Source organism: Micromonospora sp. NPDC047670, from assembly GCF_043204915.1.
Taxonomy (GTDB): Bacteria; Actinomycetota; Actinomycetes; order Mycobacteriales; family Micromonosporaceae; genus Micromonospora.
Genome location: NZ_JBIDDA010000003.1, coordinates 205,796 through 261,656 on the forward strand (window position 1 = coordinate 205,796; position 55,861 = coordinate 261,656).

The window sequence follows — 55,861 nt, forward strand, 5'->3', positions numbered from 1 at the left end:
AAGGTGTCCCAGATCGACGCGGTCCGGCCGCCCTCCGTCGCCGCACCCTCGATCTGGTACGCGGCGGTCGCCGCGCCCCAGAGGAAGCCCGGCGGGAAGGTCAACGGCGGACGGTCGTCGAGGACGCCGACGGCGGGTGGGGTGGCGGGGTTGCTCACGACTTGACGGCACCTTCCATGATCCCGCCAACGATCTGGCGGCCGAACACGATGAACACGATGACCAACGGTAGGGTGCCGACCGCGGTGGCGGCGAACACCTGCGAGTAGTCGGTGTAGTAGGCGTAGGACAGGAGCGCCAGCGAGACCTGCAGCGTCGGGTTCTCCGACGTGAGCACCGCGTACGGCCACAGGAACGAGTTCCAGGTCTCCATGAACGTGAGCAGGCCGAGCACGGCGGCGGCGGGGCGCAGCGCGGGCAGCACGATGTTCCAGTAGATCCGGAAGGTGCTCGCCCCGTCCATCCGGCCCGCCTCGATCAGCTCGTCGGAGACGGCCTGGGTCGCGTACTGCCGCATCATGAACACGCCGAACGCGCTGACCAGGAACGGCACGGTCACCGCGTAGAGGGTGTCGAACCAGTTGAGGTCCTGGATCATGCCCCACAGCGGGATGAGCCCGAGCTGGGTCGGGATCATCATCGTGACGATGATGGTCAGCAGCAGGGCGTTGCGGCCCCGGAAGCGCAGCTTGGCGAAGGCGAAGCCGGCCAGCGAGCCGGTGATCACCACGGAGACCGTCACGACGCCGGAGACGATCACCGAGTTGAGCAGGCCGGTGAGGAAGTTCGCCGCTTCGTTGTCGAGTACCCGGCCGAAGTTGTCGCCGAACGACCCGGCCGGCGTGACCGGCGGCGGGACGTCGTTGATCGAGTCCAGGCTGCGGGTGGCGATGACCACCATGTAGTAGAACGGGTAGATCGAGAAGAGCGCCGCCAGGACGAGCGCGACGTAGGTCAGCGGGCTGGTGCGCCACAGGCGCCGGGAGGCCGAGTTCATCTGGGCGTTCCTCACTTCACCGTACGGCGGACGAGCAGGAAGTTGATCCCCGAGACGAGGGCGATCATCAGGAACATCGCCCAGGCGACCGCGGCGCCGTAGCCGGCGGTGTTGAGGTTCTCGATGCCCAGCTCGTACATGTACATGGCCAGGGTCTGGAACTCGCGCTGGTCGCCGCCGATGATGTTGCCGTTGGCGAAGACCAGCGGCTCGGTGAAGAGCTGGAGCCCGCCGATCGTGGAGAGGATCACCACGAAGACGAAGGTGGGCGTGAGCATCGGCAGGGTGATCCGCCAGAACTGTTTCCACTGGTTGGCGCCGTCGAGCGCCGCCGCCTCGTACAGGTCGCGCGGGATGGCCTGCATGCCGGCGAGCAGGATCAGGGTGTTGTAGCCGGTCCACCGCCAGTTGACCATGGAGGCGATGGCGGTCCAGGAGCTCCAGCGCTCGGCGTCCCAGTCGACCGGGTCGACCCCGACGAAACCGAGCAGCCAGTTGATCACGCCGAAGTCGCGCTGGAAGAGCATGCCGAAGACGATCGCCACGGCGGCCACCGAGACCACGTTCGGCATGAAGATCGCCATCCGGAAGAACGTGCGCGCGCGCAGGAAGGTGCGGTTGAGCAGGCTCGCCAGGAACAGGGCGAGCAGCAACTGCGGGATGGTCGACAGCAGGAAGATGCCGAACGTGTTGAGCGTGGCATTCCAGAAGTAGTCGTCCTTGACCAGGGCGACGTAGTTGTCGAACCCGACGAAGCTGTGGTCGCCGATCAGGTTCCAGTCGTGCAGGGACATCCACGCGGTCCGCAGCATCGGGTAGAGCCCGAAGATGCCGAAGATCACGAAGAACGGCGCGATGTACAGGTACGGCGAGTACTTCAGGTCCAGGCGGGTCAGCGAGTGCGACCGGGACCGGCGCCGGGAGTGCGGGCGGGGTGGCGGTGCGGCGGGCGACGGCGGCGCCGTCGTGGCCGAGAGGCTCATGCGGGGTCCTTTCCCGGCGTCGGCACGGGCGCGCGCCGACGCCCAGGCGCTCTTACGCGGACGGCGCCGATGGCGTCCGGGGGCGAAACGGGACGGCGCCGGTGGCGTCCGGGTGTCGACCCGGACGCCACCTGGCGACGAGGTGGGTCAGAAGGCGCCCTGCGTCTTGGCGTCCTTGGTGAACTGCTCCCAGGCCTTGTCCTTCGTGGCCTGCCCCTGTTCGTACGAGCGCAGCGCCGGCTCGAACGCGTTCTCCTTCACCGCCTGGTGCTTCGGGCCGAGGTGCAGCGGCTGGATCTTGGCGACGCTGTCACCGAAGATCTTGCCGGTCGGCGCGTTGTTGAAGTACTCGTTGGTGTAGCCGAGGAACTCCGGGTTCTTCAGCGCCTCCAGGCTGGTCGGCAGCGGGCCCTTGAGCTTGAACGCCGCCACCTGGCTCTGCGCGTTGGTCAGGTACTCGGCGAGCTTCGCCGCCTCCTTCTGGTGCTTGCTCTGCGTCGGCACGCCGAGCCAGGAGCCACCCCAGTTGCCGGCCCCGCCCGGCACCGGGGCGACGTCCCACTTGCCCTTGTTCTCGGGGCCGGAGTTGTCCGCGACGATGCCGAGCATCCAGGACGGGCAGAAGGTGGCCGCGAAGGTGCCCTGCTTGAAGCCGGCCGACCACTCCGGCGACCAGGTGGCCGTCTCGGCGGTGATGTTGGCGTCCGCCATCGCGATCGCGGTGTCCCAGGAGGTCTTCACCGCCGCGCTCTTGTCGGCGACGACGTTGTCGTCCTTGTCGTAGAACAGGTCGCCGCCCTGCTGGAACATCACGGCGCTGGCGGCGGTGGTGACCGAGTCGAGCAGGCCCTTGCCGGTGGCGGCGCGGTACTTCTTGCCGGTGTCGATGAAGGCGTTCCAGTCCGGCCAGAGCGCGGCCACCTGGTCGCGCTCGACCGGCAGCTTGGCGGCCTGGAAGAGGTCGCGCCGGTAGCAGACGGCGAGGCTGCCGACGTCGGTCGGCAGGCCGATCAGCCGGCCGTCCGGCGCCTTGCCCAGCTCGTACTTCCAGGGCAGGTAGTCCTTGCTGTGGTCGGCGACCAGCGGGGCGAGGTCGACCCAGTTCGCCGGGTTGGCCTTGAACTCGTTGAGGATGCCCTCTTCGAGGGCGACCACGTCGGCCGCGCCCTTGCCGGTGGCCAGCGCCCGGACGATCTTCGGCCGGTACTCGTTGAGCTGGGCGATCTTGCGCAGCTCGACCTTGATGCCCGTGTCCTTCTCGTACTGCTTGATGATCTCGTCGTAGCCGAACTCGCCGAACGTGTCGACGACCAGCTTGGCCGGCTTCTCGCCGGCCGCCGGCGCGTCGTCGTCGTTGCCGCAGGCCGCGAGGCCGCCGAGGGCGGTGATCGCGGCCAGGGCGGCGGCCGCCATGCGGGTACGCCGCGTGGTGAGGCTCATCCTGACCCCTCTTTCGGTGGTGAGGCTTCTGTCGGGTGTGGTGGGGGGTGCCGTGCGCGCCGCCGACGCCGGGCGGACCGGCGGTGGGCGGCCGGAGCGGGCGCGGGTGAGCCGTGCCACGTTCTCGGGAGCGCTCCCATGAGATTGCCGGCGGGTGTCAGGGGTGTCAATAGGACTATGGGAGCGTTCCCAGATCGTTACCGCCGAGGCGTTTGAGCAGTGTCGGGGTGCCGACTGGCCCGCTGACCGGCACCGCGCCAGGGGTGCCGGCAGCGGCCGAATCGGTTCAGCGACCGGGGTCGACGACGCCGGGCCGGTCACCGGCGCGCGGACGCGGGCGGGGACTCCGGCTGCCGAAGCGGTTCAGCGGGACGTGCGGGCCGAGCCGCGGCGGCGGAGGCGGAGGCGGCCCAGCGGGGTGACCGACCGGCGGCGCCAGCAGAACCGGCCCGGCGGGATGCGGGGACCGGCCGGCGTCAGCAGAACCGGCGCAGCAGGGTGCCGGCCCGGCCGGCGTCGAAGGCGGCCGGGTCGAAGCCCGCGCCCACCCAGTCCCGCATCGACCGGTGCTCGGGGTGGCCCGGATCGGCCAGCGCGGCCAGCAGGGCCTGGTAGCCGACCGGGCCGCCGACGTCCTCCGGCGGGCACGCCCGCTCGCCGTCCGGACAGGAGGGGTAGCGCTCGTCCGGGTCGGCGGTGAAGGCGTCCTCCACCACCAGGTCGTGCTCCCACCAGTCGCCGAAGTCGTAGGTGTAGTGGAACCGGCTGCCCTTGCCGACCACCGCGTCGAGCCGGACGTCCAGCTCGTCGTGCAGGGCCAGTTCGCCGTCGGCGTCGGGCTCGCCGTACTGCCGGCCCTCGATCTCGAACGAGTGCAGGTGGCAGTCCCGCCAGCCCATGGCGTGCTGCACCACCCGGTGCAGCCGGTCCAGCGTGTAGCCGCCCGGGACGAGCACCCGGCGCCAGACGGGCGGCCGGACCCCGGCCAGGGAAATCTTCAGCTGGAAGATCTGACGCGGCATGCTGTCCCATCCTTCCTCGGCATAGGCTGCGAGCATGATCTGCCGAGCGTGCCGGGCGAGGCGGCACGACGACTGTCCGGGCCGGAACTGGTGCGACTGCCAGCACCGTACCCCCCGACCCACCCCTCCGGTCACCGGTCCGGCCGGCGAATGAGCGTCGGAGTCCCGATTTCGGCGCTCTGGCCGGACCCGTCGCCGCGGCCCCTGGACGACACCGCGCTCGCGGCGCGCTACGGTCGCGCGGACCGCCCCCACCTGCGGGTGAACTTCGTGACCAGCGTCGACGGCGCGGTCTCCGTCGACGGCTACTCCGCCGGGCTCTCCGGCGAGCCGGACAAGCGGGTCTTCGGCCTGCTGCGGATGCTCTGCGACGCGCTGGTCGTGGCCGCCGGCACGTTGCGGCACGAGGGCTACCGCGCGGTCCGGCTCGACGAACGGCGCCGGGCCTGGCGCCGCGCGCACGGCCTGCCGGAGTACCCGACCCTCGTCGTCGTCTCCGACTCGCTCGACCTCGACCCGGCGCAGGCCGCGTTCGCCGACGCACCGGTGCGGCCCGTGGTGCTCACCCGGGCCGGGGCGGCGGCGCCGACCGGCCTGACCGACGTCGCCGACGTGGTGCGCTGCGGCGACGACCGGGTGGACCTCGCCGAGGGCCTGGCCGAGCTGCGCCGCCGCGGCCTCGACCAACTGCTCTGCGAGGGCGGCCCGCGGCTGTTCGGCGCGCTCACCGCCGCCGACCTGGTGGACGAGGTCTGCCTCACCGTCGCCCCGCTGCTCGCCGGCGCGGGTCCGGGGCGGATCACCGCCGGGGACGCCAGCGCGGTGCGCCACCTGCCGTTGCGGCACGTGCTCGCCGCGGCCGACGGCGTCCTCATGCTCCGCTACGCCCGCGACTGAGCGTGGTCGGTCGGGCACGCTGCGGCGGGTGACCGGCGGGGCGGCGTGGCGTCCGCCGCGTCGCGTGGCAACGTGTCGTACTCCTGCGGCAGGATGCACCACGTGTGCCCCGACCGCGACGACCAGCCGACCGGAGTTGCCCGATGACTGACGACGGGTTCGACGGCCCGGGCGAGGAGGTCGGCCGGGTGCTGGGCACGGCCGACGCCACCCCGCTGCAGTTCTGGACCGCGGTCTCCCCCGGCAGCTACCTCCAGCTCGACGACGTCGTGGTGACCCGCCGGGAGCTGCCCGACCGCGAGCCGGTGACGATCGCCGGGGTGGTCACCCAGGTGCGCGCCCGGCACGAGGGCGCCCAGTTCGACTCCGACGTCTTCGCCATCGCCGACGGCACGCTGCCCGCCCAGGTGCAGGAGGCCGCCGAGATCACCACCACCCGGGTCGACCCGGAGCTCTACGTGCCGCCGTCGCCGGGCGCGGTGGTGCACCGGGCCGAGGGCGACGCCCGGGCCCGGGCGCTGCACTTCGACCGGATGGAGCGGCGGATCCCGATGGGGATGGGCCGCGACGGGGTGCCGGTCTACCTCAACGCCGACTTCCTCGACGGCAGCCGGGGCGCGCACGTGTCGATCTCCGGCATCTCCGGTGTCGCCACGAAGACGAGCTTCGCCACCTTCCTGCTCTACTCGGTCTTCCGCTCCGGGGTGCTCGGCGGCGACGCCGTCAACGCCAAGGCGCTCATCTTCAACGTCAAGGGCGAGGACCTGCTCTTCCTCGACCACCCCAACACCCGGCTCGACGACGCCACCCGGGCCGCGTACGCGAAGCTCGGCCTGACCGCCGGCGCGTTCCCCGACGTGCGGGTCTACGCCCCGCCGCGGGTCGGCGACTCCTCCGGCACGCCCGACGTGAGCAGCCGCCTCACCGGGGTGGACAGCTTCTACTGGACGCTGACCGAGTTCTGCGCCGACCGCCTGCTGCCCTACGTCTTCGCCGACGCCGACGACGAGCGCCAGCAGTACACGATGGTCGTGCACTCGGTCGCCGCGCACCTGGCCCGGCACGCCCAGCCCGCCGACGGCGGGGTGAGCATCGACGGGGTGCGGCTCGGTTCGTACGCCGACCTGGTCGACCACGTCGTCGAGCAGCTCAACGACGACGAGACCCGCTCCGACTGGGCCGGCAGCGCGGTCGGGCTGGGCACGGTCAACGCGTTCGCCCGGCGGTTGATCGGCAGCAAGAAGGACCTGTCCCGGCTGATCCGGGGCGACCTGGCCACCCGCCGCCCGCACTCGATCAACACCGCCGAGAGCGCCCAGGTCACGGTGGTCGACCTGCACAACCTGCCGGACCGCGCGCAGCGGTTCGTGGTCGGCGTGACCCTCAAGAGCGAGTTCGAGCGCAAGGAGAAGTCCGGCACCGCCAAGCCGCTGCTCTTCGTGGTGCTCGACGAGCTCAACAAGTACGCCCCCCGTGAGGGCTCCTCCCCCATCAAGGAGGTGCTGCTCGACATCGCCGAGCGGGGCCGCTCGCTCGGGGTGATCCTGGTCGGCGCCCAGCAGACGGCGAGCGAGGTGGAGCGCCGGATCGTCACCAACTCGGCGATCCGCGTGGTGGGCCGGCTCGACCCGGCCGAGGCGTCCCGCCCGGAGTACGGCTTCCTGCCGCCCGCCCAGCGGCAGCGCGCCCTGCTGGCCAAGCCCGGCACGATGTTCGTCAACCAGCCCGACATCCCGGTGCCGCTCTGCCTGGAGTTCCCGTTCCCGGCCTGGGCCACCCGCGTCTCCGAGGCCGGCCGGGCGCCGTCGGAGACGCTGCGGTCGATCACCCAGTCCGTCGACCCGTTCGCGGTCGTCGGCTCCGGTGGCGGCACCTCCGACGACGACATCCCCTTCTGAGGGCGGACCGGTGAGCGCGAGGAGTGAGCCTGCGAGCCCCGCAGTCGCGAACGAAAGGCTGTCACCGTGAAGATCCTGCACACCTCCGACTGGCACGTCGGCAAGGTCCTCAAGGGCCAGTCGCGCGCCGAGGAGCACAAGCAGGTCCTCGCCGGGGTGATCGACGTCGCCCGGTCCGAGCGGCCCGACCTGGTCATCGTCGCCGGTGACCTCTACGACACCGGCGCGCCGACGCCCGAGGCGACCCGGCTGGTCACCCGGGCCCTGACCGCGCTGCGCCGCACCGGCGCCGACGTGGTGGCCATCGGCGGCAACCACGACAACGGCCAGGCCCTCGACGCGCTGCGCCCCTGGGCCGAGGCCGCCGGGATCACCCTGCGCGGCGGCGTCCGGGAGAATCCGGACGAGCACGTCATCGACGGCACGACCGCCGGCGGCGAGCGCTGGCGGCTGGCGGCGCTGCCGTTCCTCTCCCAGCGCTACGCCATCCGGGCCGTGGAGATGTACGAGCTGACCGCCGCCGAGGCCACCCAGACGTACGCCGACCACCTGGGCCGGGTGCTGGGCCGGCTGACCGAGAGCTTCACGGAACCGGACCGGGTGCACCTGGTCACCGCCCACCTGACCGTGGTCGGCGCGGCCACCGGCGGCGGCGAGCGGGACGCGCACACCGTCCTGGGCTACGCGGTGCCGGCGACCGTCTTCCCCGGCACCGCGCACTACGTGGCGCTGGGCCACCTGCACCGCTCGCAGCGGGTGCAGGGCCCCTGCCCGATCCGCTACAGCGGCAGCCCGCTGGCCGTCGACTTCGGGGAGCAGGAGAACGTCCCGTCGGTGACGGTCGTCGAGGTCACGGCGACCACGGCGGCGCAGGTCCGCGAGGTGCCGGTGCCCGCCGCGGCCACGCTGCGGACGGTCCGGGGCACCCTGGCCCAGCTCGCCGAGTTGGAGGTGCCGGACGCCTGGCTGCGGGTGTTCGTGCGGGAGCAGCCGCGCGCCGGGCTGCGCGAGGAGGTCCAGGAGCTGCTCCCCCGCGCCCTGGAGATCCGGATCGACCCCGAGCTGGTGCCCGCCCCGGGCAGCGGGGCGCGGGCGGCGCAGCGGGCCGGCCGCTCGCCCCGGCAGCTCTTCGCCGACTACCTGGACAGCCGGGGGCACACCGACGACGGGGTGCGGGAGCTCTTCGACGAGCTCTTCGAGGAGGTCGACCACTGATGCGGCCGATGCGGCTGGACATGGCGGGCTTCACCGTCTTCCGGGACGAGACCACGATCGACTTCACCGACGCCGACTTCTTCGCCCTGATCGGGCCGACCGGCTCGGGCAAGTCGACGGTGCTCGACGCGATCTGCTTCGCCCTCTACGGCACGGTGCCCCGCTGGGGCGGCACCCGGGGGCTGGCCAACGCCCTCGCGCCCTCGGCCACCGAGGCGCGCGTCCGGCTGGTCTTCGAGTCCGGCGGCGCCCGCTACGTGGCGACCCGGGTGGTGCGCCGGGACGGACGGGGCAACGTCAAGACGGCCAACGCCGGGTTGCAGCTCATGCCCGCCGGCTTCGACGTGACCAAGCTCGACACCGGGCTGAGCCCGGAGGACCTCGGCGAGGTGGTCGCCGGCACCCCGGCCGAGATGGAGCAGGCGGTGCTGGAGGCGGTCGGGCTGCCGTACGAGCAGTTCACCAGCTGCGTGGTGCTGCCGCAGGGACAGTTCGCGGACTTCCTGCACGCCAAGCCGGCCACCCGGCAGCAGATCCTGGTCAACCTGCTCGGCCTCGGGGTCTACGAGGAGGTGCAGAAGAAGGCGACCGCGCGCGCCGCGCAGGCCGAGGCGAAGCTGGAGGCGGTCGACCAGGCGCTCGCCGGGCTCGCCGACGTCGACGACGCCGCGCTGGCGGCGGCCACCGGACGGGTCGACCGGATGCGGGAGCTGGTCGAGGCCGTGACGGAGGCCGTACCGGAGCTGGCGGCGGCCCGGACGACGGCGCGGGAGGCGGCTGCGGCGCTGGCCGCCCTCGACGCCGACCTGGCGGTACTGGCCGCCGTGCGCGCGCCGGACGGGGTGGCCGAGGTCGCCCGGGCGGTGGCGTCGGCGCGGACCGACGCGGACGAGGCGGCGACGGCGGTGTCGCTGGCCGAGGAGCGGGAGGAGAAGCTGCGCGGCGAGCTGGCCGCCGCCGGCGACGAGAGCGCGCTGCGGCTGCTGCTGCGGGCGTACACCGACCGGGAGAAGCTGGCCGGCGAGGCGGAGACGGTCCGCGCGGCGGTGGGTGCGGCGCAGGGCGAGCACGCCGCCGCGGTGGCGGCGCTGGCGCAGGCGCGGGCGACGGCCGAGCGGGCCGAGGCCGAGCTGGAGGCCGCCTTCCGGGCCCACGAGGAGGCCAAGGCGACCGACCAGGCGGTGGCGCTGCGGGCGCACCTGCGCGACGGGGCGACCTGCCCGGTCTGCGAGCAGACCGTGGCGAGGGTGCCGGCGGTGCCGGCGGACTCGGCGGTCGCCGCCGCCACGGCGGCGGGGCGGGCGGCGCGGGCCGCCACCAAGGCCGCCCAGGCGCTGGTGCAGGAGCGCGACGCCGCGGCCCGCGAGCTGGAGCGGGTGCTGGTGCGGGCGCGGGCCCGGCAGGACCAGCTGGACGCCCGGCTGGCCGAGCTGGACGGGCAGTTGGCCGGTGCGGCCGAGCCGGCGGTGCTGCGCCGCGAGCTCGACGACCACGCGCGGCTGCGCCGGGCGCTGGAGGAGTCGGCGGCGGCGGTGCGGGCCGGCCGGGAGGCGGCGCGGCGGGCCCGGGCGGCGGTGGACGCCGCCGAGGAGCGGCTGCGCGCGACCTGGCGGGCGTTCGACGCCACCCGCGACGGGCTGGCCCGATTCGGTCCGCCGGCGGCAGACCGCGAGGACCTCGGCGCGGCGTGGGCCGTCCTCACCGGATGGGCCGGCGCCGAGGCGGAGCGCCGCCGCGCCGAGCGGGCGGGTCGGGCCGCCGCGGTGACGGAGGCCGAGGCGGTGGCGGCCGGCGTCGGCGAGCGCATCGCCGGCATCCTCGCCGCCGCCGGGCTGCCGGCCACCGACGATCCGGTACGCGCCGCCGACCGCGCCCTGGAACGGGCCGAGGCCGACCTGCGCGAGCTGGAGCGCCGTCGCGAGCAGGCCGGTGGGCTGCGCGAGCAGCGGGCCGGGTACGAGCGCGAGGCGCAGGTGGCCCGGGCCCTCGCGGGGCACCTGCGGGCCAACAACTTCGAGCGGTGGCTGCTGGCCGAGGCGTTGGACCTGCTGGTCGACGGCGCCTCCGGCATCCTGCGGGAGCTCTCCGGCGGGCAGTACGACCTGGTGCACGACAAGGGCGAGTTCTTCGTCGTCGACCACCACGACGCCGGGCTGCGCCGGGGCGTGCGGACCCTGTCCGGCGGCGAGACCTTCCAGGCGTCGCTGGCGCTGGCGCTGGCGTTGTCCGAGCAGCTCGCCGGGATGTCCACCACGGCGGCGAGCCTGGAGTCGATCGTGCTGGACGAGGGCTTCGGCACGCTGGACGCGGCGACGCTCGACACGGTGGCCGCCACCCTGGAGAATCTGGCCGCCCGGGGCGACCGGATGGTCGGGGTGGTCACCCACGTGCCGGCCCTGGCCGAACGCATCCCGGTCCGCTTCGAGGTCAGCAAGGACGCCCGGTCGGCCCGCGTCGAGCGGACCGGCCGGTGAGCGGGGGCCGACCCGGCCTCCCCCGGTCCACGACGGGAGGCTCGCCCCGGTGACCGATCCCCGGTTCTTCGTCGACGCCTGGGACCCGGCGTACGGCGCCTCGTTCGAGGCGTCCGGCGGCGGTCCCGCCGCGCCGAGCAGCGCCCAGGTCGAGGCGGACGTCGAGCTGCCCGCCGTCGACTGGCGGGCCATCGGGCCCCGCCCCGGCGTGCGCGCCCCCGACGTGGTGCTGCTGGTCGACGGGGTGCGCCGGATCGACGCGAGCGTCTGGACGGCGGAGGACGACGGCGCCTCCTTCCCCGGCCTGGCCGCGTCGTACGCGGCCGGGGTGGTCCGGTGCGACCTGGAGCGCGGCGCGGCGCAGCTCGCCGGGGCGAAGGTCGGCCGGGGCCTGTTCACCGCCAGCCCCTCCGCGGTGGACGTGGTCGCCGGCAGCGTCCGCTACCCGGTACACCGGGTCAGCGGCACGGGCGAGCTGACCAAGCTTCCCGCCGCGGTGCAGGGGCCGCTGACCGCGCTGGAGGTGGAGGTCTCCGGGGCCGCCCGCACGGACGGTGACCTGCTGGTCGTCGACGGCCCGCTGCGCAACCGGCGGCAGTTGCCCCGCACCCTGGGCTACATCAAGACGCAGCACAGCCAGTACCTCGACGCCCGGCTGACGGCGGTGGTCACCGGGCTGGCGGCCGGCGAGCGGTCGCCGGTGTTCCGGCTCGGCACGGCGTGGGGCGGCTGGTCGTGGTATCTGCGGCTGCCGGTGGCCCTCGGCGCCCCGTGGGCGGGCATCGTCCGGATGGAGTGCTCCGCCGAGCTGAGCGTCGACGAGGCGGTGGAGCTGGCCGACCTGTCGCTGGTGACGCTGCCCCGGTTCGCCTCCACCCCCTACAAGGACCCGCGGGCGCCGCAGAACCTCATCCCGATCGCCGGCCTGGAGCGCCGGCTGCGGGCCCTGCTCGGCGACGCGCGGCTGCTGCACCGGGTGCTCACGGCCGCCGCCCGGGCCCGCCGCTGATGGGACGCAGGCGGGCCGCCGAGACCGTGGCCGCGCGGGTGGACACCGGGCAGGCCGAGCTGGTGCCCGATCCGGACCGGCCGGGCTCGTGGACGCTGCTGCTGGACGGCGCGCCGCAGTCGCACGTGGACCTGACCGACCCGACGCACCTGGAGTTCGAGTACGTCCGGCGGCTGGCCGCCGCGATCGACCTGGTGGCCCCGGCCGGCGCGCCGCTGCGGGTGCTGCACCTCGGCGGCGGGGCGCTGACCCTGCCCCGCTACGTGGCGGCCACCCGGCCCGGCTCCACCCAGCGGGTGGTCGAGGTGGACGGCGCGCTGGTCGAGCTGGTCCGCCGCGCCCTGCCCTGGCCGGCGGACTTCCGGCTCAGGGTGCGGGTGGCCGACGCCCGCGCGGTGCTCGCCGCCAGCCGGGACGCCAGCTACGACGTGGTGGTGGCCGACGTGTTCGCGGGCGCGCGCACCCCGGCCCACCTCACCTCGGTGGAGTACGCCGCCGAGGTGGCCCGGGTGCTGCGCCCCGACGGCTTCCACCTGGCGAACGTCGCCGACGGCCCGCCGCTGCGCCACGCGCGGGGGCAGGTCGCCACGGTCCGCTCGGTGCTGCCCCGCGCCTGCCTGGTCGGTGACGCGGCGGTGCTGCGCGGGCGGCGCTACGGCAACCTGGTGCTGGTGGCGGGCCGGGTCGAGCCGCCGGTGCCGGAGCTGACCCGGCGCGCCGCCGGGGACTGGTTCCCCGGGCGGGTGCTCGCCGGCGAGGAACTCGACCGGTTCACCGGCGGCGCCCCGGTGGTCCGCGACGCCGACGCCACCGACTCGACCCCGCCTCCGCCCGGAATTTTTTCCGTGCGCCGTTGATCCGTTCGCGGGGGCGCTGCGTACCACCGGGCGGCCGTGCCCGAGGGGGACGGCCGATGTCATCGGACACCCGGAGGTCTGCATGCATGCGGTGGCGGCCGGTTGGCACGGCGACAGGGTGCAGCCGGACTGGATGTCCGCGCGGTCCCAGTCCCGGCCGGGAGCGTCGGCTCGCGGGGTCGACGCCCGTCCGGCGCCTCGCCAGAATGGGCCGGTGACGCCGCGCTCCGCCCCCGGACGCCACCAGGCGCCGTCGGCCGAGGCCGGCCACTCGGACCGGCTGATCCGGCTGCTCTACGCCGAGCACGCCGGACCGTTGCTGGCGTTCGTCATGCGGCTCACCGGCGGCGACCGGCAGCGGGCGGAGGACATCGTCCAGGAGACGCTGCTGCGGGCGTGGCGCAACGCGCACCGGCTGGGGGCGCAGGGGCAGGGTTCGTTGCGGCCGTGGCTGGTCACGGTGGCCCGTCGGATCGCCATCGACGAGCACCGCAGCGAGCAGGCCCGGCCGGCGGAGACGTACGACCGGGACCTGACCGCGTTCGCCGAGGCGGACAGCACCGACCGGGTGCTGCGCACGATGACGGTGGCGGACGCGCTGCGTACGCTGAGCCAGTCGCATCGCGAGATCCTGGTGGCGACGTACTTCCGGGGTCGGACGGTGCCCGAGGCGGCCGAGGAGCTGGGCCTGCCGCTCGGCACCGCCAAGTCGCGGGTCTACTACGCGCTGCGCGCGCTGCGCACGGCTCTGCAGGAACGGGGGGTGACGGAATGAGCCGGGCGGACCACATGGACGTCGCGGCGTACGCGCTGGGCGTGCTGGACGAGCACGACACACAACGGTTCGAGGAGCACCTCGCCACCTGCTGGGCGTGCGCCGCCGAGTTGGAGACGATGGTGCCGGTCGTCGGCATGCTCTCCGACATCGACGGCGAGACGATGGCCGCGGTGGAGCAGACGCAGACCGACCCGGCCCTGCTGGACCGGACGCTGGTCGCGGTCCGCGCGCACCGGCGGCGCAGCCGGTTCCGGCAGTTGCTCGCCACGGCGGCGGCGGTGGTGGTCTTCGGCGGGCTGACCGCGATCGGCTTCGTCAGCATCGCCGAGGACAGCGCGCCGGAGGTGGTGGCCGAGCCGACCGCCAGCGCCCCGGCGGAACGCCCGACCGTGGCCGCCTCCAGCGACCCGAACGACCCGAACCTGGGCGGTCCCGTCGCGGTGGAGGGCGAGAAGACCAACGTCACCGACCAGACCACCGGCGTGCAGGCCACGTTCTTCGTCGCCTCGAAGCAGTTCGGCACCAGCGTGAACTTCACCCTGGCGAGGCTGCCCGGGCCGCGGGCCTGCCGCCTGGTGGTGGTGCGGAAGAACAACACCAGCGAGGTGATCTCCACCTGGTCGGTGCCGGGCACCGGCTACGGCACCAACGCGAACTCCGAGGCCCTGACCCTGTCGGCCACCACGTCCACCCGCAAGACGGAGATCAAACAGTTCCAGGTGCAGTCGGTGGACGCCTCGGGGGTGGCGAGCCCGCTGGTCACCGTGCCGATGTGACTTCCACCGCCCGATCGGCGCCGGTTGACGACAATGACCGGCGCCGATCTGTGTGCCGTTCTCCGGAAATCGCCGTCCCGAACCGGGACACGGATTCCGCGCGGGATCGGTTCAACCATTCCCTGTGAAATTGACCACCGTTCCACATTCAACCTTGACAGCCGTCGCGCCGTATTACCCGGCGTACTGCCGAGAATGAGGAGGGCACGTGGCACAGCTGAAGCGAACCGCCATCGTCGCGAGCGCGATGGTCGCACTGACGGCCTGCGCTCCCGCGGGTTACGACGGGGCGAACTCGAGCGCGGCCGAGCCGGTCGCCGTCGCCGCGGCCGAACCCACCGCGGCGGCCGAGCCCGAGGTCTCGGCGTCCCCGGAGGCTCCGGCGGCCGACGCGCCGCCCCCGGCCGACGTGGAGCTGACCGAGGAGCTCAACGGCAGGAAGGTCGCCCGGATGGGCAGCGTGGTCACCGACCAGGACGGCTGGATCCTCTACCGCTTCGACAAGGACACCAACGACCCGCCGACGTCGAACTGCGTCGACAAGTGCGCCGAGGTGTGGCCCCCGGCGCTGACCGACGGCGACCCGGAGCTCAACGGCGTCTCCGACGACAACGTCGGCACGGTCACCCGGCAGGACGGCACCCGGCAGATCACCCTCGACGGCTGGCCGCTCTACCGCTACATCGGCGACAAGAAGCCCGGCCAGTGGAAGGGCCAGGGCGTCGGCGGCACCTGGTTCGTGGTCGCCCCGGACGGCAGGAAGAACCTGACCTGCCTGCCGACCGGCACTCCCAAGCCGGTCGCCCCGCCCTCGGACGACAAGGCCGAGCAGGGCGGCGCCGACTACTCGTACTGATCCCGCCGGACCCGGTGGCCGGTCGTAGCCGGGGAGGGCGCGGCCGGCCACCGCGCGGGGCGCGACGACCGGCGCCCCGGCGACGCCGCGTCCCCACCCCGCGGAGCCGGCCCCGACGCCGGGGTCGGCGCCCCGGTGCGGGCCGCCCGCCCGCAGGCGGAGGAACGACCACGGTTTTCCCCGGGCGGACGAGGGCGGCGGGCGCGTTCATGCCAGCGGGCGCGTACCGCCGAGGTCCCCCCACACCCGCACCCCCGGCCGGGCACCGGCCGGTCCGCCCGGTGGAGAGGCACCGCCGGCGCCCCGTGCGCCGGCGGTGTCGTCGGTCACGCGGGCGGGGCGTGACAGCATGTGCGGGTGACCGGGACCGAACCGACCGCCCGTCGGGAGCTGCGCCCGCCGGCCGGGTACCGGCTGGCCGCCTCGGTCCGGGCGCTGACCTTCAGCCCGTACGACCCCTGCGCGCGGATCGCGGCGGGCACCTTCTGGTGGGCCACCCGCACCCCCGACGGGCCGGCCACCCTCGCCCTGCGGCCGTCAGGCGGCGACCTGCTCGCCGAGGGCTACGGCCCGGGCGCCGACTGGGTCATCGAGCGGGCGGACGCCGTCGCCGGGCTGCGCGACGACCTCACCGGGTTCGCGGAACTCGCCGCCGGCCACCCCGTGGTGGCGCGGCTGGCGGCCCAGCACCGGGGGCTGCGGATGCCGGCGACCGGTCAGATCTTCCCCCGGCTGCTCCGGGCGGTCTTCGAGCAGAAGGTGACCGGCAAGGAGGCGTACCGGGCGTACGCCGCGACCGTGCGGCACTTCGCCGAGGCGGCGCCCGGACCGATGCAGCCGCTGCTGCTGCCACCGGAGCCGGCGGCGGTGGCCGCCACCCCGTACTGGGTGTTCCACCCGTTCGGCGTGGAGCAGCGCCGGGCCGACACGCTGCGCCGCGCCGCCGCCGTCGCGGACCGGCTGGAACGCTGCGCGGACTCCGCCGAGGCCACCCGCCGGCTCACCGCCGTCGCGGGCATCGGGCCGTGGACCGCCGCCGAGGTGGTCCGGATCGCGTACGGCGACCCGGACGCGGTCAGCGTCGGCGACTTCCACGTGCCGAACACGGTGGCCTGGGCCCTCGCGGGCGAGCCGCGCGGCGACGACGCCCGGATGCTGGCCCTGCTGGAGCCGTTCCGGGGGCACCGGGGGCGGGTGTGCGTGCTGTTGGCGGCCGGGGGCGTCCAGGCGCCGAGGTACGGGCCCCGGATGCCGATCCGCTCCTTCGCCCGGTTCTGACCGCCGCTCTCCGCCCGCCGGCCGCGCCACCCGTGACCGCCCGCAAGCCGCGCCCGCGCGGGACCGCCGCAAGCCGCGCCACCCGTGACCGCCTGCCGGCTGCGCCCTCGCGGGGACCGGGTCGGCGGTGACGCGCCGGAGGGGTCAGGAGCGGGCGCAGAGGCGGCGCAGGGTGCGGCCGAGCCACCAGGCGTACGCGTGCTGGAAGGCCCGGCCCGCGGGCCCGGCCGCGCGCATCACCCAGCGGTCGGGACGACTGAACGCGATCACCTCGAACCAGACGCGGCCGGCGGCGTCGCGGCCGACCACGAACGCCTCCTCGCCGCTGGCCGGATGCCCGGGCAGCGTGCCGTAGCCGAAGCCGGCCCGCCGGTCGTCGTCGACGGCCCAGACCACCTCGCAGGGCGCGGCCAGCCGCAGCGGCCCGACGCCCAGCCGGGAGACCACCCGCACCCCGGGCGCCGCGCGCTCGGCCGCCGCGTCCATCCGGATGCCGGCCGCCCGGTGCAGGCGCCAGCCGAGTACGGCCGCCCCGGCGGCGGCGAAACACGAGTCGGGCAGCCGAACCCGGTGCCGCACGTGCCGCCACCCGGGCGGCAGTTCCCCGCTGCGGGTGGCACCGACGTGCGGATAGGTCAGTGCCGGCACGGCGCGCACCTCCCACGGCTCGACGGGACCCCGCCAGCGTACGGCTGGCGCCGGCGGGACGCCCGCCGGACGCGGCGACGGTGGACGCGGCGGCCGCCGGGCGCGACGACGGCCGGGCGGGAGGTCCGGCTCGCCCTGACGACGGTGGCGCCGGGCATCGGCGTCGTGGCGGCGTGCGCAATTTCCTGGGAATAGTGGCCTCCGGGCTGGCGGAGGCCACTATTTCCCGGAAGTTGTCCGCATCCCGGCGGAGGCGGGGCCGGGGTGGTGGGGTCGGGTGGCGGGGCCGTGCCGGGAGGCGGGTGTGGTGGGTCCGCGGGTCCGGCTGTGGTTGGCTGTCGGGGTGATCTTCGAGCTGCGCATCGCCCCCGCCGACGTGACGGACGCCGGGGAGATCCTCACCGTGCAGCGCGCCGCGTACCTCGTCGAGGCCCAGCGCTACGCCGACCCGTTCCTGCCGCCGCTGACCGAGACCCTTGAGGAGGTGCGGGCCGTGCTCGCGGGACCGGCGACGGTGCTCACCGCCCGGTTCGGTCACCGGCTGGTCGGTTCGGTGCGGGCGCACGTCGAGGACGACACCGCGCACGTCGGCCGCCTCTCGGTCGCCCCCGACCAGCAGGGTCGGGGCGTCGGCGGGCGGCTGCTGCGGGCGGTCGAGGCGGCCTGCGCCGGCCGGGTCCGCCGCTTCGCGCTCTTCACGGGCGCCGACAGCGAGCAGAACCTGCGGTTGTACGGCCGGCACGGCTACCGGGTGGTCGGGCACCGGCCGGACCCGAACGGCCACCGGCTGGCCCTGCTGGAGAAGGCCGTGGCCGATCCCGCCCGCCTCGACGCCTGAGGCCGTCGGGGGCGTTGGCGGGCGGCGCCGGGTCAGGCGGCCTCGTGCAGGTCGGCCAGCCCGAGGGGGGTGCGCCGGCGCAGCAGTTCCTCCAGCTCCGCCACGGAGCCGACCTCGCCGACCACGTCCTTGCCCCCGCCGAACCGGGCCGGGTAGCGCCGCACCAGCCGGTAGCGGTGCCGGCCCCGGATCAGCTCGACGCTCACCCGCCACCTACCGCAGCACCCGCAGACCCACTCCGACACCCCGCGAAAGTAGCTCTGACCTGCGGTTTCCTGATTCGCCCGGTGCGGCACGAGCGGCGCGCGGGCGGACACGCCGCCCGGCAACCGACCGTGATCTGCCTCACGACTGTCGGTGCCGTCTGGTTGACTGGTCGCCGTGAAGCTGCCGATCAATCCACCGGTCGAGCCGATGCTGGCCAAGAGCGTCCCGCGGATCCCCACCGCGCCCGGGATGACGTACGAGCCGAAGTGGGACGGCTTCCGGTGCATCGTGTTCCGCGACGGCGACGAGGTGGAGCTGTCCAGCCGGGGCGGGAAGTCGATGACCCGCTACTTCCCGGAGGTGGTCGAGCAGGCGCGCCGGCAGCTGCCCGAGCGGTGCGCGGTCGACGGCGAGCTGATCGTGATCCGGCGGGACGGCCCGGACGGGCAGCCCCGGCTCGACTTCGAGCTGCTGGCCCAGCGCGTGCACCCGGCCGCGTCCCGGGTGAAGCTGCTGGCCGAGACCACGCCGGCCGACTTCGTCGCCTTCGACCTGCTCGTCCTCGATGACGAGACGCTGCTCGACCAGCCCTATCCCGAGCGCCGGGCGCGGCTGGAGGCGGCCCTGGCGGGGGTGCGGCCGCCGGTGCACGTCACCCAGGTCACCACCGACGTCGACACCGCCCACCGCTGGTTCGACGTTCTCGAGGGCGCCGGCCTGGACGGCCTGATCGCCAAGCCGGCCGACCTGCCCTACGAGCCGGGCAAGCGGCTCATGTTCAAGGTCAAGCACGCGCGCACCGCCGACGTGGTGGTCGCCGGGTTCCGGTGGCACAAGTCCGGTCCGGTGGTCGGCTCGCTCCTGCTCGGGCTCTACGACGACGAGGGCGTCCTGCACCACGTCGGGGTGAGCGCCTCGTTCACGATGGCGCGGCGCGCGGAGCTGCTGGAGGAGCTGGAGCCCTACCGGGACGTCGGCGCCGACCACCCGTGGGTGCACGGCGACCACGAGCGCGGCCAGCGCCTCCCCGGCGGGGTGAGCCGCTGGACCGGCACGCGCAACCTGGAGTGGGAGCCGCTGCGCCCCGAGCTGGTGGTCGAGGTGGCCTACGACGCGATGGAGGGCGACCGGTTCCGGCACACCGCCCGGTTCGCCCGCTGGCGGCCCGACCGCGATCCCCGCTCCTGCCGCTACGACCAGCTCGACCGGCCGGTCCGGTTCGATGTGGACCAGGTGCTCCGCGGTGACCCGACGGCGACCGCGGAGTCCACCGCGGGCCCGGCGTAGCCTGGCCGTCGACCCGATCACGGAGGCCCGCTCGTGACCCGCACTCCCGCCCGGACCCGCCGGTTCCGGCTCACCCTGGCCGGCCTGGTGGCCGCCGCGCTGCTCGCCGCCGGCTGCACCCTCCCGGCGTTCGCGCCCCGGACGGACACCGACGGCGAGGCCGCCGCGCCGGGCGCCGCGCCGACCTGGCGGGCCTGCCCGGAGGTGGCCGAGGACCTGGTCGGCCGGGGCGCGCCGAACATGCGCTACGAGTGCGCGCGGATCAAGGTGCCGCGCAACTGGGGCACGGGCGGCGGGGTCGCGACCGGCCCGGGCGCGGGGCAGACCTTCGAGATCGCGCTGCTGCGGGCCCGGTCGACCGCCCAACGCGACCGGATCGGCTCGCTGGTCGTCAACCCGGGCGGCCCCGGCGGCTCCGGGGTGGACACGGCGGTCTACCTCTCCTTCGGCCCGGCGTTCGGCGGCCTGCCCACCTCGATCACCGACCGGTTCGACATCGTCGGGTTCGATCCGCGCGGGGTGTCCCGCTCCAGCCCGGTGGAGTGCATCCCGGACGCCGACCTGGACGCGAACTTCGGCTACGACCCCGATCCGCGGAGCCAGCAGTCCTTCGACGGGTTCGTCGCGCTCAGCCAGCGGATCGGGCGCGGCTGCGGCGACCGGTACGGCGACCAGTTGCCGCTCTACGGCACCGAGCAGGCCGCCCGGGACATGGACGCGGTCCGCGCGGCCGTCGGCGACGACAAGCTGACCTACCTCGGCTACTCCTACGGCACCCTGCTCGGCGCCACCTACGCGCAGCTCTACCCGCAGCGGGTGCGGGCGCTGGTGCTCGACGGCGCGGTCGACCCGAAGCAGGACCTGGTCGCCGGGTCGGAGAGCCAGGCCAAGGGCTTCGAGCGGGCGTTCGGCAACTTCACCCGCTGGTGCGCCGCCAACGCCGACCGCTGCCCGATCGCCCCGGACGCCCGGGCCGCGGTCACCGCGGCCATCGACAAGGCGCGGGTGTCCCCGGTGCGCGGTGACGACGGTCGGGAGGCCACCGCGGGCTGGGTCTTCTACTCGATCATCTCCTCGCTCTACACCGAGCAGGGCTGGCAGGAGCTGGCCGGCGCCATCGACAAGCTGGAGGGCGGCGACCCGACGGACGTGTTCCGCCTCGCGGACGCGTACGCGGACCGGGACTCCGACGGTCGCTACTCGAACCTGTTCGACGCCAACCTCGCCGTCAACTGCGCCGACGAGGAGCAGAAGCCGAGCCGGGAGCAGATCCGCCAGCTCCAGTCGCAGTGGCGGGCGAAGTACCCGCTGTTCGGCCCGGCCCTGGCCGTGGGCATGCTCTCCTGCACCCAGTGGCCGGGCGGCCGCGACCCGTACCCGACCGGGCGGGCCGACGGGGCGCCGCCGATCCTGGTGGTGGGCACCACCGGCGACCCGGCGACCCCGTACGAGCAGACCGGCGAGCTGGCCGAGATGCTCGGCGTCGGCCGGGTGCTCACCTGGGAGGGCGAGGGGCACACCGCCTACCCGCAGACCTCCTGCATCACCGAGGCCGTCGACGCCTACCTGATCGACCTGACAGTTCCCCGGGAGGGGCTGCGCTGCCCGGCCCGCTGACCGGCCGCTCCGGCGGCAGGTCCGGCAGCTCGATGCCCTGCCGGGCGGCGATCTCCTCCAGCAGCGCCCGCATCCGGCGGACATCGGCCTTGAGCTGCTCCTGCTCCTCGTGCTCGAAGGCGTCGTCGTCGACGATCAGCTGGCTGGCGAAGTGCGCGGTGATCAACGGGATGACCAGCAGGACCATGGTCGAGATGAGCAGCGCGGCGAGCGTACGGCCCTGCCAGCTGACCGGTGAGATGTCGCCGTACCCGACGGTCGACGCGGTCACGACGGCCCACCAGACCGCGTCCGCCGGGCTGCGGTTCTCGACCTCGCCGTAGATGACGCCGGCGACGACGATCATCAGCAGGTAGGAGGCGATCAACGTTCGGGGCGAGTTGGCGAACCAGACCAGCCCTCGGTAGATCCACCGGAACGGCAGCAGCAGGACGTCCATGAGGCATCATGCTGCCCGGCGCGGGCAAGCGCCGCCCGCGCATCGGTGTGTGTCGCTGTGCCACGCTGGGCGGCATGAGCGATGTGATCTTCCGCGAGGCCGTCCGGGCCGACCTTCCCGCCGTGCTCGCCCTGCTGGCCGACGACGTGCTCGGCAAGTCCCGGGACTTCACGGAGGTCGACGCCGTGTACGAGAAGGCGTTCGCCGACATCGCCGCCGACCCGCGCAACCAGCTGATCGTGGCCGACGCGGAGGGTGAGGTGCTCGGCTGCATGCAGCTCACCTACATCCCCGGGCTCGGCCGGCACGGCGCGGAGCGGCAGCTCATCGAGGCTGTCCGCGTCCGCTCCGACCTGCGCGGGCGAGGGCTCGGCCGGCAGATGATGACCTGGGCCGTCGACCAGGCGAAGCAGCGGGGTTGCGCCCTGGTCCAGCTCACCACCGACAAGAGCCGCCACGACGCCCACCGCTTCTACGTGAGCCTCGGCTTCACCCCCAGCCACGAGGGCATGAAGCTTGCCCTCTGACCCACACCCCGTCGCACCCGGCCCCTGACCGCGCCGATCCTGCGGTCCGTGCCGTCGTTCCGGGATGACATGCCCCGTTCGTCGGGGCACGAGGTACACGACCGACGGCGCGAGCCGGGGCGGAGGGGCGGGCGCGACAGCGGGTGGGCGGTCAGGCGGGGACGAGGCGGCCGTCGCGGAGGGTCAGGACGCGGTCGGCGAGGTCGATCAGGGCCGGATCGTGGGTGGCGACCAGCGCGGTCATGCCCCGCGCGTGCACGACCGCCCGGAGCAGGTCCATGATCGACCGGCCGGTCTCCGAGTCGAGCTGACCGGTGGGCTCGTCGGCGATCAGCAGGTCCGGCTCGTTGGCCAGGGCCCGGGCCACCGCCACCCGCTGCTGCTGCCCGCCCGAGAGCTCGTACGGCCGCTGCGCGGCGTGCGCACCCAGGCCGACCAGCTCCAGCAGCACCGCCACCCGCTCCTCCCGCTCGGCGGCCGGGACCCGCGCCAGCCGCAGCGGCACGCCGACGTTCTCCGCGGCGGACAGGATCGGCACCAACCCGAAGGTCTGGAACACGAAGCCGACGGTGCCACGGCGCAGCTCCAGCAACTCCCGCTCGCCGGCCCCGGTCACGTCGTGCCCGGCCACCACCACCCGGCCCGAGTCGGGCCGGTCCAGCCCGCCGACCAGGTTCAGCAGGGTCGTCTTGCCCGCCCCGGAGCGCCCCCGCACGGCGACCAGCTCGCCCCGCCCGGCCGAGAACGACACGTCCCGCACGGCGTGCACCGCGTGCTCACCGCGGCCGAAGGTGCGGCTGATCCCCTCCACCCGGACCACCTCGTCGGTGACCGCGATCCCCGCCGGGTCCGGCCGCCCGTCCGTCGCCACGTCCCGCTCGCTCATGACACCGTCCCGCTCTGCTCGGCGCGACGGACCCGGCCGACCGCGCGGTACCCACTGACTCCACGCCCGCTCATCGCGGCGCCTCCGACCCGTCCCGGGCCCGGTCGCCCGGCCGCACCTCCACGTGGTCCGGCTCCAGGTTGAGCCGCACCCGGTCCCGCAACGACAGCGCGTCGACGAAGGACGCCGGCAGCTGCATCCGGCCGGTGCGGTCCAGCACGGCGTACTCCTCGCTGACCAGCTCGGTGCTGCCGTCCGCGCCGACCCGCGCGGTCCGGCGTACCTCGGAGGCGGTCCGGCCGTCGCGGATCGCGACGGTCCGGCGGACCTGGTCGGCCACGGCGTGGTCGTGGGTGACCACCACGACGGTGACGCCCAGCTCGGCGTTGATGGTGCGCAGCGCCCCGAACACGTCCGCGCCGGTCGCCTCGTCCAGCTCACCGGTCGGCTCGTCGGCGAAGAGCACCTCGGGGTCGTTGGCCACCGCCACCGCCACCGCGCAGCGCTGCTGCTCGCCGCCGCTGAGCTGCCCGGGCCGCCGGTCGGCGCAGTAGCCCACGCCGACCAGGTCGAGCAGCTCGCGGGCCCGCTCGCGGTGGGCCCGTCGGCCGCCCCGCCGCCCGGCCAGCCGCATCGGCAGCTCGACGTTCTCCAGCGCGCTCAGGTACGGCAGCAGGTTGCGACCGGTCTGCTGCCAGACGAATCCGACCATGTCGCGGCGGTAGCTCAGCCGCCGCCGCGCGGAGAGGTTGAGCAGGTCGTAGTCCCCGACCCGGGCGATGCCGGCGGTGGGGGTGTCCAGCCCGGAGAGGATGTTCAGCAGGGTCGACTTCCCCGAGCCGGAGGCCCCCACGATCGCCACCAGCTCGCCCCGGTCGATGACCAGGTCGAGCCCCTGGAGGGCGACCACCTCCACCCCCTCGCTCTTGAAGATCCGGACCAGGCCGTCGCAGACGATGTGGCCGCGCAACCGGTCCCGGCCGCCGGCCCGCTCCGCCGCCCGCTGGGCGGCCCGCTGTTGCAGGGTGGCCAGGTCCGGCACGGCGGTGGTCTCCGCGGTAGCGGTCATGTCAGCTCTCCTCTCCGAGCCGAAGCACCTCGCCGAGGCGCATCCGGCGGTTGTTCAGGGCCTCGACGGCGACCGCGAAGCCGAGGGCGACCGCGCCGAGCAGGACGACCCCGGCCACCAGGCCGGGCTCGAACGCCACCTGGACCGGGACCCCACCGGTGAAGGCGGACAGGCCGAGCACCGGGGTGAGCAGCAGCGGCAGGATCGTCCCGACCAGCGCGCCGGTGAGCACCGAGACGCCCACCAGCGGAGCCAGCTCCACCAGCAGCAGCCCGCGCCACTGCCGGCGGGACAGGCCGAGGGTGCGCAGCCGGGACAGCACCTGGCCACGCGCCCGGGCGCCGGCCAGCACCGTGAAGGCGATCGCGAGCAGGCCGAGCACGGTCCCGCCGGCGGCGCCGGCGACGAAGCCGAAGGCGAGCACCCCGTTCGCGCCGCCGTCACCCAACCGGCGGCGGGTGTCCGCCCAGGTGAGCACGTCGACGCCGCGCGGCCGTTCGCCGCCGGTCACCGCGCCGCCGGTCTGGTACCGGGACTGGCCCTCGTCGCCAACCCGGTGCAGCGCGTCGACGTCGAGGTTGTCGCCGGCCACCACGAACCCGGTCGGCACCGGGTCGGCGGCACGGCCGGGCAGGGCCTGCCACGGCAGGACGACGAACCGGTCGCTCTCCGGCCGCAGCAGCGGGAAGGTCTCGGCACGGTCGGCGACCCGGAACTCGTACCGCTGGCCCTGCACGGTGACGAAGGCGGAGTCGGCCAGCCCGGCCTCGGCCAGGTCGGCGGCGACCGCCGGGGAGACCACCGCGGGCAGCGGGCCGGGCCGCCCGGCCGGGGCGAGCAGCGCCGCGGGTACCGGAACGTCGACGCCCGCGGACCGGGTGAGCCGGTCCAGCGCCGGGCCGTCGACCACCAGCACGTGCGCGGGACCCATCCGGGCGGCGGTGCCGGCCTCGTCCGTCGCCACCCGCTGCGCCGGCTCGTCGAGCACCGCGGCCGAGGCCCGCACCCCGGGCAGCCGCTCCAGGTGGGCGCCGGTGTCCGGGGCGAGCCGGTCGCCGGTGATCAACGCGTCGCCCGGCACGGTGCGGCTGGCGTACCGGTCCCGGCTGGCCTCGATGCCGCCGGCCAGCACCGCGCAGAACGCCGCGGTCGCCACGGCCAGCACCACCACGACCAGCGGGGTAGCCGCCGCCGAGCGGCCGGCCCGGGCGGTGCCCAGGAACGCGACGCTGCCGCGGGTGCGGGCGGCGAGCCGGCTGACCAGGCGCAGCGGCCACGGGTACGCCCGCAGCGCCAGCACCGCCGCCGCCACCGCGAGCAGCACCGGCACCGAGACCAGCAGCGGATCGACCTCGCCGAGGGTCAGGCCGCGTCGCCGCAGCAGCACGACCGCCAACCCTGCCAGCAGGAGCAGGAACGCCTCCACGGTGACCCGGCGGGCGGACGGGCGGAGCCGGACCAGGTCCCGGCGGGCCACCCCACCGGCCGGCGCCGCGAGGAGCGTGGTCACCGGCAGGGCCAGGACCAGCAGCACGGCCGCCCCGACCAGGAGCGGCGCGGTGTTCCCCACCGGCCCCGGCACCAGCGTGCCGAGCAGCGAGCCCAGCACGGCCGCCGGCAGGATCGCCAGCGCCGACTCGGCCAGGGTCCGGCGGGCGCCCACGGTGGCCGCGCCGCCACGGGCGCGCAGCAGGACGAACTCGTCGCGTCGTCGCCGGACCGCCAGCACGGCGGCGAGTGTGGTCAGCCCGGCCAGGGTCGCCAGGACACCGGCCCCGATCACCGCGAGGACGGTACGGGCGGAATCGACCGCGGCGGCGAACTCCCGCAGCGGGATGTCGGCGCCCTGGACGAGGGTACGACCGGCCGGGACCTCCCGGGTCATCCGTTGCAGGCTGTCGATCGTCTCGGTCAGGTTGAGGAAGCTGACGCCGTCGGTACCCATCCGGTAGCGCCAGGTGAACCGCACCGGCAGACCGGCCGCGGCCTGACCGTCCAGGGCCGCGGGCCCGACCACCCCGACGCCCACGAACGGCTGCGCGTCGCCCGGCGGCTCGATGACCTCCAGCAGCGACGGCAGCCCGGCCCAGATGCCGTCCGCGGGGTCGGTGGGCGCGAACACGCCGACCACGGTCACCGGGGTGACCACCTGCGGGCCGTCCGGGCCGGTCGGCCGCAGCACCAGGCGGCTGCCGACGCGCAGGTTGAACCGCCGGGCGACCTTCTCGCTCAGCGCCATCTGCACCGGCTCGCCCTCGGCCCAGCCGTCCTCGGGCCAGCGGCCGTCGACCAGCCGGCCGGCCTCCTCGATCCCCGGCGCGACGCGCAGGCTGAGATCGACCAGGAGGTTCCTCGCCGCCAGGTCCGGGCCGACCAGCCGGCGCGGGGCGTACTCCTCGGCCGCGTACCAGCGCTGCTCGATCGCCTCCCGGACCCGCGGCGGCATGCCGGCCTGCAGCGTGTCCAGCTCGGCGCGGTGCAACCGCGTCACCGAACGATCGCCCCGGCTGAAGGTGAGCGGCGCCGAGGAGTAGGTCAGGTCGCGGCGGGCGGCCGGCTGGCCGGCCAGGTGCTCGTGCAGCCCCGCTTCGCTGAGGTGGTTGACGATCCGGGGCGTGCCGCTGATCAGCAGCGTGACGACCAGCGCCAGCATCCCGAGGAGCAGGAACTGCCCGCTGTGCGCCCGTACCCGGCGGGCGACCGCGCCGATGCTCACCACGTTCCCCCTCCGCTCCTGGTCGTCTCCGCGTACCACCCGGTCACCGGTCTCCCCCGATCCGCAGCTGCGCCACGGCGACCCGGTGCCGGATGCCGAGGGCGATGAACGCGCTGAAGGCGAGCGCCGCCAGCAGCAGGCCGAGCGCGGTCGCGCCGATCGGCGTCCAGGGCAGCACGAAGGCCGCCTCGGGCACCGGCCGGCCGGCGGACGGCGTGAGGATGACCAGCGGGGCCATGGTGGCGCCGACCGCCGCGCCGAGCAGCAGCCCGACCCCGACGCCGATCCCCGCCAGGAAGGTCTGCTCGGCCAGCAGCGCCCGGGCCAGCAGCCGGGGGCTGGCGCCCAGCGTGTGCAGCACGGCGAACTCCCCCAGCCGGTGCCGGGCGGTCGCCCACACGTCGACGATCAGCCCGACCAGGGCCAGCAGCACCGAGCCCAGCGCCGCGGCGAGCAGGCCGGTGCGGGTGCCCTGCCAGTACGGGTCGGCCGCGGCCCGCTCGGCCACCTCCCGCCGGTCCAGCAACGTGGTGCCGGCCAGCTCCGCCGCCGCGCGGACCGCCGCGTCGTGCCCGCCGTCGTCGGTCCGCAGCCACCACTCGGTCACCGGGCGGACCGCGCCCCGGTGTCGGATCAGCCAGTCCGTGGTCGCCGGCAGGTCCAGCAGCACGCCCTCCCCGACGGTGGACGGCACCTTCGCCACCTCGCCGACCAGGATCACCGGCACCGTGGCGCCGGACAGCGGCAGGTCGACGGTGTCCCCGATCCGCAGGCTCAGCGCCTCGCGGACCCCCGGGGTCACCAGTGCCGGCACCGGCCGCTTCTCACCCGCCGGCACCACCACGAAGCGGCTCGACGGCTGGAACGCGAACCGGCCGCCCGCCAGGTACTCGACCTCCATCCCGCCGCTGAGTCCGGTGGCCCGGACGGTCGCGGTCAGGCCGCTGCGCGCGCCGTTGGTGCTGATCCAGTCACCGTCGAGCTGCGCCGGCCGGGCCGCGCCGTCGGCGCCGACCAGTCGCAGGTCGGCCACTGTCAGGCCGTACGCCCGGCCGCGCGCGTCCCCGGCGTCGGCCTCGAAGCCGGCGAGCCGCAGGACTCCCGCCCCCTCGGGGAGCGCGACGGTGAACGGCACCGGCCGTCCGTCGCTGCCGGCGCTGGCCACCGGCAGCCGGAAGGCCAGCCCGTCCGCCCGGGTGAGCAGCACCGACACCCCGACCCGGTGCGGCGCCACGGCGTCGCGGACCGGGGTGCGTACCGTGCCGGTGAGCGAGCGGGTCCCGGCGGGCAGGTCGACGCCGGTCGGCGCGCCGCGGGCCCGGGTCAGCCGGTCCAGCAGCGCCGGCACCGGCTCGCCGGCCAGCCGCTCGTTGAGCCGCACGAGGCCGGCCGCGTTCGCCGCGTCGAGGGCCACCACGGTGGTCGGCAGGTCGTCACGGCCGACGCGGATCTCGTCCCGCGCGGCCGGCAGCAGCCGCTCGACACCGGGCAGCGCCGCGAGTTGCCCGGCCCGTCCGTCCGGGGCGACCCCGGCGCGCTCGACCATCCGCAGGTCGGCGCCGACGGTGTGGTCGGCCTGGTCGGCCTGGGAGCGTTCGCCGGTGGTGACCAGGGACCAGGCCAGGGTGCTGCCGCCGACGGCGAGCGCGAGCAGCAGCACCGGGCCGGCGTGCGGCCGGCGGCCCGCCTGCCACATGCCGAAGATGGTCGCCGTCCACGGCCGGCGGTCGACGAACCGCTCGGCGAACCGGGTCGCCGGCGGCAGCACCCGCAGCGCCACCACCGCGCCGGCGAGCACGCCGAGCGTCGGGGCGGCGACCAGCAACGGGTCGACCCCGAACCGGCCGCCGGCCCCGGTGACCGGCGAGGAGTACTGCCGCAGTTGGGTCCAGGCCAGCACCGCGAACCCGACCAGCACGAGGTCGACGCTGGCCCGCTGTACGGCGGCGGCCCGGGTCGGACGGGACCGGGCGGCCATGTCGGCGACGTACGTGCCGGCCCCGCGCAGCGTGGGGACGACCATCGCGACCAGGCAGCCGGCGGCGGTGGCGGCGGCGGCCGCCCAGACCAGCGTGGTGTTGCCGGGGGTGAGTGCCAGCCCGGCCGGCCCGTCGGCACCCACCTGCCGCAGCGCCTCGCCGGCGATCAGCGGCCCCAGCACGGCCGCCGGTAGGACGACCAGCGTCGCCTCCCGGGCGGCGAGGCCGGCCAACTGTCGTCGCGCCGCGCCCCGCGCCCGCAGCAGGGCCGTCTGGCCCCGCCGGTCCTCGTGCAGCAGCGCGGCGACCAGCACCAGCGCGTACCCGCCGAGGACCACGATCAGCAGCAGCGGCGTCGCCAGCGAGGAGCGGCCGACCAGGTCGGCCCGGGCGACGCGGTCGAGGAGCCCGTCGATCGCCGTGACGGTCTGCGCCGAGGAGCCCAGCCCGGCGGCCTCGGGCACCTCGGCGACGGCGGCGGTCAGCGCCTGCCGCGCGTCGAGCAGCCGGCCGGCGCGGGCCACCGCCGCGAGGTCCGGCTCGACCACCCAGGACGCCGACACCGCGCCCGGGTAGGTGGCGACGAAGTCGGCCCGGTCCAGCACGAACGGCCCGTACGAGGTGCCGGGGTCCGCCGCGCTGCCGGCGCCGGTTCCGGGCGCCAGCCGCCAGTACGGGTCGGCCGGGTCGCGCGGGCGCCACGTCCCGACGAGCACCACCTCGCTGGACCGGTCGGACCGGCGGTCCAGCATCGGCACCCGGTCGCCGACGGTCATCCCGAGCGCGGCGGCGATCTTCTCGGGCAGCGTCACCTGCACCGGGGACGCCCCGGGCGCGGGCCACGCGCCGCTGCTCAGTTCCGCGTAGCGGGGCAGGTCGTCGAGGGTCACGAGGCTGGCGAAGACGGGGTCGTCGCCCTCCCGGACGACCGGGCCCAGGTCGCCGGTCAGCTCCCGCCCGTCGCCGTACCGGGCGGCGTTGACGGTGACCGGCGCCCCGCCGAGGCCGGCGGCGAACCCGTCGCGGACCGCCCGGTCGCGGGTGGCGAACTCGGCCGCGTCCCGGCCGGCCGCGCCGCTGACCAGCAGGCTGCGCTCCTCGAAGGACGCCCCGGTGAGCAGGGCGCGCTGGCCGGCCTCGACGGCCCGGCGGTTGTAGTCGGAGAGCCCGGTCACCAACGCGACCGCCACGAGGGCCGCGACCACCGCGGCGAGCAGCAGCCCCCGTGCCTCCCGGGCCCGCCTCCACACCAGCTTCATCCGACGCCCTCCCCTGGCCCCCTCGGGCCGACGATCAGGGAGAGCGGCGACGGGCCGGGAAAGGTTCGCGCCCGTTACATGATCGTTATCCGGCCGGCCTCACCCGGGGAAGCGCGGGGCGGGCGGGGATGGCGGCGCTGTGCTTCCATCGCCGGATGGAGATCGCCCTCATCGCGCTCATGGTCGCCGTCGTCACGCTGCTCGCCGCCCAGCTGCCGGGCACCGCGCAGCAGACCCGGACCGCCTACCGGCTCACCGAGATCGAGCGTCGGCTCCAACTCGTGATGGACCACCTGGGCGTGGTGGACCCCTCGCCCGTGCCGCCGGAGGTCCGCGACCACCTGGCCCGGGGCGACAAGATCAAGGCCATCGCGGCGTACCGGAAGGCGACCGGCGCGGACCTGCGCTCGGCCAAGGAGGCCGTCGAGAGGTTCGCCGACGGGCGCTGACGGCCGCGTCGTCCGGCGGCCGGACGACCGCCCGGACCACGGCGGCACGCGCCGGTCAGCGGGGGCGGTCGCGGTCCTTGGAGGGCTGCACCCGCTTCGGCTCGCCGGGCATCTTCGGGTGGTCCGGCGGGTACGGCATGTCGCCCTGGCCGGCGGCGGCGTCCCGGTCGGCCCACTCCAGCAGCGGGCTGATGTCCCACGCCGCCTCGTCGATGCCGGCGTGCGGGTCGCCGCGCTCGGCCAGTCGGGCCGGGACGGTGCGCAGGTCGAAGTCGTCGGGGTCGATGTCGGGCAGCTCGTCCCAGGTGACCGGGGTGGAGACGGTGGCCCGGGCGTTGGCCCGCAGCGAGTAGGCGCAGGCGATCGTGCGGTCCCGGGCCATCTGGTTGTAGTCGACGAAGACGCGGGCGCCGCGCTGCTCCTTCCACCAGGCGGTGGTGACCAGCTCCGGCCGCCGCCGCTCCAGCTCCCGGGCCAGCGCGATGGTGGCCCGACGCACCTCGGTGAACGTCCAGCGGGGCGCGATCCGCAGGTAGACGTGCACGCCGCGACCGCCGGAGGTCTTCGGCCAGCCGGTGAGGCCCAGCTCGTCGAGGAGCCCCCGCAGCTCCCCCGCGGCGGCGACCGCGTCGGCGAAGTCGGTGCCGGGCTGCGGGTCGAGGTCGATGCGCAGCTCGTCGGGGCGGTCGACGGCGGCGGCGCGCACGGGCCACGGGTGGAACACGATCGTGCCCATCTGGGCGGCCCAGACCACGTGGGCCAGGTCGGCCGGGCAGAGCTCCGCCGCGCTGCGGCCGCTCGGGAAGCTGATGGTGGCGGTCCGCACCCACGGCGGCACGCCCCGGGTGGGCACCCGCTTCTGGAAGAACATCTCCCCCTCGACGCCCTCGGGGAAACGCTGCAACGTGGTGGGGCGGTCGCGCAGGGCGCGCATGATGCCGTCGCCCACCGCCAGGTAGTAGTGGAAGACGTCGGCCTTCGTGAAGCCGCGCTGCGGGAAGATGATCCGCTCCGGGCTGGTCAGCCGTACGGTGTGCCCGGCCACCTCGATCTCTTCGGCCGCGGCCTTCGTGCCACCCATTGCGCGACCATATGCCACACCCCCGACGTCCGGCGTACCGTTGGCGGGTGAGTCTTGACGAGAGCGAACTGCCCCGCACCGAGGAAGAGTGGCGGGTCCGGCTCAGCCCCGAGGAGTTCCGGGTGCTGCGGGAGGCCGGCACCGAGCGCCCGTGGACCGGCGAGTACGTCGACACCAAGACGCCGGGGATCTACCGCTGCCGGGCCTGCGGCGCGGAGCTCTACCCGAGCGACACGAAGTTCGACTCGCACTGCGGGTGGCCCAGCTTCGACGACGCCATCCCCGGCGCGGTCAAGGAGATCGAGGACCGCAGCCTGGGGATGAGCCGCACCGAGATCCGCTGCGCGCGCTGCGACAGCCACCTCGGTCACGTCTTCCGGGGCGAGGGCTTCACCCCGAAGGACACCCGGCACTGCGTCAACTCCGTCTCCATCCGGCTGGAGCCGCGCGCCGACGGCTGAGGCGCACACCTTTGACGGCGGCGGCCCGGGAGGATCGGGCCGCCGGGAGCGACGGCGGGGAGGTCAGGCCCGTCCGAGGGCGCGCGCCGGGGGCAGGCCATATCCCTGGCGGCCCGGTGTCAGGCCCGCCGGGCCGCCGCCAGGCCGGTCATCAGCGAGACCTCGGCCGTACGGGACCGCTCGACGCGCCGGGCGAGGTCGCGTACCCGCGCGTCGGCGCCGACCGTCTGGTGCGCCCGGGCCAGGTCGGCGGCCGCGTCCTGGTGCGGGGCGAGCAGGTCGAGCAGGACGCGGTCGACCGCCCCGTCCGGGGCGGCACGCAGGCGCGCCATGTCCTCGGCGGCGATCCCGTGCCCTCCGTGGTCGTGCCGGCGGACGGCCTCGGCCACGGCCGGCCCGGCGTCCCGCAGCCAGCCGCGCATCGTGGCGAGTTCGTCGGACTCGGTGACCTCGATGGCGGCGACCAGGGTGCGCAGCTTCGGGTCGGTCACCCGGTCGCGGCTGAGCCGCACCATCTCCAGCGTCTGCTCGGTGTGTGCCGCCAACGTGGCCAGGAAGACCACGTCCAGGCCGCTCAGCGCGGTGGTCGCGGAAGCCCCCGGGGGCGCGGGGGCGGGCGCCGCCGGGGCGGTCCGCGCGGTGCAGCCGGGCACCAGCAGCAGGGCGGCGAGCAGGGCGACCGTGGGCAGCCGTCGCATCGCGTACTCCGATCCGGGGGTGGTGACGGGTGCGGCGGGCGCCGAGGCGGGCCGCACCCGTCCGGTCAGACCTGGGTCCAGAGCGCCGGCACGTTCGGCGGCTCCCAGCCGGGGATCGCCGTGTGCGCCTGGCGGCAGCGGTACGTCAGGCCGCCGTAGGTGACCTGGTCACCGATCTGGTACGCCCGCCCCGTCGTCCACGTGCCCCCCGGCGCGGGCGGGGTGGTCGGGGCGGCGGTGGGGGTCGCGGTGGGCGACGGGGCCGGCGTCGTCGGGGTGGGCGACGGGTTGCCGCCCCCGCCGACCTGGAGGTCCACGCAGGAGTAGAACGCGTTGGCGGTGTCCGCGATGTTCCACACGGCGAGGACCTTCTGCCGCCCCGGGTAGCCGCCCAGGTTGACGGTGTGCGAGACGGTGGCCCCGGGCTGCTGCCCACCGCCGTTGAAGACGGCCACCCGGGTCCCGCCGATGAAGTACTCCCAGTTGCTGGTGGCGTGCCGGGCCGTGTTGGTCCAGGTGAACGTCACCGAGGAGCCGACCGAGGTGGCGGGCCAGCCCCGGCTGTCGTCGTTCAGGACGGCGAAGTGGGCGATGCCGGCGTGGCAGTTGCGCAGCCCCTTCGGGCCCTCCACGCTCTGCGGCTCGTACTTGATCTGCCCGCAGTCGGGGACCCGGCCCTGGGCGCAGAGGGCCTGGCGGCTCGGCGGCCCGGAGACGTAGCCGTGGGCCTGGGCGGGCGCCGCGAGGGCCAGGGTGGAGACGACGGCGCCCGTCGCCACGAGCGGGATCGTGATTCTTCGGCGCATGGTGGCAGCTCCTTAGCGCTTCGGGCCGGTGAGGTGCTACCCAACATAAATTAAACCTTGTTAACAGTAAAGACTCCTGTCGATAAAAACATCGACGAGCCTGAACCGCCCGCGCCCGTCAGAGCAGCAGCAGGCTGCCCCGCTCGTCCACCCGGTCGGCGGACTCGTCGTCCAGCCACACGCCGCCGCTGGCGAGATAGCGGAATCGGTACTCGCCCGGACCGAGCCGCACCGTGACCGTGCGGGTGCCGTCGCGGCGCGGGACCAGCTCGTGCCGCCCCGGCTCCCACCCGTTGAAGCAGCCGACCACGCTGACGGTGCCGGGCGGAGTGTCGCGGGGCAGGCTGAAGGTGACCCGGGTCTGGTTGCCGAAGAGCTTGTTCCGCTTGATCATGTCGTCTTCCTCCGGGGTGTTACGCGGTCACCGGGTACAACGCCCGACACGCCGGGGGCGACACGCCGCCGGTTCGGGCCGGATTGCCCGTTTCGACCGGCGGATCCGCGCCCATGCCTCAGGCTGGGGGAAACATGTCCTGTTTCGGGGGGTTATGTCGTGGCAACCTGCGAGGTCTGCGGTAACGACTACTGGATGGCGTTCGAGGTCCGGACCGTCAGCGGCGACGTGCACACGTTCGACTGCTTCGAGTGCGCCGTGCACAAGATGGCGCCGATCTGCGAGCACTGCCAGATCAAGATCGTCGGACACGGGGTGGAGGTGTCCGGCCGGTTCTTCTGCTGCGCGCACTGCGCCCGCGCGGAGGAGGGCGCCCAGGGCGCCGAGATCCGCGACGCCGTCGGCGCCCGGCCGGCGTGACCGGGCGGTCGCCACACCGCCGCTCCCCCGCGCACCAGGCGCGGGGGACCCGCCACCGGGCCGGCACGACACACCCGCCGAGCGCCGCCGTCAGTACCCGACGGTGAACCTCGCCCGGTGGTGCCTCGGCCGCTCGGCCTCGTCCAGCAGCGCCACCGCCAGGTCCTCGTACGAGATGGTCGAGGCACCGTCCGCGCCGACCACCAGGGTGTCGGTGCCCAGCCGGTAGCGGCCGGTGCGCTCCCCGGGCACGAGCAGCGCGGGCGGGCTCAGGTAGGCCCAGTCGGCCTCGGGGTCGGCCTGGCACACGTCGAGCTGGTCCCGGCAGGCCAGCGCGATGGCCCGCCACTCGGCGGGAAAGGCCGGATCGTCGACGACGGCGCCACCGCCCGCGCCCGGGACGGTCAGGGTCGCGGCGCCGCCGACCAGCAGCAGCCGTACCCCGGTCCGGGCGACACCGGCCAGCAGTGCGCGGGTGACCGTGACCAGGTCGGCCTCCCGGCCGGGCGCCGGGCGGGTGGCGCCGATCACGAGGTCCCGGCCGGCGCTCAGCGCGGCCACGTCCTCGACGTCGGCGGCGTCGCCCCGCGCGACGACGGCGCCGGCCGGCAGGTCCGGGGCGCGCGCCGGATCGCGGACGACCGCGGTGACGAGGTGACCGCGGGCCGACGCCTCGGCGGTGATCCGGCGGCCGGCGTTGCCGGCCGCTCCGAAGACGGTGATGTGCATGGCTCTCCTGTCGGGATCTGTCCGGTGTGGCGGGGCGGCGCCCCGTTGGCTGGTGGCTGACCGGTTCACGGTCGATCGGCCGCTCACCCGCCGGAGTTGGACGCGGTGGCCGCCGAGGGCGGGGCGGCCGACGGGGACGCGGTGGCCGCCGGAGGCGGGGCGATGTCCGGGGACGGGCGGGGCCGGCGGGACTGCGTCACGATGGCGGCGAGGACGACCGCACCGCCCAGCAGCTGCGCGGCGGTGAGCCGCTGGTCGAGCACGAGCCAGCCCAACGCCGTGGCCACCAGCGGGCTGAGCAGGCCGAGGAAGGTGACGGTGGTGGGCGGGAGGGCGCGGATGCCCCGGAACCAGAGGGCGTAGGCGAGGGCGGAGCCGACGAACGTCAGGTAGCCGTACCCGGCCAGGTTCCCCGTCGTCAGCGCCGGTGGCGGCCCCTCGACCAGCACGGCGACCGGGATGAGCAGCAGGCCGCCGGCGGCGAGCTGCCAGCCCGTGGTGGCCAGCAGGGGCGCCGACGACGACCACCGCTTGCTGAGCACCACCCCGACGGCCATGACCACCGCGCCACCGAGGGCCGCGACGACGCCGACGCCGTCGAGGCGGGCGTCCGCCCGCAGCACCAGCAGCCCCACCCCGGCCACCCCGGCGGCGCCGGCGAGCACGGTGCGCGGGGTCAGCCGGTCGCCGAGCACACCGGCGGAGAGCGCGGCGACCAGGAGCGGCTGCACCGCGCCGACGGTCGCGGCGACGCCGCCCGGGAGCCGGTACGCGGCGACGAACAGCAACGCGAAGAAGAAGCCGATGTTCAGGGCGCCGAGCACCGCCGCGCGCCACCACCACGCCCCACTGGGCAGCCGCCGGGTGACCGCGATCAGGAGTAGGCCGGCGGGGAGGGCGCGCACCACGGCGGCCAGCAGCGGGCGCTGCGGGGGCAGCAGTTCGGTGGTGACGAGGTAGGTGGTCCCCCAGATCGCCGGGGCCAGCGCGGTCACGCCGAGGATGAGCGTTCGTTTACTTAGCACTGAGACAAATTATCTCAGCGCTAAGGTAAATGGTGCCCTGCCGCGTATGAACTACCTCACCGCTAAGGCACCGCTGCTAGGGTGGGCGGATGGCTGATCACGTCGACCGGGTGCTGGAGCAGTGGGCCGCCCAGCGACCGGATCTGGACGCCTCCCCGATGGGGGTGTTCGGTCGCCTGTCCCGGCTGTACCGGATCGCCGGGGCGGAACTGGACCGCACGTTCAGCGCGCACGGCCTCGACTCCGCGTCCTTCGACGTGCTCGCCACCCTGCGCCGCAGCGATCCGCCGCACCGGCTGACCCCGACCCAGTTGATGCGCTCGTCGATGGTCACCTCCGGCGCCGTCACCCAGCGGCTCGACCGGCTCGAGGCGCGCAACCTGGTGACCCGCACCCGCAGCGACACGGACGGCCGCGCGGTGCAGGTCGCCCTCACCGACGAGGGCCTGGCGCTCATCGACCGGGTCCTGCCCGACCACGTCGCCACGGAGCAGCGGCTGCTCGCCGCGCTCACCGGGACGCAGCGCGACGCCCTCGCGGACACCCTGCGGACCCTGCTGGAGTCCCTCGGCGACACGCAGGGCCGGTGAGTCGATCTAGGATCGCCGCATGCCACCGCAGCACCTTGCGATCCGGATCGCCCGCTTCGCCGACCTGGACGCCCGCACCTTCCACGACCTGCTCCGACTCCGGATCGACGTGTTCGTGGTCGAGCAGGCGTGCCCGTACCCGGAACTCGACGGGCGCGACGTCGAGCCCGGCACGCGGCACCTGTGGCTCGACGACGACGGCGCGCCGGTCGCGTACCTGCGGATCCTCGACGACCCGGGCGGCCTGGCGCGGATCGGGCGGGTGGTGGTCGCGCCACGGGCGCGCGGTGGCGGGCACGCCGGCCGGCTGATGACGGCGGCCCTGGAGGTGGTCGGCGGACGCCCGTGCGTGCTGGAGGCCCAGTCCCACCTGGTCGACTTCTACGCCCGGCACGGCTTCGCCGTCAGCGGCCCCGACTACGTCGAGGACGGCATCCCGCACACGCCGATGCGCCGGGAAGGCATTGACCAAATCCGATAAATATGGCAGCCTCCGGGCAGAGCCGTCACGGAGCCACGCAACGCGCACGGGAGGGGCAACTCCCGGCCGTCCGGGCGTCGTCGTCCGACTTCTCCCACCGGGGGCTCCATGTCCACTCACCTCCGATCATCCCGCCCGGGGTGGCTGCTCGCCGTCGCGGCGACCGCCGCCCTCCTGCTGGCCACGGCCCTGGCCAACCCGGTCTCGGCGCACGGTTCCGTGGTCGACCCGGCGTCCCGCAACTACGGCTGCTGGCAGCGCTGGGGCAGCGACTTCCAGAATCCCCGGATGGCCACCGAGGACCCGATGTGCTGGCAGGCCTGGCAGGCCAACCCGAACGCCATGTGGAACTGGAACGGGCTGTTCCGCGAGGGCGTCGCCGGCAACCACCAGGCCGCCATCCCGGACGGCCAGCTCTGCTCCGCCGGCCGGACCGAGGGCGGCCGCTACAACGCCCTCGACGCGGTGGGCGCCTGGAAGGCCGCCCCGGTCTCCAGCAGCTTCCGGGTCCGCCTGCACGACCAGGCCAGTCACGGCGCCGACTACATCCGGGTGTACGTGACGAAGCAGGGCTACAACGCTCTCACCGAACCGCTGGGCTGGGACGATCTGGAACTGGTCGGTCAGATCGGTAACACCCCGGCGTCCCAGTGGAAGCCGGAGACGAGCGGCGTCTCCATCGAGATCCCGGCGAACGCGCCGGGGCGGACGGGTCGGCACGTCGTCTACACGATCTGGCAGGCCAGCCACCTGGACCAGTCGTACTACCTGTGCAGCGACGTCGACTTCTCCGGCGGGCCGACCAGCCCGCCGCCGACCACTCCCCCGCCCACCACGCCGCCGCCGACGACTCCGCCGCCGGCCGGGGCCTGCTCGGCGACGTACCGGGTCACCGGCCAGTGGGCCGGCGGGTTCCAGGGCGAGGTGCAGGTGACCGCGGGCGGCGGGGCCGTCAGGGGCTGGTCGGTGACCTGGACCTACGCCGACGGCCAGCAGGTCACGTCGGCGTGGAACGCCACCGTGACCACCAGCGGGACGCGGGTCACCGCGCGCAACGCCAGCCACAACGGGGCGCTCGGGGCCGGGGCGAGCACCACGTTCGGCTTCCTCGGCTCGTGGTCCGGCACCAACAGCACACCGACGCTCACCTGCACGACCGTGACCTGATCCGCACCGGAACCCCGGCCGGGGCCGCGTCCCACTCCCTCCGGGCGCGACCCCGGCCGGCCCGCGCCCACGCTCCGCCCGGGGCACTCCGGGCGGGGCGCCGGGGCGCGGCCCGGGTCAGACGAGGCAGTTGACGATGTCGGCGATCGAGCGGCGGCGGCCCGTGTAGAACGGGATCTCCTCCCGGACGTGCCGGCGGGCGCCGGAGCCCCGCAGGTCGCGCATCAGGTCGACGATGCGGTGCAGCTCGTCGGCCTCGAACGCGAGCATCCACTCGTAGTCGCCGAGGGCGAACGAGGCGACAGTGTTGGCCCGCACGTCGGGGTAGCCGCGGGCCATCTTGCCGTGCTCCGCGAGCAGCTCGCGCCGCTCGGCGTCCGGCAGCAGGTACCACTCGTACGAGCGGACGAACGGGTAGACGCAGAGGTACGGCCGCGCCTCCTCGCCGGCGAGGAACGCCGGGATGTGGCTCTTGTTGAACTCCGCTGGGCGGTGCAGGGCCATCTGGGACCAGACCGGGGTGAGCGCCCGCCCCAACGTGGTGCGCCGGAACCGCAGGTAGGCGTCCTGGAGGGCGTCGCTGGACGCGGAGTGCCACCAGATCATCAGGTCCGCGTCGGCGCGCAGGCCGGAGACGTCGTACGTGCCGCGGACGACCACGTCCTTGCCGGCCAGCTCCTCGAAGAGGGCCTCGACCTCGCCGGTGACGTTCTCGCGCAGCGACGGGAGCGGGCTGCTGGCCCGGTACACCGACCACATGGTGTAGCGGATGCTGGCATTGAGCTCCCGCAGCCGGGCCGCGTTGGTCTGCTCGGTCATGTCCCCGATCCTCCCAGTGCTGTGATGATCTCTTCGGCCGCCGTCTCGCCGGAGCGGACGCAGACCGGGATGCCGACCCCGTCGTACCCGGCGCCGGCCAGGACGAGCGTCGGGTGGTTCGCCCGCAGCACGGCCCGCGCGGCGGCCACCCGGCCGGAGTGCCCCGGGGTGTACTGCGGCAGCGACCCGCCCCAGCGCTGCACGTGCCCGGCGACCGGGGCGGGCAGCGACACACCGAGCACCGCCGACAGCTCCCGGTGCACCGTGGCGGCCAGGTCCTCGTCGGTGCGCTGCACCTGACGCTCCTCGCCGTACCGGCCGACGGAGGCGCGGACCAGCGCCAGCCCGTCGGCCCGGCGCAGGTGCCCCCACTTCGTGGTGAAGAAGGTCGACGCCTTGATCAGCAGACCCTCGGTGCTGGGCACCAGAAAACCGGACAGCTCCGGCAGCCGCGGCTCGGGCAGCGCCAGGGTGACCAGCGCGACGCTGGCGTAGTCCAGCCCGCCGACGTCCGCCGCCGCCCCCGGGGCACAGCCGGCGAGCAGCCGGGCCGCCGGTCGGGCCGGCACGGCCAGGACCACGGCGTCGACGTCGACCAGCTCCGGGTCGCGGGTCGGGCCGACGGTCAGCCGCCACCCGGCCCCGGTCGGGGCAAGCTCGCGTACGGCCGCGCCCCGCCGGACGGTTGCCCCGCTGGCCGCCGTCGCGGCCTCGACCAGCGTGCTGAGCCCGCCGGCCAGGGTGCCGAAGACCGGCGCGCCCGGAGCCCGGGGGGCGGCGGCCTGCGCGGCGCGCACCGCGCCCACCAGGGTGTGCTCCACCCGGGCCGCCCGGGCCAGCGCCGGCATCGTGGTCACCAGGGACAGGTCGTCGGCCCGGCCGGCGTAGACGCCGCCGAGCATCGGGTCGACCAGCCGGTCGACCACCTCGTCGCCGAACCGGGCCCGGACCAGCGCGCCGACCGGGACGTCCTCGTCCGCGCCGAGCAGCGGCCGGCCCGCGTCGACGTCGGCGTCCGCCGCCGGGCGCGCGACCGCGGCAACCTTCTCCAGGTCCCCGGGTACGCCCACCAGCGTTCCGCCGGGGATCGGGCGCAGCCCGCCGTCCACGACGAGCGCGGCCTGCCCGACGGCGGGGTGCACGATCCGATCGCCCAGGCCGAGTCGACGGACCAGGGCCACGGCGGCGGACTCGCCCCCGGCCGGGTCGCGCATGAGGAACGACTCGGCGCCGAACTCCACCGGCGAACCGGCCAGCTCGCCGGTACGCAGCTTGCCCCCGAGCGCGCCGGACTGCTCGTAGACGGTGATCTCGGTGTCGGCGGGGGCGCGGTCGCGCAACCGGACCGCCGCGGCCAGCCCGGCGATCCCGCCGCCGACCACCGTCACCCGCCACGGCGCCCGCATGCCGCTCAGCCCCGGTCGGCCGGCTGCGCGGACAGCTCGTGCACCAGGGCCACCACCCGCGTCAACACGTCGGGGTCGGTCTCCGGCAGCACGCCGTGCCCCAGGTTGAACACGTGTCCGGGCGCGGCCCGGCCCTGCTCCAGGATCCGCAGCACCTCGCCCTCGACAACCGGCCACGGCGCGAGCAGCACGCACGGGTCGAGGTTGCCCTGCACGGCCTTGTCCGGGCCGATCCGGCGGGTCGCCACGTCCAGCGGCGTACGCCAGTCGACGCCGACCACGTCGGCGCCGGCCTCGCCCATCGCCCCGAGCAGCTCGCCGGTGCCCACCCCGAAGTGGATGCGGGGCACGCCCGTGTCGGCCAGCCCGGCGAGCACGGCCGCCGAGTGCGGCTGCACGAAGTTGCGGTAGTCGGCCTCGGAGAGCGCGCCGGCCCAGGAGTCGAAGAGCTGCACCGCGGAGACCCCGGCGGCGATCTGAACCCGCAGGAACGCCAGCGTCACCTCGGCCAGCCGGGCGCAGAGCGCGTGCCAGAGCTCCGGCTGGCCGTACATCATGGCCTTGGTCTTCGCGTGGGTCCGCGACGGGCCGCCCTCGACGAGGTAGCTGGCCAGGGTGAACGGCGCGCCGGCGAAGCCGATCAGCGGGGTGTTGCCCAGCTCGGCGACGAGCATCCGGACCGCCTCGTCCACGTAGGAGACGTCGTCGCGGGTGATGGACCGGATCCGCTCCACGTCGGGCAGGGTGCGGACCGGCTCGGCGACCACGGGGCCGGTGCCGGGCACGATGTCGAGATCCACCCCGGCGGCGGCGACCGGCACCACGATGTCGCTGAACAGGATCGCGGCGTCGACCCCGTGCCGACGTACCGGCTGGAGGGTGATCTCGGTGACCAGCTCGGGGCGGCGGCAGGACTCCAGCATTGCCACGTTGGCCCGGATCTCGCGGTACTCCGGCAGTGACCGGCCGGCCTGCCGCATGAACCAGACCGGGGTGTGCGGGACGGGCAGGCGCCGGCAGGCCCGGACGAAGGGCGAGTCGGCCGGTCCGCCGGGGCGGGAGTCTTCGTCTCGGGCGTCGTCGCCCGTCGTGGTGGTGGTCATCGCGGCCATCGTGCCACGCGGCGCCTTCGCGACAGCGGGCAGCGCCGCCTTTTGTGACCCCCGTCAGCCCGGCGGCGACGGCGCCCCCGGCGGCCCCGTCCGCCGTGGGCGTGGGGCCGGCGTCGCCGGGCCGCGGGACGGCCGGCACCGGCGCGCCGTTTCCGGCGGTGGCCGGTCGCCGGGCATAGGCTGCCGGCATGGCCCCCCCGACCGCGCTCCCCGAGACCTTCGCCCGCGCGGTCGCCGGGCTGCGGTCCGCGGCGCCCCGGCCGGAGATCGTGTTGGAGGAGGTCGGCGCGCCGCAGCGCCTGGCCCCGTACGCCTTCGCGCTCTCCGCCGCCGTCGTGCGCGACGGCGACGAGGTGGCCTCCGGGCGGCTGATCCTGCTGCACGACCCGGCGGGGCACGAGGCGTGGCAGGGCACCCTGCGGCTGGTCACCTACGTGACCGCGGAGTTGGAGGTCGACCTGGCCGCCGACCCGCTGCTGCCCGGGGTGGGCTGGACGTGGCTGACCGACGCCCTGGACGCGCAGGACGCCGGTCACCGCGCGATCGGCGGCACGGTCACCCAGACCATGTCGACCCGGTTCGGCGACCTGGCCGGGCCGCCCGCGGCCGGCGACATCGAGATCCGCGCCTCCTGGACCCCGGTCGACGACGACCTCGCCCCGCACCTGCTCGCCTGGTGCGCGCTGCTGGCCTCGACCGCCGGGCTGCCACCGCCCGGGGTGACCGCGCTGCCGGAGCGTCGCCCCGCCGGCGCGGCCTGACCCCGCGACGGTCACCTCAGAGGTAGCGCTCGGCCTCGTTGCAGATCTTGTCCATGCCCTGGACCGCCCTGTCGTAGGCCGCCTTGTTGCCGTTCGCCGCCGCGGCGAGGGCCGTGGTCAGCTTGTCGAGGCAGTTGGCGATGACCTTCTTCTGCCGGGCCTGCTCGTCCCGGTCGTTGCGGGTGCCGGTGAGGTCCTGCTCGGTGTCGTCCAGCTTGTCCCGCACGGCCTGGAGGTCGGCCTTGAGCTTCTCGATCTCCTTGCCGTTCGCCGCGATGGTGCCGTCCCGCTGGCTGACCTCGCTGGCCATCTTCTTCTCGGTGCGGCCCAGCTCGTTGTTGGTCGACACGAACAGGCCGGTCATGACCCCGCCGAGGACGAAGAGCAGCCCGGCCACCACCGCCAGGACCAGCACCTTCCGGCTCTTGCCGGCGCCCGCCGCGGGAGCGCCGAAGGGCGGGGCGGAGCCGGGCGGGGCGGACATCGGCTGCCCGAAGGCCGGCCCCGACGCCGGGGGCACGGACATCGGCTGCCCGAAGGCCGGCGGGACGGAGACCTGACCGGCGGGAGCCGGCGTGCCGGCCGGGCCGTAGCCGGAGCCGGCCGGCGGCGCCGACTGCGGGTAGCCCGCGGACCCGGCCGGCGGCGCCGACTGCGGGTAGCCGGCGCCGGGCTGGGCGCCGTACTGCTGCGGCGCGGCCTGGTCCGGGGTGTGCTGGCGGGGGGTGCCGTAGGTGGTGCCGTACGGCGTGCCGCCCGACGGCGGCTGACCGGGCGCGGCCGGCGGCTGCGAGGGGTACGGCGGCGGGAAGCCGCCCGGCCCGGTCGGTGGCTGGGACATGTCGTTCTTCCTCCACGTGAGCTGGTCGCGGCGACGGTGGCCGCCGGACCGGGTGGGTACGGTGCGAAAGCTGACCGGGTCAGCAGATCTTGAAGCCGTCGCAGGCGACCTTGATCGGCACGGCCAGGCCGATGCCCTCGGCGTCGCGGGCCTTGGCGGTGGCGATGCCGACCACCTGCTTGCTGCCGTTGATCACCGGGCCGCCGGAGTTGCCGGGGTTGATCGGGGCGTCGAACTGGATGACGGGGCCATCCCCGCCCCCGGCCTGGCGGAAGGCGCTCACCACGCCGGTGGTGACGCTGTCCTCCAGGCCGAGCGGCGCGCCGACGACCACGATCTGCTGCCCGGACTTCACGGCGGCGGGCGCGGCGACCAGGCCGGTGAACTTGCCGGTGGTCCGCAGGTGGGCGACGTCGTTCGCCTCGTCGACCCGGACGATGGTGGCCGGGAAGCGCTGGTCGGTGCGCTCCAGGAAGACCTCCCGCTCACCGGCCTCCCAGAGCGACTCGACCACGTGGTAGTTGGTGAACAGGTTGGTGCCCCCGCCGGCGGCCGGCTTGCCGATCGCGAACGCCGTGCCGGTGGAGTTGCCGGCCCGGACCCGGAACACGCTGGGCAGCACCGCGCTGGCGACGGCCTCCGGGTTGAACGCGGCGCCGGCCTGCTTCTCCAGCGCCTGGGTCCGGTTCTCCAGCCCGTCGAGCCGGGTCCCGTCGCCGGCCTGTGCCGCGTCCAGCCGGCGGTCGGTGTCACCGAGCCGGTCGGAGAGCCGGTGGATCTGGTACGCCTGGACGCCGGTCACCACGGCCAGCAGCCCGGCGAGCACGAGCGCGGTGACGGTCAGCCAGCGGCCGCGGGGGGCCGGCGCGCCGGTCTGGACGGCGCCGGCCGGGTACGGCTGGGCGGGCCCGCCGACCGGCGGCTGCCCGGGAACCGACGACTGTCCGGGCACGGAGGACTGCCCGGGGAGGGACGGCTGGCCGGGATTGCCCGGGGACGGCTGCCCGGCGGCCGGGGGCCAACCGGCGCCCGGGGTGGTGCCGGCAGGCGTCGGGCTGCCCTGCGGCGCCGGGGCGGCGGACGGCGCGGCACCGTGCCCCCAGCCGGCGGGGGCGGCCGGCGCTGCCGGCGCGGCACCCCACTGGCCCTGCTGCGGCGGCGGCGACCAGGTGGCGCGCGGCGCGGCGGGAGCCTGCCCCGGGGCGTGCTGCGAGTACGCCGGCGCGGCCGGCTCGATCCGGGGCGGCAGCGGCCCCGGCCGGTAACCCCCGTCGCCCGGCCCCGCCGGGCCCGTGTCCGCCGACCCGTAGCCAGCAGTCATGATCGCCTTGCCCTCCCCGTAGACGCTCCGCAGTGTGCGCAGTGCCCCGATGATGCCGCACCGGCGCAAACGGCTCGATGGACCGTACCTGCGTGAACGGGGTTTGTCTTCCCCGATGTCCGGCTCGCGGAAGGACCCGCCCGGTCGTCCCACCGACACACACCGGACCGGCTGCACCCGCCGGATCCCGTCGCGCACTAGGGTTGTCAGGTGACCGACGAACCACCCCTGCGCCGTCGGGCCGCCGAAAGCCGTACGGGAAACGAAGCACACCGCCCGCCGTCGGCCCGGCCGGAGCCGGAGGACGCGGGGACCGAACCGAACGCCGACGGGCCCGTACCGCTGACCGCGCCACGCGAGGGCACACCCCAGCCGGCGGCCACGCCGGACGAGCTCGCCGAGGTCGTGGCCCGCTTCGCCGCCGGCACCGGCCCGGTCGCGCTCGACGCCGAGCGGGCCTCGGGCTACCGCTACAGCCAGCGGGCCTATCTGGTGCAGCTGCGCCGGGCCGGCTCGGGCACGGCGCTGATCGACCCGCTGCCGCTGCCGGACCTGGGCGCCCTCGACACGGTGATCGGCGAGGCCGAGTGGGTGCTCCACGCCGCCAGCCAGGACCTGCCCTGCCTGGCCGAGCTGGGACTGCGCCCGCGCCGGCTCTTCGACACCGAACTGGCCGCCCGGCTGGCCGGATTCGAGCGGGTCGGCCTGGCCGCGCTGACCGAGCAGCTACTCGGCTACAGCCTGGAGAAGCACCACTCGGCGGCCGACTGGTCGACCCGGCCGCTGCCGGAGTCCTGGCTGACCTACGCCGCGCTGGACGTGGAGATGCTGGTCGACCTGCGCGACGCGCTGGACGAGGAGTTGACCCGGCAGGGCAAGTCCGCCTGGGCCGCCGAGGAGTTCGCCGCGCTCGTGCGCACCGGCGCCCGGCCGCCCCGGGTCCGGGCCGAGCCCTGGCGGCGCACCTCGGGCATCCACCGGGTGCGCGGGGCGCGTGCCCAGGCGCGCGTGCGGTCCCTCTGGTACGCCAGGGACCAGATCGCCGCCCGGCGGGACGCCGCCCCGGGGCGGGTGCTGCCCGACTCGGCCATCGTCGCGGCGGCCGAGCTGGACCCGAAGGACGAGAAGACGCTGCTCACCCTGCCCGGCTTCGGCGGGCGCTCGGTGCGGCGGCTGGCCCGCACCTGGCTGGCCGCGCTGGACGACGCCCGGCAACTGCCGGAGGACGCGCTGCCGGTCGCGCCGACCGTCGAGGGCCCCCCGCCGCCGCACCGCTGGGCCGAGCGGGACCCGGTGGCGGCGGCCCGGCTGACCCGGTGCCGGGAGGTGGTGGTCCGCATCGCCGGGGCGCACAACCTGCCCCCGGAGAACCTGATCGCCCCCGACTCGATCCGCCGCCTGGCCTGGGTCCCCCCGGAGGAGGTCACCGAGGAGACCGTGGCGGAGACCCTCCGCGGCTTCAACGCCCGCGAGTGGCAGATCGCGCTCCTCCTTCCCGGCCTCACCGGAGCCCTCCAGGACCCACCTCCCGCTCCCTGACCCGCCCCGTCCCGGCCCGCGCCGTTGGTCATGCGCCTGTCGCCGACGCGGCGTGTCGCGACGGCATGATCAACGAGCCGGGGCGGCGGGAGAGGGCAACGGACGGGCATTCCGGGAGGGTGTGGGGTTGACCACACGGGGGCGGGTGCCGGGGATGGTTACTGGCGAGTAGCATCCGGGAGAACACGCCCGTGCCGGCGACCTTGATTCCGTCCGTGGTGCGCCTGTCGGCGCGGCGGCCGGATCATGGTCGAAAAGGAGGCTCAAGTGCCCCGTGAAGTCCGGGATGTCGTCTTCGTCGACGGCGTCCGCACCCCCTTCGGCAAGGCGGGTGGCATGTACGCCAACACCCGCGCCGACGACCTGGTGATCCGCTGCATCCGCGAGCTGCTGCGCCGTAACCCGCAGCTGCCGCCGGAGCGGGTCGAGGAGGTCGCCATCGCCGCCACCACCCAGATCGGCGACCAGGGCCTGACCATCGGCCGGACCGCCGCCCTGCTGGCCGGCCTGCCCAAGACCGTCCCCGGTTTCGCGATCGACCGGATGTGCGCCGGCGCGATGACCGCGGTGACCACCGTCGCCAGCGGCATCGCCATGGGCGCGTACGACGTCGCCATCGCCGGAGGCGTCGAGCACATGGGCCGCCACCCGATGGGCGAGGGCGTCGACCCGAACCCGCGGATCGTCGCCGAGAAGCTGGTCGACCCGTCCGCCCTGGTCATGGGCGCCACCGCGGAGAACCTGCACGACCGGGTGCCGCACATCACCAAGGAGCGCACCGACGCCTTCGCGCTCGCCTCGCAGCAGAAGACCGCCAAGGCGTACGCCAACGGCAAGCTCCAGGACGACCTGGTGCCGATGGCGATCCGTGACGCCGACGGCGGCTGGGGCCTGGCCACGGTGGACGAGGCGCCGCGGGACACCTCGCTGGAGAAGCTCGCCACCCTGAAGACCCCGTTCCGCCCGCACGGCAAGGTCACCGCGGGCAACGCGGCCGGCCTGAACGACGGCGCCACCGCGAGCCTGCTCGCCTCCGAGGACGTCGCCCGTGAGCTGGGCCTGCCCGTCGCCATGCGGCTCGTCTCGTTCGGCTTCGTCGGCGTCGAGCCCGAGGTGATGGGCGTCGGCCCGATCCCGTCGACCGAGAAGGCGCTGCGCCTCGCCGGGCTGAGCATCGACGACATCGGCCTGTTCGAGCTGAACGAGGCGTTCGCCGTGCAGGTGCTCGCCTTCCTCGACCACTTCGGCATCGCCGACGACGACCCCCGGGTCAACCCGTGGGGCGGCGCGATCGCCATCGGTCACCCGCTCGCCTCCTCGGGCGTACGGCTGATGACCCAGCTCGCCCGGCAGTTCGCCGAGCACCCGGAGGTCCGCTACGGCCTCACCGCCATGTGCATCGGCATCGGCATGGGCGGCACCGTGATCTGGGAGAACCCCCACTGGGAGGGTGGAGACAAGTGAGCGCGCTCGCCGCACCGAACGAGGTCGTCACCAGGGCGCTGCTGCGCCAGGTGAACGTACCGGGGCTGGACCGGCCGGCCGCCCTGATCACCCTGGACAACGGCTTCGACCACACCAAGCCGAACAGCTTCGGCCCGGGCGGCCTGACCAGCCTGGACGAGGCCATCACCGCCGCGGTGGCGGCCGACCCGGCGTTCATCGCGGTCACCGGCAAGCCGTACGTCTTCTGCGTGGGCGCGGACATCACCAGCCTCCCGCAGCTCGCCGACCGCGAGCAGGCGCTGGAGATCGGCCGGCTCGGCCACCGGGTCTTCGCCCGCCTCAGGGACAGCGAGATCCCGACCTTCGCCTTCGTCAACGGCGCGGCGATGGGCGGCGGCCTGGAGCTGGCCCTGCACTGTCACTACCGGACGCTCTCCGGCGGCGCGGCGGCGCTGGCCCTGCCCGAGGTCTCCCTCGGTCTGGTTCCCGGCTGGGGCGGCACCCAGTTGCTGCCGAACCTGATCGGCATCCCGGCGGCGACCCAGGTGATCATCCAGAACCCGCTGATGCAGAACAAGATGCTCAAGCCGAAGCAGGCCGCCGAGATGGGCATCGCGGACGTGCTGCTGGAGCCGGCCGACTTCCTGGAGCGGTCCCTGGAATGGGCCGCCGGCGTCGTGCGGGGCGAGGTCACCGTGACCCGGCCCGAGGTCGACAAGGACATGTGGGCGGGCGTGCTCTACTTCGCCCGGCAGACCCTGGACCAGCGGCTGCACGGCGCGGTCCCGGCCGCGTACAAGGCGCTGGACCTGCTGGAGACGGCGAAGGACGCCGACTTCGCCACCGGCACCGCCGCCGAGGACGAGGCCCTCGCGGACCTGGTCTTCTCCGAGGAGCTGCGCAGCGGCCTGTACGCCTTCGACCTGGTGCAGCGGCGGGCCAAGCGGCCGGCCGGCGCGCCGGACAAGGGCCTCGCCCGCCCCGTCACCAAGGTCGGCATCGTCGGCGCCGGCCTGATGGCCAGCCAGCTCGCCCTGCTCTTCGCCCGCCGCCTCCAGGTGCCGGTCGTCATGACCGACCTGGACCAGGCCCGGGTCGACAAGGGCGTCGGCTACGTGCACACCCAGATCGAGAAGGCCGTCAGCAAGGGCCGGATGGACAAGGGCACCGCCGCCAAGCTGTACGGCCTGGTCAGCGGCGCGGCGAAGGCAGAGGCCTTCGCCGCGGCACAGCCGGGCCAGCTCACGTCGTTCGCTGACTGCGACTTCGTCATCGAGGCCGTCTTCGAGGACCTGGCCGTCAAGAAGCAGGTCTGGGCCGAGCTGGAGAAGATCGTCAAGCCGGAGGCGGTGCTGGCCACCAACACCTCCTCCCTGTCGATCACGGCCATGGCGCAGGAGCTGGAGCACCCCGAGCGGGTGGTCGGCTTCCACTTCTTCAACCCGGTCGCGGTGCTGCCGCTGCTGGAGATCGTCCGGGGCGAGCGGACGGACGACGCCACCCTCGCCACCGCGTTCGCGGTGGGCAAGCAGCTGAAGAAGTCCTCGGTGCTGGTCAAGGACGCGCCGGCGTTCGTGGTCAACCGGCTGCTCACCCGCTTCCTCGGCACGGTCTTCGCCGCCGTCGACCAGGGCACCCCGCTGGACGTCGCGAACAGCGCGCTGGACCCGCTGGGCCTGCCGATGCGCCCGCTCGCCCTGCTCCAGCTCGTCGGGCCGGCCGTCGCGTACCACGTGGGCGGCACCCTGCACGCCGCGTTCCCGGACCGGTTCGCGGTCAGCGAGAACCTCAAGCGGATCGCCGACTCCGGCCAGCCGATCGTCGTCGACGACGAGGTCAACGCCGAGGTGGCGAAGCTGCTCGTGGTCGGCGACCAGCCGCTGACCGCGGAGCAGGTGCGCCAGAACGCGCTCGACGCGCTGGCGCAGGAGATCCGCCTCATGCTCGACGAGGGCGTCGTCGCCGAGGCGCAGGACGTCGACCTGTGCATGATCCTCGGTGCCGGCTGGCCGTTCCACCTGGGCGGCGTCACGCCGTACCTGGACCGGACCGGCACCTCCGAGCGGGTCACCGGCCGGCGGTTCCTGCCGCACGGGGTTGCCAGCCTGCCCGCCTGATCCACACCGCTCCCCCGCGTTCGCGGTGGTCGCCCCGTCCCGCTTGGATGGTGGCGGCCACCGCGATCGTCGTTGCGGCCGATACGGTCGGGATCGGGACAGCGGTACCGTGCCGTGGCTGGCTACGATCACCCGTTCGCACCCTCGCCTGGAGCTGATCCATGTCCTCACCGCCGGTCGATCCCTGGTCCGGGCAGCCGGAGCACGACACGCACTACGACTTCCACCCGCCGCACCCGGGTGGTCACCCCGTGCCACCGGCCGAGGGCTGGTCACCGCCGGTCGCGCAGCCGCCGTACCACGCCGGCTGGTCCGCGGCGCCGACCTCGGGCCCCCCGCCGGCCCAGCCGTACCCCCACCAGCCGTACGGCGGCTATCCCGCCACGCGGCAGGACGGCTACCCGGCCGGCGGCTACCCCGCCACGCCGCAGGACGGCTTCCCCGCCGGCGGGTACGCCGGATACCCGCAGCACTTTCCCGGCGGGCACCACCCGGGCGGCGGGCCGGCGCGGCCGCGGCAGCTCAACCTGATCCTGACGCTGGGCATCGTCGGGCTGCTGGTGCTCTGCCTCGGCGGGGGTGCCGTGGGCTACGTCGCCCTCTCCGAGAACGAAGACCCCGGCCCGACCCCCACCCCGACGCCGACGGCGGCCTCGAGCCCCACGCCCTCCGCCGCCCCGTCGTCGGAGGCCGCCCCGTCCCCGGAGGCCAGTTCCTCCCCCCGGATCCAGGTCGTCACGCCGGACACCCTCGCGGGCCGCCCGAAGAGCACCGAGCCGACGCTGCGGAAGCTGGCCGACGACATGGTCCGCGACCTGAGGTCGTCGGTGCCCCAGGCGACGGGCGTGGTCGGCGCCTTCTACGGCAGCGCCGACGAGCGGGACATGGTCATGGTGGTCGCCGCGTCCACCTTCGTGCTCAACCCGACGGGGGAGCTCGACGACGCGGTCAAGGAGATCTCCGGCGAGCTGTCGGTCAAGAGGCTGACCAGCATCGCCCCGGGCCCGAACGGCGGCGAGGCCAAGTGCGGCGACGGCGAGTCCGCCGGGGTGCCGCTGGGCGTCTGCGCCTGGGCCGACCACGGCAGCGTCGGGATCATCGTGATGTTCTTCTCGTCCTCGGCCGCCGCGGCGGCCGAGTTCGTCGCCATCCGCGGCCAGATCGAGCGGAAGTACTGACCGCACGCCCCCGGTCCACCACCCCGTCGCCCGTGGTCGTCGCGGGTCCAACGGCCGGGACCGACCGAGAACCGCCCCTGCGCAGATCTGGAGCCGACCCATGTCCTACCCGCCGGCCAACCCCAACCCCTTCCCCCCGCCGCCCGGCCCCGGCACGCCGTACGGCTCGTCCCCCCAGCCGGGCGGGTACCCGCCGCAGCAGCCCGGCGGGTACCCCCCGCCGCAGCAGCCCGGTGGGTACGGGCCACCGCAGCAGCCCGGCGGGTATCCCCCGCCGCAGCCCGGCGGTTACGGGCCACCGCAGCAGTTCGAGGGGTTCCCGCCGCCGCAGCCGGGTGGCGGGCCGGTGCCGGCGTACGGCGGCCAGCCCGGCCCGCCGGTGCGGCAGAAGTCCAGCGCCGCCAAGATCGTGCTGATCTCGCTCGCCGTGGTGCTGGTGCTCTGCCTCGGTGGCGCCGCCGTCGCCTTCTTCGCCGTCAAGGACGAGGTCAAGGAGACCGTCGACGCCACCAGGATCCGGGTCGTCGAGCCGGCGACGCTCGCCGGCCGACCCAAGGCCACCGACCCCGCCCTCGAGGCCGGCGCCCAGCAGCTCGAGACGGAGCTGAACCGGTCCCTGCCGGACGCGACCAGCACGGTCGGCGCGTTCTACGGCACACTGGCCAAGAAGGACCTCGTCATGGTCGCCGCCGCGTCCGGGATGAACCCGAACCCGGCCAAGACGCTCGAGGACACCATCAGGGGCGCGCGCACCAGTGACGTGCGGCTCGGCGACATGACGTCCGTGGACCCGGGCCCGCTCGGTGGCGAGGCCAAGTGCGGCGACGCGGAGGCGCGGAATGTGCCGCTCGGCGTCTGCGTCTGGAGCGACCGGGGCAGCGTGGGCATGATCATCATCTACTTCAAGACCGGCACGCAGGCCCACGCCGAACTCGCCGCCATGCGCGGGCAGATCGAGCAGAAGTCCTGACCCGAGCAGCGCGCAGGGGCCCGTCACCGGTGTGGTGACGGGCCCCCCGGCGTCAGCCCTCGGCGTCAGCCCCCGCGGCGGCCCGCTCCACGGCGGCGGCCCGCTCGGCGGCGCTGCGCAGGACGCAGAACTCGTTGCCCTCCGGGTCGGCCAGCACCGCCCAGCCCGTACCGTCGGCGCGCCGCCGGTCGTCGACCAGGACCGCGCCGAGCCCGAGCACCCGCTCGACCTCCTGGTCGCGGGTGCGACCGGCCGGTTCCAGGCAGACGTGCACCCGGTTCTTGACCGTCTTGGCCTCGGGCACCTGCTGGAAGAACACGGTCGGGGCGGTGCCGTCCGGCGGCAGCAGGACCGCCTCCGGGTCACCCGGGGCGTCGTCGGCGTGCCGGGCGTACCCGAGCACCGCCGACCAGAAGCCGGAGAGGGCGTAGGTGTCGTGACAGTCGAAACTGATGTTGTGGATCCGTGGATACACGGCTTCCTCCGCTACGGATGGAGGCGCCCCGCGTGTGTGAGGGTCAGCCGGCGAGACGGGGCGCGGAGATCATGACGGTAACCATCGACGCACCCCCCTCCGATCATCGGCCTGACCCCATGATCCTTTCATCGGGTCGGCCTGCCCGCAACCCCGCGCCGCCCGGTCACCGCCCGGCGGCCGGTTCCCCGGCGCTCACCGCCGGGGCGGCCTCCGCCGCCGGCAGGGTCACCGTGACCTCCAGCCCGCCCCCGGGCTGGGCGATCACCTTGACCGTGCCGCCGTGCGCGTCGCAGACCGCTCGGACGATGGAGAGCCCGAGGCCCGAGCCGCGGGCTCCGGTGCGTTCCCGGCCGCCGCGCCGGAACGGCTCGAACAGGCCCGGCACGTCCGCCTGGTCCACCTCGAAGCCGGTGTTGCCCACCACCAGCCAGGACCGGCAGCCGTCCGAGCCGGTACGCACCCAGAGCCGGCCGTGCAGGTGGTTGTAGCGGACCGCGTTCTCGATCAGGTTGCCGGCCAGCCGGTCGAGCAGCCCCGGGTCACCGACCACCGGGGCGGACTCCAGCGAGGTCTGCACCCGCAACCCGATCCGCTCCACCTCGCGGCGTACCGCCGACAGGGCGTTGGCGGTGCCGGCGGCGAGGTCGCACTCGGTGCGGCGGCCGAGCCGGCGGCCCGCCTGGGCCTCGCTGCGGGCCAGCACCAGCAGGGCGTCGACCAGCCCGTTGGCCCGCTCGGAAGCGTCCCGGACGACGGTGGCCATCCGGCGGTACTCCGCGGCGTCCGCCTCGTCGTCGCTGAGCGTCACGTCGATCTCGGTACGCATCACGGCGAGCGGGGTGCGCAGCTCGTGCGAGGCGTTGGCGACGAAGCGCTTCTGCGCCTCGAACGCGGCGGCGATCCGGTCCAGCATCGCGTCGAAGGTCTTCGCCAGCTCGGCCACCTCGTCGTCGGCGCCGGAGTAACCGATCCGCTGGTCCAGAGTGGTCTCGCCGAGCCGCCGGGCGGTGGCCGTGACCTGGTGCAGCGGGCGCAGCGCCCGGCCGGCCACCGCGTACGCGCCGGCCACCCCGACGACGCTGATCGCCAGCAGCGCCACCAGGCCCTTGACCAGCAGTTCCCCGCTGGCGGCGTCGACCAGTTGCCGCTGCCACTGCGCGGCGTCCAGCGACCGGCCGTCGGCCAGCACGACCGTGGTGCCGGGCAGCAGCTCGTCGGTCGGGCGCAGCGCGTCGCGGACCAGCAGCCAGGCCAGGAGCACCAGGATCGCCCCGGCGCCGACCAGCAGCACGCCGTTGAGCAGGGTCAGCCGCAGCCGCAGGGTGGGCCGTAGCCGCCGCGCGGTCGTCTCCTTCGGGCGCGGCTGCCCGGCCAGCGACCCCCTCTTCGGGCTCACGGCGCCTCCTCCGTTCGCGACCACGCCCACGAACCCGGCGCGCTCCTCGCGCTCACGAGTGCCACCTCGGTTCGCGGCCGCGGGGCCCGCAGACCCGGCGCGCTCCTCGCGCTCACGATGCCACCCCCGCCGTGCGGTAGCCGGCGCCCACCACCGTCTCGATCAGCGGGGGATCGCCCAGCTTCCTGCGCAGCGTCATCACCGTCACCCGCACGATGGTGGTGAACGGGTCGGTGTTGGCGTCCCAGACCCGCTCCAGCAGCTCCTCGCTGGAGACCACCGCGCCGCGCGCCTTGAGCAGCTCGCAGAGCACGCCGAACTCCTTGTTCGTCAGGTCGATCGGCTGCCCGCCCCGGGTGGCGACCCGGCGGGCCGGGTCGAGCACCAGGTCGGCGAGCTCCAGCACCGGCGGCGCGGCCGGGGTGGCCCGCCGGCCGAGCGCCTGCACCCGGGCGACCAACTCGTCGAAGGCGAACGGCTTCGGCAGGTAGTCGTCCGCGCCGAGCTGCAACCCCTCGACCCGGTCGGCGACCGTGCCGCTGGCCGTCAGCATCAGCACCCGGGTGAGCGCGCCGGCGGCGGCCAGGTCCGCGCAGATCTGGTCGCCGTGCACGCCGGGCAGGTCCCGGTCCAGCACCACCACGTCGTAGCGGGTGACGAACGCCATCTCGTGCCCGCTGTCGCCGTCGTAGGCGACGTCGACCGCCATGCCCCGCTTGCGCAACCCCCGCGCGATCGCGTCGGCGAGGTTGCGCTCGTCCTCGACCACCAGTACCCGCATCCCGGCCTCCTCGCGCCCCGACCACCCGACAACCTAGTGCCGACTGCCAACCCGGCCCGCACCCGCCGTCCGGCCCGGCCGCCCGTTGCAGAAAACCTTCGTCGTACGCGATGCTTCCGGCATCATCCTTCGCAATGGACGGGGATCCGCATGACCCACACGGCGCCGACGGCCCGGCGGGACGTCGCCTACCGGGGCTTCCGCCTCCCCGGCGACGCGGACCGGGGGATCCTGGCGGGGCTGCGCGCCGGCCCCCGGGGCCTCGAACTGGCCGACCCCGTCGACCGGCTCGATCACACCGACGCCGACGGCCGCACCCGCCGGTACGCCGCGGGCAGCTGGACGTCCCCGCCCGTGCCGGCCGGCTTCGCCGTACGCGACGTGGTGCCCTCCTGGACCGGGGAGACCCCGCAGGGCTGCTGGCTGCGGGTGGAACTGCGCGGCTGGCACGCCGAGTCCCCCGCCACGCGGTGGTACGTCCTCGCCGAATGGGCCGCCGACGACCAGGCGTTCCGCCGCACCTCGGTGCCCGGCCAGCGCGACGACGACGCCCGGGTGGACACGGACACCCTGGTGGTGACGGGCGCGACGGTCACCGGCTGGCAGCTCCGGGTGACCCTGCTCCGCCCGGCCGACGCCGACGCCGGCACGACGCCGGTGCTGCGTACGGTCGGGGCGGTCGCCTGCGGCGCGGGCCCGGCGACGGCCCGACCGGCGGCCGAGGGCCCGCCGCCCGTGGCGGCCCCGCCCGGCGCGGACACCCGGCCCGGCGGGCGCGCCCCGGACCCGGCCGCCCCGGACGGGATCGCCGCGACGACGCCGGCCGCCTGGGGCACGGTGCTCGACGTGCCGCGCTACTCGCAGCGGCTGCACGCCGGCGCGCACCCGCAGTGGGGCGGCGGCGGGGACTCCTGGTGCAGCCCCACCTGCACGTCGATGGTGCTCGCCTTCTGGGGCGCCGCCCCGGCCCCCGACCGGTACGCCTGGGTGGCCCCGCCCGGCCCCCGCCCGGTGGTGGTGCACGCCGCCCGGCACTGCTACGACCACGCCTACGCCGGCGCCGGCAACTGGCCGTTCAACACCGCGTACGCCGGGCTGCACGGCGTGGACGCGTTCGTCACCCGGCTGCGCTCGCTGACCGAGGCGGAGGCGTTCGTGGCGGCCGGCATCCCGCTGATCGTCTCCGCCGCGTTCACCGCCGGCGAGGTGCCCGGGCTCGACTACGACACCGCCGGGCACCTGATGGTGCTGGTCGGCTTCACCGGCACCGGCGCGCCGGTGCTCAACGACCCGTACGCCCCCGACGACGACGCGGTGCGCCGCACCGTCGACCGGGACCGGTTCGAGGCCGCCTGGCAGGGCGGCAGCGGCGGGGTGGCGTACGTGCTCCGGCCGCCCGGCGTGCCGCTGCCCCCGGCGCCGGAGCAGCCCAACTGGTGAGCC

The 55,861-nt window shown here is 75.0% G+C and carries 53 protein-coding genes (1 of these 53 only partly in view); 27 read left to right on the forward strand and 26 right to left on the reverse strand.

Going from position 1 to position 55,861, the window contains the following annotated elements; all coding sequences use genetic code 11:
* The 5 genes from ACGF7U_RS08945 to ACGF7U_RS08965 form a co-directional block, all read right to left on the reverse strand.
* A protein-coding gene (locus ACGF7U_RS08945; RefSeq protein WP_393104547.1) for a GH1 family beta-glucosidase crosses the window boundary here: on the reverse strand, positions 1-158 show its 5' end (the start). Its footprint begins 1,276 nt before the window's first position; 158 of the gene's 1,434 nt are visible here — the first part of the coding sequence; the start codon lies at positions 156-158; the stop codon falls past the left edge of the window.
* The gene (locus tag ACGF7U_RS08950; protein ID WP_393104549.1) at positions 155-997 is read right to left on the reverse strand and encodes a carbohydrate ABC transporter permease; all 843 of its coding nucleotides are present in this window, start codon (positions 995-997) and stop codon (positions 155-157) included. Before ACGF7U_RS08950 ends, ACGF7U_RS08945 begins: the two co-directional genes overlap by 4 nt.
* An 11-nt stretch (positions 998-1,008) precedes the next feature.
* Complete coding sequence (locus ACGF7U_RS08955) at positions 1,009-1,980, reverse strand: carbohydrate ABC transporter permease (RefSeq protein ID WP_393104551.1); 972 nt, start codon at positions 1,978-1,980, stop codon at positions 1,009-1,011.
* 147 nt (positions 1,981-2,127) lie between these two features.
* Positions 2,128-3,420, reverse strand: coding sequence for an ABC transporter substrate-binding protein (locus ACGF7U_RS08960; RefSeq protein WP_393104553.1), 1,293 nt, complete (start codon positions 3,418-3,420; stop codon positions 2,128-2,130).
* A gap of 476 nt (positions 3,421-3,896) precedes the next feature.
* On the reverse strand, positions 3,897-4,442 hold the full coding sequence (locus tag ACGF7U_RS08965; RefSeq protein WP_393104555.1) for a plasmid pRiA4b ORF-3 family protein: 546 nt from the start codon (positions 4,440-4,442) through the stop codon (positions 3,897-3,899).
* 150 nt (positions 4,443-4,592) lie between these two features.
* Between ACGF7U_RS08965 and ACGF7U_RS08970 the strand changes: the two genes are divergently transcribed.
* From ACGF7U_RS08970 to ACGF7U_RS09015, 10 genes are all read left to right on the forward strand, one after another.
* Positions 4,593-5,339 (forward strand): pyrimidine reductase family protein, encoded by a 747-nt coding sequence (locus ACGF7U_RS08970; RefSeq protein WP_393104556.1) that lies wholly within the window; start codon positions 4,593-4,595, stop codon positions 5,337-5,339.
* A gap of 143 nt (positions 5,340-5,482) precedes the next feature.
* Positions 5,483-7,237, forward strand: coding sequence for an ATP-binding protein (locus ACGF7U_RS08975; protein WP_393104558.1), 1,755 nt, complete (start codon positions 5,483-5,485; stop codon positions 7,235-7,237).
* Between the two features lie 66 nt (positions 7,238-7,303).
* Positions 7,304-8,452 carry an exonuclease SbcCD subunit D gene (locus tag ACGF7U_RS08980; protein WP_393104560.1) on the forward strand — a complete coding sequence of 383 codons (1,149 nt, stop codon included), beginning with the start codon at positions 7,304-7,306 and terminating at the stop codon, positions 8,450-8,452.
* Positions 8,452-10,926, forward strand: coding sequence for an AAA family ATPase (locus ACGF7U_RS08985; protein ID WP_393104562.1), 2,475 nt, complete (start codon positions 8,452-8,454; stop codon positions 10,924-10,926). Before ACGF7U_RS08980 ends, ACGF7U_RS08985 begins: the two co-directional genes overlap by 1 nt.
* 49 nt (positions 10,927-10,975) lie before the next feature.
* Positions 10,976-11,935: a hypothetical protein gene (locus ACGF7U_RS08990; protein WP_393104564.1), complete on the forward strand. Its 960-nt coding sequence runs from the start codon at positions 10,976-10,978 to the stop codon at positions 11,933-11,935.
* Positions 11,935-12,792, forward strand: a complete 858-nt coding sequence (locus ACGF7U_RS08995) for a spermidine synthase (RefSeq protein WP_393104566.1) — start codon at positions 11,935-11,937, stop codon at positions 12,790-12,792. The genes ACGF7U_RS08990 and ACGF7U_RS08995 overlap by 1 nt, the downstream gene beginning before the upstream one ends.
* A gap of 82 nt (positions 12,793-12,874) precedes the next feature.
* Positions 12,875-13,567, forward strand: a complete 693-nt coding sequence (locus ACGF7U_RS09000) for a sigma-70 family RNA polymerase sigma factor (RefSeq protein WP_393104568.1) — start codon at positions 12,875-12,877, stop codon at positions 13,565-13,567.
* Entirely contained in the window at positions 13,564-14,346 is a 783-nt protein-coding gene (locus ACGF7U_RS09005; RefSeq protein WP_393104570.1) for an anti-sigma factor family protein, read from the forward strand. Before ACGF7U_RS09000 ends, ACGF7U_RS09005 begins: the two co-directional genes overlap by 4 nt.
* A gap of 208 nt (positions 14,347-14,554) precedes the next feature.
* A complete protein-coding gene (locus ACGF7U_RS09010) occupies positions 14,555-15,202 on the forward strand; it encodes a hypothetical protein (RefSeq protein ID WP_393104572.1) in 648 nt (215 codons plus the stop codon).
* Positions 15,203-15,559: 357 nt separating this feature from the next.
* Positions 15,560-16,480, forward strand: coding sequence for a DNA-3-methyladenine glycosylase family protein (locus tag ACGF7U_RS09015; RefSeq protein WP_393104574.1), 921 nt, complete (start codon positions 15,560-15,562; stop codon positions 16,478-16,480).
* 144 nt (positions 16,481-16,624) lie between these two features.
* Here ACGF7U_RS09015 and ACGF7U_RS09020 read toward each other — a convergent pair whose 3' ends face one another.
* Positions 16,625-17,128 carry a DUF1990 family protein gene (locus tag ACGF7U_RS09020; RefSeq protein ID WP_393104576.1) on the reverse strand — a complete coding sequence of 168 codons (504 nt, stop codon included), beginning with the start codon at positions 17,126-17,128 and terminating at the stop codon, positions 16,625-16,627.
* A gap of 343 nt (positions 17,129-17,471) precedes the next feature.
* Between ACGF7U_RS09020 and ACGF7U_RS09025 the strand changes: the two genes are divergently transcribed.
* A complete protein-coding gene (locus tag ACGF7U_RS09025) occupies positions 17,472-17,966 on the forward strand; it encodes a GNAT family N-acetyltransferase (protein ID WP_393105278.1) in 495 nt (164 codons plus the stop codon).
* 32 nt (positions 17,967-17,998) lie between these two features.
* Here the strand turns inward: ACGF7U_RS09025 and ACGF7U_RS09030 are convergent, their stop codons facing one another.
* A complete protein-coding gene (locus ACGF7U_RS09030; protein ID WP_393104578.1) occupies positions 17,999-18,211 on the reverse strand; it encodes a hypothetical protein in 213 nt (70 codons plus the stop codon).
* 136 nt (positions 18,212-18,347) lie between these two features.
* On the opposite strand from ACGF7U_RS09030, the gene ACGF7U_RS09035 reads away from it, so the two are divergent.
* Both ACGF7U_RS09035 and ACGF7U_RS09040 read left to right on the forward strand, forming a co-directional pair.
* A complete protein-coding gene (locus ACGF7U_RS09035) occupies positions 18,348-19,460 on the forward strand; it encodes an ATP-dependent DNA ligase (RefSeq protein WP_393104580.1) in 1,113 nt (370 codons plus the stop codon).
* Between the two features lie 33 nt (positions 19,461-19,493).
* Positions 19,494-21,077 carry an alpha/beta hydrolase gene (locus ACGF7U_RS09040; RefSeq protein WP_393104582.1) on the forward strand — a complete coding sequence of 528 codons (1,584 nt, stop codon included), beginning with the start codon at positions 19,494-19,496 and terminating at the stop codon, positions 21,075-21,077.
* Here ACGF7U_RS09040 and ACGF7U_RS09045 read toward each other — a convergent pair.
* Positions 21,004-21,516 (reverse strand): potassium channel family protein, encoded by a 513-nt coding sequence (locus ACGF7U_RS09045; protein ID WP_393104584.1) that lies wholly within the window; start codon positions 21,514-21,516, stop codon positions 21,004-21,006. The two genes, ACGF7U_RS09040 and ACGF7U_RS09045, sit on opposite strands and share 74 nt — an antisense overlap.
* A gap of 74 nt (positions 21,517-21,590) precedes the next feature.
* Between ACGF7U_RS09045 and ACGF7U_RS09050 the strand changes: the two genes are divergently transcribed.
* Positions 21,591-22,043, forward strand: coding sequence for a GNAT family N-acetyltransferase (locus ACGF7U_RS09050; RefSeq protein WP_393104586.1), 453 nt, complete (start codon positions 21,591-21,593; stop codon positions 22,041-22,043).
* Positions 22,044-22,194: 151 nt separating this feature from the next.
* Here ACGF7U_RS09050 and ACGF7U_RS09055 read toward each other — a convergent pair whose 3' ends face one another.
* The 4 genes from ACGF7U_RS09055 to ACGF7U_RS09070 form a co-directional block, all read right to left on the reverse strand.
* Complete coding sequence (locus ACGF7U_RS09055; RefSeq protein WP_393104587.1) at positions 22,195-22,929, reverse strand: ABC transporter ATP-binding protein; 735 nt, start codon at positions 22,927-22,929, stop codon at positions 22,195-22,197.
* A 70-nt stretch (positions 22,930-22,999) separates the two neighbouring features.
* On the reverse strand, positions 23,000-23,998 hold the full coding sequence (locus ACGF7U_RS09060; protein ID WP_393104589.1) for an ABC transporter ATP-binding protein: 999 nt from the start codon (positions 23,996-23,998) through the stop codon (positions 23,000-23,002).
* A gap of 1 nt (position 23,999) precedes the next feature.
* A complete protein-coding gene (locus ACGF7U_RS09065) occupies positions 24,000-26,714 on the reverse strand; it encodes an FtsX-like permease family protein (RefSeq protein ID WP_393104591.1) in 2,715 nt (904 codons plus the stop codon).
* Between the two features lie 43 nt (positions 26,715-26,757).
* Positions 26,758-29,952: an FtsX-like permease family protein gene (locus tag ACGF7U_RS09070; protein ID WP_393104593.1), complete on the reverse strand. Its 3,195-nt coding sequence runs from the start codon at positions 29,950-29,952 to the stop codon at positions 26,758-26,760.
* 155 nt (positions 29,953-30,107) lie between these two features.
* Here ACGF7U_RS09070 and ACGF7U_RS09075 point away from each other — a divergent pair, with 155 nt between their 5' ends.
* A complete protein-coding gene (locus ACGF7U_RS09075; protein ID WP_393104595.1) occupies positions 30,108-30,401 on the forward strand; it encodes a hypothetical protein in 294 nt (97 codons plus the stop codon).
* A gap of 55 nt (positions 30,402-30,456) precedes the next feature.
* Here ACGF7U_RS09075 and ligD read toward each other — a convergent pair whose 3' ends face one another.
* The gene (gene ligD / locus ACGF7U_RS09080) at positions 30,457-31,482 is read right to left on the reverse strand and encodes a non-homologous end-joining DNA ligase (RefSeq protein ID WP_393104597.1); all 1,026 of its coding nucleotides are present in this window, start codon (positions 31,480-31,482) and stop codon (positions 30,457-30,459) included.
* A gap of 47 nt (positions 31,483-31,529) precedes the next feature.
* On the opposite strand from ligD, the gene msrB reads away from it, so the two are divergent.
* Complete coding sequence (gene msrB / locus ACGF7U_RS09085) at positions 31,530-31,943, forward strand: peptide-methionine (R)-S-oxide reductase MsrB (protein WP_393104599.1); 414 nt, start codon at positions 31,530-31,532, stop codon at positions 31,941-31,943.
* A gap of 119 nt (positions 31,944-32,062) precedes the next feature.
* Here the strand turns inward: msrB and ACGF7U_RS09090 are convergent, their stop codons facing one another.
* The 3 genes from ACGF7U_RS09090 to ACGF7U_RS09100 form a co-directional block, all read right to left on the reverse strand.
* A complete protein-coding gene (locus ACGF7U_RS09090) occupies positions 32,063-32,722 on the reverse strand; it encodes a DUF305 domain-containing protein (protein ID WP_393105280.1) in 660 nt (219 codons plus the stop codon).
* Complete coding sequence (locus tag ACGF7U_RS09095) at positions 32,707-33,447, reverse strand: lytic polysaccharide monooxygenase (protein ID WP_393104601.1); 741 nt, start codon at positions 33,445-33,447, stop codon at positions 32,707-32,709. The genes ACGF7U_RS09090 and ACGF7U_RS09095 overlap by 16 nt, the downstream gene beginning before the upstream one ends.
* Positions 33,448-33,565: 118 nt before the next feature.
* Complete coding sequence (locus tag ACGF7U_RS09100) at positions 33,566-33,841, reverse strand: isoamylase early set domain-containing protein (protein WP_393104603.1); 276 nt, start codon at positions 33,839-33,841, stop codon at positions 33,566-33,568.
* A 159-nt stretch (positions 33,842-34,000) separates the two neighbouring features.
* Between ACGF7U_RS09100 and ACGF7U_RS09105 the strand changes: the two genes are divergently transcribed.
* On the forward strand, positions 34,001-34,261 hold the full coding sequence (locus tag ACGF7U_RS09105) for a Prokaryotic metallothionein (protein ID WP_091096395.1): 261 nt from the start codon (positions 34,001-34,003) through the stop codon (positions 34,259-34,261).
* Positions 34,262-34,351: 90 nt separating this feature from the next.
* On the opposite strand, the gene ACGF7U_RS09110 is transcribed toward ACGF7U_RS09105, so the two are convergent.
* Together ACGF7U_RS09110 and ACGF7U_RS09115 are read right to left on the reverse strand one after the other, a co-directional pair.
* On the reverse strand, positions 34,352-34,990 hold the full coding sequence (locus ACGF7U_RS09110) for an NAD(P)-dependent oxidoreductase (protein WP_393104605.1): 639 nt from the start codon (positions 34,988-34,990) through the stop codon (positions 34,352-34,354).
* A gap of 83 nt (positions 34,991-35,073) precedes the next feature.
* Positions 35,074-36,015, reverse strand: a complete 942-nt coding sequence (locus ACGF7U_RS09115) for an EamA family transporter (protein ID WP_393104607.1) — start codon at positions 36,013-36,015, stop codon at positions 35,074-35,076.
* 89 nt (positions 36,016-36,104) lie between these two features.
* On the opposite strand from ACGF7U_RS09115, the gene ACGF7U_RS09120 reads away from it, so the two are divergent.
* From ACGF7U_RS09120 to ACGF7U_RS09130, 3 genes are all read left to right on the forward strand, one after another.
* Entirely contained in the window at positions 36,105-36,605 is a 501-nt protein-coding gene (locus tag ACGF7U_RS09120; protein WP_393104609.1) for a MarR family winged helix-turn-helix transcriptional regulator, read from the forward strand.
* Between the two features lie 19 nt (positions 36,606-36,624).
* Complete coding sequence (locus ACGF7U_RS09125; RefSeq protein WP_393104611.1) at positions 36,625-37,086, forward strand: GNAT family N-acetyltransferase; 462 nt, start codon at positions 36,625-36,627, stop codon at positions 37,084-37,086.
* 108 nt (positions 37,087-37,194) lie between these two features.
* A complete protein-coding gene (locus tag ACGF7U_RS09130) occupies positions 37,195-38,253 on the forward strand; it encodes a lytic polysaccharide monooxygenase (RefSeq protein ID WP_393104613.1) in 1,059 nt (352 codons plus the stop codon).
* 117 nt (positions 38,254-38,370) lie between these two features.
* Here ACGF7U_RS09130 and hemQ read toward each other — a convergent pair whose 3' ends face one another.
* The 3 genes from hemQ to hemE are packed head-to-tail and all read right to left on the reverse strand — an operon-like array spanning position 38,371 to position 41,581.
* A complete protein-coding gene (hemQ, locus tag ACGF7U_RS09135; protein WP_393104615.1) occupies positions 38,371-39,072 on the reverse strand; it encodes a hydrogen peroxide-dependent heme synthase in 702 nt (233 codons plus the stop codon).
* Positions 39,069-40,478: a protoporphyrinogen oxidase gene (hemG, locus tag ACGF7U_RS09140; protein WP_393104617.1), complete on the reverse strand. Its 1,410-nt coding sequence runs from the start codon at positions 40,476-40,478 to the stop codon at positions 39,069-39,071. The genes hemQ and hemG overlap by 4 nt, the downstream gene beginning before the upstream one ends.
* Positions 40,479-40,483: 5 nt before the next feature.
* A complete protein-coding gene (gene hemE, locus ACGF7U_RS09145; protein ID WP_393104619.1) occupies positions 40,484-41,581 on the reverse strand; it encodes a uroporphyrinogen decarboxylase in 1,098 nt (365 codons plus the stop codon).
* 197 nt (positions 41,582-41,778) lie between these two features.
* Between hemE and ACGF7U_RS09150 the strand changes: the two genes are divergently transcribed.
* Positions 41,779-42,351: a DUF3000 domain-containing protein gene (locus ACGF7U_RS09150; RefSeq protein WP_393104620.1), complete on the forward strand. Its 573-nt coding sequence runs from the start codon at positions 41,779-41,781 to the stop codon at positions 42,349-42,351.
* A gap of 16 nt (positions 42,352-42,367) precedes the next feature.
* Here ACGF7U_RS09150 and ACGF7U_RS09155 read toward each other — a convergent pair whose 3' ends face one another.
* Both ACGF7U_RS09155 and ACGF7U_RS09160 read right to left on the reverse strand, forming a co-directional pair.
* Positions 42,368-43,192: a hypothetical protein gene (locus ACGF7U_RS09155; protein WP_393104622.1), complete on the reverse strand. Its 825-nt coding sequence runs from the start codon at positions 43,190-43,192 to the stop codon at positions 42,368-42,370.
* Positions 43,193-43,271: 79 nt separating this feature from the next.
* Positions 43,272-44,513, reverse strand: a complete 1,242-nt coding sequence (locus tag ACGF7U_RS09160; protein ID WP_393104624.1) for a trypsin-like peptidase domain-containing protein — start codon at positions 44,511-44,513, stop codon at positions 43,272-43,274.
* Positions 44,514-44,723: 210 nt separating this feature from the next.
* Between ACGF7U_RS09160 and ACGF7U_RS09165 the strand changes: the two genes are divergently transcribed.
* The 5 genes from ACGF7U_RS09165 (at position 44,724) to ACGF7U_RS09185 (ending at position 51,763) form a co-directional block, all read left to right on the forward strand.
* A complete protein-coding gene (locus tag ACGF7U_RS09165) occupies positions 44,724-46,052 on the forward strand; it encodes a ribonuclease D (protein ID WP_393104626.1) in 1,329 nt (442 codons plus the stop codon).
* 267 nt (positions 46,053-46,319) lie between these two features.
* A complete protein-coding gene (locus tag ACGF7U_RS09170) occupies positions 46,320-47,516 on the forward strand; it encodes a thiolase family protein (RefSeq protein WP_393104628.1) in 1,197 nt (398 codons plus the stop codon).
* The gene (locus tag ACGF7U_RS09175; RefSeq protein ID WP_393104630.1) at positions 47,513-49,615 is read left to right on the forward strand and encodes a 3-hydroxyacyl-CoA dehydrogenase NAD-binding domain-containing protein; all 2,103 of its coding nucleotides are present in this window, start codon (positions 47,513-47,515) and stop codon (positions 49,613-49,615) included. The genes ACGF7U_RS09170 and ACGF7U_RS09175 overlap by 4 nt, the downstream gene beginning before the upstream one ends.
* Positions 49,616-49,776: 161 nt before the next feature.
* Positions 49,777-50,793, forward strand: coding sequence for a hypothetical protein (locus ACGF7U_RS09180; protein ID WP_393104632.1), 1,017 nt, complete (start codon positions 49,777-49,779; stop codon positions 50,791-50,793).
* A gap of 100 nt (positions 50,794-50,893) precedes the next feature.
* Positions 50,894-51,763: a hypothetical protein gene (locus tag ACGF7U_RS09185; protein WP_393104634.1), complete on the forward strand. Its 870-nt coding sequence runs from the start codon at positions 50,894-50,896 to the stop codon at positions 51,761-51,763.
* 52 nt (positions 51,764-51,815) lie between these two features.
* On the opposite strand, the gene ACGF7U_RS09190 is transcribed toward ACGF7U_RS09185, so the two are convergent.
* The 3 genes from ACGF7U_RS09190 to ACGF7U_RS09200 all read right to left on the reverse strand — a co-directional run bounded on the left by ACGF7U_RS09190 (position 51,816) and on the right by ACGF7U_RS09200 (position 54,418).
* Entirely contained in the window at positions 51,816-52,238 is a 423-nt protein-coding gene (locus ACGF7U_RS09190; RefSeq protein ID WP_393104636.1) for a VOC family protein, read from the reverse strand.
* A 166-nt stretch (positions 52,239-52,404) separates the two neighbouring features.
* Positions 52,405-53,616, reverse strand: coding sequence for a sensor histidine kinase (locus ACGF7U_RS09195; RefSeq protein ID WP_393105282.1), 1,212 nt, complete (start codon positions 53,614-53,616; stop codon positions 52,405-52,407).
* A 133-nt stretch (positions 53,617-53,749) separates the two neighbouring features.
* Positions 53,750-54,418 carry a response regulator transcription factor gene (locus tag ACGF7U_RS09200; protein ID WP_393104638.1) on the reverse strand — a complete coding sequence of 223 codons (669 nt, stop codon included), beginning with the start codon at positions 54,416-54,418 and terminating at the stop codon, positions 53,750-53,752.
* A 150-nt stretch (positions 54,419-54,568) separates the two neighbouring features.
* Between ACGF7U_RS09200 and ACGF7U_RS09205 the strand changes: the two genes are divergently transcribed.
* Positions 54,569-55,858, forward strand: coding sequence for a peptidase C39 family protein (locus ACGF7U_RS09205; protein ID WP_393104640.1), 1,290 nt, complete (start codon positions 54,569-54,571; stop codon positions 55,856-55,858).
* Positions 55,859-55,861: the final 3 nt, after the last annotated feature.

Bases quoted from the DNA above. Each gene is read 5' to 3' on its own strand.
- ACGF7U_RS08960 (WP_393104553.1), bottom strand. From the start codon at position 3,420: ATGAGCCTCACCACGCGGCGTACCCGCATGGCGGCCGCCGCCCTGGCC.
- ACGF7U_RS09155 (WP_393104622.1), bottom strand. From the start codon at position 43,192: ATGTCCCAGCCACCGACCGGGCCGGGCGGCTTCCCGCCGCCGTACCCC.
- ACGF7U_RS09205 (WP_393104640.1), top strand. From the start codon at position 54,569: ATGACCCACACGGCGCCGACGGCCCGGCGGGACGTCGCCTACCGGGGC.
- ACGF7U_RS09180 (WP_393104632.1), top strand. From the start codon at position 49,777: ATGTCCTCACCGCCGGTCGATCCCTGGTCCGGGCAGCCGGAGCACGAC.
- ACGF7U_RS09125 (WP_393104611.1), top strand. From the start codon at position 36,625: ATGCCACCGCAGCACCTTGCGATCCGGATCGCCCGCTTCGCCGACCTG.
- ACGF7U_RS09185 (WP_393104634.1), top strand. From the start codon at position 50,894: ATGTCCTACCCGCCGGCCAACCCCAACCCCTTCCCCCCGCCGCCCGGC.
- ACGF7U_RS09070 (WP_393104593.1), bottom strand. From the start codon at position 29,952: ATGAAGCTGGTGTGGAGGCGGGCCCGGGAGGCACGGGGGCTGCTGCTC.
- ACGF7U_RS09150 (WP_393104620.1), top strand. From the start codon at position 41,779: ATGGCCCCCCCGACCGCGCTCCCCGAGACCTTCGCCCGCGCGGTCGCC.
- ACGF7U_RS09075 (WP_393104595.1), top strand. From the start codon at position 30,108: ATGGAGATCGCCCTCATCGCGCTCATGGTCGCCGTCGTCACGCTGCTC.
- ACGF7U_RS08965 (WP_393104555.1), bottom strand. From the start codon at position 4,442: ATGCCGCGTCAGATCTTCCAGCTGAAGATTTCCCTGGCCGGGGTCCGG.
- ACGF7U_RS08985 (WP_393104562.1), top strand. From the start codon at position 8,452: ATGCGGCCGATGCGGCTGGACATGGCGGGCTTCACCGTCTTCCGGGAC.
- ACGF7U_RS09120 (WP_393104609.1), top strand. From the start codon at position 36,105: ATGGCTGATCACGTCGACCGGGTGCTGGAGCAGTGGGCCGCCCAGCGA.
- ACGF7U_RS09110 (WP_393104605.1), bottom strand. From the start codon at position 34,990: ATGCACATCACCGTCTTCGGAGCGGCCGGCAACGCCGGCCGCCGGATC.
- ACGF7U_RS08955 (WP_393104551.1), bottom strand. From the start codon at position 1,980: ATGAGCCTCTCGGCCACGACGGCGCCGCCGTCGCCCGCCGCACCGCCA.
- ligD (WP_393104597.1), bottom strand. From the start codon at position 31,482: ATGGGTGGCACGAAGGCCGCGGCCGAAGAGATCGAGGTGGCCGGGCAC.
- ACGF7U_RS09095 (WP_393104601.1), bottom strand. From the start codon at position 33,447: ATGCGCCGAAGAATCACGATCCCGCTCGTGGCGACGGGCGCCGTCGTC.
- ACGF7U_RS09055 (WP_393104587.1), bottom strand. From the start codon at position 22,929: ATGAGCGAGCGGGACGTGGCGACGGACGGGCGGCCGGACCCGGCGGGG.
- ACGF7U_RS09000 (WP_393104568.1), top strand. From the start codon at position 12,875: ATGCATGCGGTGGCGGCCGGTTGGCACGGCGACAGGGTGCAGCCGGAC.
- ACGF7U_RS08970 (WP_393104556.1), top strand. From the start codon at position 4,593: ATGAGCGTCGGAGTCCCGATTTCGGCGCTCTGGCCGGACCCGTCGCCG.
- ACGF7U_RS09160 (WP_393104624.1), bottom strand. From the start codon at position 44,513: ATGACTGCTGGCTACGGGTCGGCGGACACGGGCCCGGCGGGGCCGGGC.
- ACGF7U_RS09200 (WP_393104638.1), bottom strand. From the start codon at position 54,418: ATGCGGGTACTGGTGGTCGAGGACGAGCGCAACCTCGCCGACGCGATC.
- ACGF7U_RS08995 (WP_393104566.1), top strand. From the start codon at position 11,935: ATGGGACGCAGGCGGGCCGCCGAGACCGTGGCCGCGCGGGTGGACACC.
- ACGF7U_RS09060 (WP_393104589.1), bottom strand. From the start codon at position 23,998: ATGACCGCTACCGCGGAGACCACCGCCGTGCCGGACCTGGCCACCCTG.
- ACGF7U_RS09045 (WP_393104584.1), bottom strand. From the start codon at position 21,516: ATGGACGTCCTGCTGCTGCCGTTCCGGTGGATCTACCGAGGGCTGGTC.
- hemQ (WP_393104615.1), bottom strand. From the start codon at position 39,072: ATGACCGAGCAGACCAACGCGGCCCGGCTGCGGGAGCTCAATGCCAGC.
- hemG (WP_393104617.1), bottom strand. From the start codon at position 40,478: ATGCGGGCGCCGTGGCGGGTGACGGTGGTCGGCGGCGGGATCGCCGGG.
- ACGF7U_RS08975 (WP_393104558.1), top strand. From the start codon at position 5,483: ATGACTGACGACGGGTTCGACGGCCCGGGCGAGGAGGTCGGCCGGGTG.
- ACGF7U_RS09130 (WP_393104613.1), top strand. From the start codon at position 37,195: ATGTCCACTCACCTCCGATCATCCCGCCCGGGGTGGCTGCTCGCCGTC.
- ACGF7U_RS09005 (WP_393104570.1), top strand. From the start codon at position 13,564: ATGAGCCGGGCGGACCACATGGACGTCGCGGCGTACGCGCTGGGCGTG.
- ACGF7U_RS09100 (WP_393104603.1), bottom strand. From the start codon at position 33,841: ATGATCAAGCGGAACAAGCTCTTCGGCAACCAGACCCGGGTCACCTTC.
- ACGF7U_RS09050 (WP_393104586.1), top strand. From the start codon at position 21,591: ATGAGCGATGTGATCTTCCGCGAGGCCGTCCGGGCCGACCTTCCCGCC.
- ACGF7U_RS08950 (WP_393104549.1), bottom strand. From the start codon at position 997: ATGAACTCGGCCTCCCGGCGCCTGTGGCGCACCAGCCCGCTGACCTAC.
- hemE (WP_393104619.1), bottom strand. From the start codon at position 41,581: ATGACCACCACCACGACGGGCGACGACGCCCGAGACGAAGACTCCCGC.